Raw genomic sequence first — 57671 nt, 5'->3', positions numbered from 1 at the left:
TGAAGTGAGACTAACCTCCAAAGCCGCATTTTATGCGGCTTTTTTTATGCCTTAATAATTATAAAATCATGAGTACCAGACTCTAAAAGCGCAGCGACTCTTAACCTCTTTGTGAATACAGTGCTTTTAAATCTTAATGCACAAAGAGAAGCGAATCAGGAGTAAATGAGAAGACAAAGTGAACAGGTTATAGTTTAACTTTGTTTTTTTGACATAGAGCTTGCTCACTTTAGAAGTGTCGCTTCTCACTTCTGGTCAAATATTAAATTACTTATTTTTTACCTCTAAAAGCGCAGCGCCTCTCAACCTCTTTGTGAATAATGGGTTTTTAAATCTTAATGCACAAAGAGAAGCAAATGAGGAGTAAATGAGAAGACAAAGTGAACAGAGTGAGGAGTAAATGAGTAGCTAAAATAAATTGGCTAGGGCTTTGTTTTGTAGACGTAGAGCTTGCTCACGTTAGCAGCGCAGCTTCTTATTACTTAAAAAAGGTATCACCACAGAGTGCACCGAGGCGCTTCGCGCTACACAGAGTTAAAAATATTTGTTAGTCACTACTCCTGGTCTTCTCCTTCACTTCTCGGTGGTGAAATAATCACTTTTATAGCAGTTGCTATTAAACGAAAGTAAAGCGAGTCTGTAGGCTACATTCAGCCACTGCTTTTAAATCTTAATGCACAAAGAGAAGCGAATGAGGAGTAAATGAGTAGCTATATTAAATAGGCTAAGGCTTTGTTTTGTAGACGTAGAGCTTGCTCACGTTAGAAGCGTCGCTTCTCACTTCTGGTCAAATATTAAATCACTTATTTTTACCTATAAAAGCGCAGCGTCTCTTAAACTCTTTGTGAATAATTGGCTTATAAAACACTGATGCACAAATAGAAGCGAATGAGGAGAAAATGAGTAGCTATATTAAATAGGCTAGGGCTTTGTTTTGTAGACGTAGAGCTTGCTCACGTTAGAAGCGTAGCTTCTTGTTACTTAAAAAAGGTATAACCACGGGGTGCACTTAGGCGATTAGCGCTACACCGAGAAAACAAGAGTAACAACTAGTCACGGCTTCTGTCCTTTCCTTTACTTCTCGGTGGTGAAGCAATCACTTTTCATACCATCATTAAAAATTATGTATTTAACAAAATTATTTTAAAAGCTGGGTTAAACTCAAGCTAAACTACGCTATGAAAGCCAAGGTTATTCATTTAATTGCTACCCGAAAACGTTAAAATTTGCTATGTTGCAATACAATACACGCTTAGTGTTTTTATTAGGAAAGTTATGAAATCGTTATCTATTTTTTTTGCTTTATTTACCTTTACGCTAGCCTTAAATAGCTATGCCACAGAGCCTACTACCGAACAGCAAAAAGCGGATGAAAAAGTAAACACACTAGAATACAAAGCCCCTGAGCTTAAAAAACCGGTTGTTGACCCAACCAAACCAGACGACTCAAAAGTGTTAGGCGATGAAACACCAAAACCAGTTGAAAAGCCTAAAAATAAAATAGAAAAGGCAGCAGCCGTAGCCGAAGCAGAAAAAGCAGTAGCCCAAGCAAAAGAGGCCTTAACAGCTAAACAGCAAGCTAAAGCCAAGCAATCACGCGAATCACTAGCTGTGGTTGAACAACTTATAAAAGCCTATAACGCGCGCAACATTGAAGAGTTTATTCGTGTTTACGATGAAGATGTAGAGTTTTATATTTTCCCCAATGAGCTATTATTTAAAGGAAAAGAAAAACTAATAGCACGTTATGGTTTAATGTTTAAAAAGCTAAAGTGTATTCACTCATCGCCAATTAAACGCATAGTACATGGTGATATAGTAATAGATCATGAGCTATCAGAAACCTGCTCAGCAGACGAAAACGTAATAGATAAACGCTCAGAGCTTGTATCGAGCTATCAAATTAAAAACGGAAAAATAATTCGCGTATTATTTTTTCGTTAAGGATTATTATGCAAATTACTGACGACAAAAAACTTCGCTTAATGTACCGAGTAGAGCCCGGTTGTTTAGGCCCCGAAGGCGCACAACATATTGAAGATTTTTGTCGTTATGCCAACAAGCATATTAAGTCACCTTATTATGCACAATTCGTTTTTTTACCGCGTTACGATAAACAAAAAGACGAACGCCAATACAGTGTAAAAAGCCGTAACCTATCGCAATTGCAGGTTAGAAAGTACTTTAGTCACTTTGAAATCGATATGGATGGCTTTGAGGAGCAACTCGACGAGCTACTCACCAAAGCAATCGACTTGTACTTTAAACGCTAACACCTAAAGCTTCGAACAAAAGTAAAGCGGCTAAAGGTATACTTGTTACGTATGCTTTATACCTAAAGCCTGCTTACGTAATCCTTTATTAAATCACTTAGCCAGCCCCTACCTCTAAAAGCGCAGCGTCTCTTAACCTCTTTGTGAATAATGGGTTTTAAAACAGTAATACACAAAGAGAAGCGAATGAGAAAACATAATGATCTGGGCAATGCTTAGCCTTGTCTTGTAGACGTAGAGCTTGCTCACGTTAGAAGCGCCGCTTCTCATTTCAGGTCAAATATTAAATCACTTAGTCCCAACCTCTAAAAGCGCAGCGTCTCTTAACCTCTTTGTGAATAATGGGCTTTAAAATTTAAATGCACAAAGAGAAATGAATGAGGACTAAATGAGTAGCCATAATACACAGGATAGAGCTTTGTTTTGTAGACGTAGAGCTTGCTAACGTTAGAAGTGAAGCTTCTTATTACTTAAAATTAGATATGACCACAGAGTGCACCGAGGCGCTTCGCGCTACACAGAGTTAAAAAATATTGGTTAGTCACTGCTCCTGTTTTTCTCATTCACTTCTCGGTGGTAAAACAATCACTTTTATAGCATAACTAAAACGCTTCTACAGGCTGTATTTAGCCACGGCATTGTGAATATGAGCTTTTAAATCTTAATGCACAAAAAGAAGTGAATGAGAAAACATAATGATATGGGCAATGCTTAGTCTTGTTTCTAGACGTAGAGCTTGCTCACGTTAGAAGCGTAGCTTCTTGTTTCAGATAAAATATTAAATTACTTAGTTCCTAACTCTAAAAGCGCAGCGCTTCTTAACCTCTTTGTGAATAATAATCTTTTAAAACCTTAATACACAAAGCACAGGACTTTATTACAGCCATAAAAAAAGAGCTTTCGCTCTTTTTTACAAACTATATAAGCAAGCTAAACTTACTCGCCCGCCACAATAGTATTAAAGCTATTATTATCGTGAAGGCTTGCAAATGCACTTTCGTGAAGTAACTCATTACGTAAGTTAGGCGAATACTCAAGTGCCATTTTTATATCGGCCAGCGCATCGGCGTGCTCGTGTATTAACGCAAACGCACACGCGCGTTGCCAATACGCATAACCATAATCGCTATCTATATCAATTGCTTGGTTACATAAATCAATCGCTTTGGCTGTTTGATTAATTTCAAGCAGGGCATCAGCTTTGTAAGCAATAGCCTCAACGTCTTCAGGTTTACGCTTTAAAATTTCATCAAAAATCTCGATTTTATTAGCATAATCACTTTCTAAATTTGCGCGCATCCACAACGAGTGAACCTCATTTGTAATCGATATACGTTCTTGGTTACTGAGTATTTCTTCCGAACGAACGCGCAGCTTTTCTTCTAATACTTTTAAGCGTTCTTCGTACTCATCGGTAATAACACTCACGCGGGTATTTACAATATCTTCTACTTTATTTTTAACATCGCGCAGCGAGTTCCAGCCAACAAGTACCAAAATAGATGCCGTCGCGGTAATAATAAAAAACACATTATTTATAGTATCGGTAGTGTAAGTAAGGGCTCTGTCGGCCGTGTCTAACTGCGCATGCGTTACTTGTTTAGTAACGTCTTCACGTAACTTTTGCTGATCTTGGCGAACCGCTTTTAGCTCATCTAAAATGTAGCGTTCCATAAGCGGTTTGTACATAGGCTCTTTAAGTTGTTCAAGCGCTTGCTGTTCTTGTAGCTTTGAGGGGGCTTCTGTTTGTTGCTCAGCCGCATTAGCCGACGTTAAAAATAAAGTAAAACAAATACATAGTAAATAAAAGTAATAACGCATCAACATGCCCAAATAAAATAATAAATTGCAAAAATAATATTAACACGCACAACCTAAACTCACTAGGGCGGGTTTTTTTTTGAAGGCGAGATTACAGCACATTATAAATTATTATCACTAAAGCAGTGTGCAGTAATAAATTTTAGGCAAAAAAAACCAGCTCTGGGTGAGCTGGCTGAAACTGCTAAAACATCAAAGGTTAGGGAAAACTTAACTACCGTTAGCTAATAAAAATCAGCTAACAAAAAACAGGTAAATTAGAGTTATAAAGTAAAGGTGTATTGGGCTTAGTAATACACCTTTAACGTTATAACTACAATTTCATGGTGAAGGGGGGTATTCCTATGTGCGCTGTGGTAAACCAAAGCCACTTTCAAACCCTTCACATACCATTACGCCGCTACTTTTTAATTCGATCATCGTTATTTAAAAAAAGATCAAAAATTTATAAATGCTCGTTTTTAAATACCAATCAAAAATACAAATCGGTCCAATCGTTTTAAATACGGTGCATTTGTTGGTATAGCTCAAAAAATAAGCCTATATTGGTAATTCAAAATAAGTACAAGTATATAAACAATTGATTAAGCAACATTTGCATGAATTAAAAATAGTAATACCTAAACAAATTGACCATTGCTTACGTATTTTATTTTAGACCAAGAGGATTAAATAATGAGTAACTCTAGCGCTGGCAAATGCCCGGTAATGCATGGCAGCAATACACAAACAGCAGGCCAAAACACAGATTGGTGGCCAAATGCACTTAATTTCGACATCCTTCATCAACACGATACAAAAAGCTCTCCATACGGTAGCGACTTTAACTACGCTGAAGCATTCAAATCCCTAGATCTAGAAGCCGTAAAAACCGATTTAAAAAACTTAATGACCCAAAGCCAAGATTGGTGGCCAGCCGATTGGGGCCACTATGGCGGTTTAATGATCCGCATGGCATGGCACTCTGCAGGTTCGTACCGTTTATCTGACGGACGTGGCGGCGGTGGCACGGCAAATCAACGCTTTGCCCCTTTAAACTCATGGCCCGATAACGCCAACCTCGACAAAGCGCGCCGCTTACTTTGGCCAATTAAAAAGAAATACGGGAACAAACTCTCGTGGGCCGATCTCATTATTTTAGCGGGTAACATGGCATACGAATCAATGGGGTTAAAAACCTTTGGTTTTGCCGGTGGCCGTGAAGACATTTGGCACCCAGAAAAAGACGTATACTGGGGCGCCGAAAAAGAATGGTTAGCACCAAGCGACGAACGCTACCAAAATGTTGATAAACCCGACACAATGGAAAACCCGTTAGCGTCTGTTCAAATGGGCCTAATTTACGTAAACCCAGAAGGGGTAAACGGTAAACCCGATCCGCTTAAAACTGCAGCACAAGTGCGCGAAACGTTTGCCCGCATGGCAATGAACGACGAAGAAACGGCAGCGCTTACCGTAGGTGGCCACACAGTAGGTAAAACACACGGTAACGGAAAAGAGTCTAACCTTGGCCCAGAGCCAGAAGCGGCTGATATTTCAGAGCAAGGTATGGGGTGGAACAACCACAAAACACGAGGCATTGGCCGCGATACAATGACATCGGGCATAGAAGGTGCGTGGACCACACACCCAACAAAATGGGATAACGGCTACTGTGACCTTCTTTTAAATTACGAATGGGAAATGACAAAAAGCCCTGCAGGCGCTCACCAATGGGAACCTATAAATATTAAAGAAGAAGACAAACCGGTCGATGTAGAAGACCCATCAATTCGCTTAAACCCAATTATGACCGATGCCGATATGGCCATGAAAATGGACCCAGCGTACCGCAAAATAATTGAGCGTTTTCATAACGACTTTGAATACTTTTCAGACGTGTTTGCACGTGCATGGTTTAAACTTACGCACCGCGACTTAGGGCCAAAAGCGCGCTACCTTGGTGCCGATGTACCAAGCGAAGACTTAATTTGGCAAGACCCAATTCCAAGCGTTGATTACACCCTAACAGATACCGAAATCGCCGATTTAAAAGTAACACTACTTAATTGCGGCGTAAGCGCCAGCGATTTAATTAACACCGCATGGGACAGTGCGCGTACGTACCGAGGCTCTGATCACCGAGGCGGCGCAAACGGTGCACGTATTCGTTTAGCCCCGCAAAAAGAGTGGCAAGGCAATGAACCAGAACGCTTAGCAAGTGTGTTAACGGCTCTTGAAAAAGTACAAGCTGGGTTAAGTAAACCTGTTAGCATGGCCGATTTAATTGTACTTGGTGGCACAGCAGCTGTTGAACAAGCCGCTAAAAACGCAGGGGTAGAGGTTAACGTACCGTTTGCGCCAGGGCGCGGAGACGCAACCGACGACATGACCGACGCCGAATCGTTCGACGTACTTGAACCTATTCACGACGGTTTTAGAAACTGGCTGAAAAAAGACTACGTTGTGTCTGCAGAAGAGTTACTACTAGAGCGCAGCCAGCTAATGGGTTTAACAGCACCAGAAATGTCGGTTTTAATGGGTGGCATGCGTATGCTTGGCACAAACCATAGCGGCACACAACATGGCGTATTTACAAACAATATAGGAACGTTAAGTAACGACTTTTTTGTAAACCTAACCGACATGGCAAACCGATGGGAGCCAGCCGGTAATGGCCTTTACAACATTGTTGACCGCGCAAGCGGTGCAACTAAATGGACCGCAACACGCGTAGATTTAGTATTTGGGTCAAACTCAATTTTACGCGCATTGGCAGAGTTTTATGCACAAGACGATAATAAAACCCGTTTTGTTCACGACTTTGTAAATGCATGGGTAAAAGTAATGAACGCCGACAGGTTTGATATTTAATAAACCTAAGTAACAGTTAAGAAGGAGCAGCAATGCTCCTTTTTTGTTTTTAAAAACTGAGCTTTAAAACCGTAATGCACAAAGAGAACAAAATGTGGAGTAAATGAGTAGCCAAATTGAATAGTGTTAAGTGATTTTTTTATCACCACAGAGCACACCGAGGCGCTTTGCGCTACACAGAGTTAAAAATATTGGTTAGTCACTGCTCCTGTTATTCTCCTTCACTTCTCGGTGGTAAAACAATCACTTTTGTAGCTGTTGCTATTAAATGAATGAAAAGCGCACCTGCAGGCTACATTCAGCCACTGCTTTTGAAAGCTGAGCTTTTAAAAACATAATGCACAAAGAGAAGAGAATGAGGAGTAAATGAGAAGATAAACTGAACAGGTCATAGTTTAGCTTTGTTTTGTAGACGAAGAGCTTGCTCATGTTAAAAGCGTAGCTTCTCACTTCTGGTCAAATATTAAATTACTTAGTCACTACCTCTAAAAGCGCAGCGCCTTTCAACCTCTTTGTGAAAAATTGGCTTTTAAATCTTAATGCACAAAGAGAAGCGAATGAGGAGTAAATGAGTAGCCAAAGTAATCAGGGTTAAGTTATTTTTTGTAGACGTAGAGCTTGCTCACGTTAGAAGCGATAGCTTCTTGTTTTACATGCTATTTAATTTAAATAAATACAATCCCAAAATGGATATTGCCCGACACTTTTTACTATGCCAGTTCTTAGTGGGTTAGCAACAATATAACGAGCTTGATTGATTAAATCTTTTTCAGAACGAAGCTGATGCTCAAAATAATTTTGCTGCCAAATCTTGCCTGTTGTTTCATTTAGCTTATTTGTTTTTACAGTCGTTACACTTTTAAAGATTTTTATTACGTTAGCTAGTGAGCAGTCTTTAAGCTGAAATAACCAATGGAGATGATCAGGCATTAATACATAACAAATTTTATTTACTTTATTTTGCATATCCACAATAGCCTTTGCTGCAATACATGCATTGCCAAATTCTTTAAATAGAGGTGCTCTATCTATGCAGCATATAGTCACAGAGTAGAACTGATTATTATTTGAAAAACGATGTGCTAATAATTTTGAGGAGTCATGCATAGGAAAGGAATATATTTTGGCTTTGTATAAACATAGATAAGAATTAATCTAAAACAAGTTTTAAAAAGCCTTGCTTTTTCACGCCAGCAAGCTGCGCGTCTACAAGTTACTTTAAACACTATTTTGTAGACGTAGAGCTTGCTCACGTTAGAAGCGACAGCTTCTCAGCGCTACACAAAAAACACGAGCAATAGTTAATTACCTCTTGGTGATGATCTAATTACTTGTTTACTTATGCATTTAACCAAGCACAAAAAAGGCGCTAACTAAGCGCCTTTTACACTAAACACCAAATGGTTTATGCTTTTTTCTCTTCGCAGCTTGCAAGGTACTCGTCAAACGTACCCTGAAAATCAATAACCTGCTTATCTTTAATATCAATAATACGCGTAGCTAACGACGACACAAACTCACGGTCGTGGCTTACAAAAATAAGCGTACCTGCAAAGTCTTTAAGCGCATTATTTAACGCTTCAATGGCTTCCATATCCATGTGGTTTGTTGGCTCGTCCATTACAAGCACGTTCACGTCTTGCATCATTAACTTACCAAATAACAAACGGTTTTTTTCACCACCTGAACAGTTACGCGCTTTTTTGTTTGAATCGTCTGCGGTAAACAACAAACGGCCTAACATGCCACGTACCATTAAATCGTTATGCTTGGCCGTACGCCACTGCGACATCCAATCAAATAACGTTAAATCGTTATCAAAATCTTTAGTGCTGTCTTGCGGGCAGTAACCAAAGCTCGCATTTTCAGACCACTTAATTTCGCCTTCGTTACTTTTAAGCTCGTTAACCAAACAGCGTAAAAAGGTAGTTTTACCCACACCGTTTTCGCCAATTACCGCAAGCTTTGCACCGGCTTCTAGTAAAAACTCACCGCCGCTAAATAATGTTTCACCATCAAAACCATGGCCAAGCTTGTTAACTTCAAGCGCTTGGCGGTACATTTTTTTGCCTTCGTCAAAACTTAACGATGGGCTCATACGGCTTGACGCTTTAACTTCATCAAGCTTAATTTTATCCATTTTTTTAGCGCGCGAACTTGCTTGCTTAGCTTTAGACGCGTTAGCACCAAAGCGGTTAACAAAGTCTTGTAGCTCGTCAATCTCGGCGCTCTTTTTAGCGTTTTCGGCTAACAACTGCTCGCGCTGTAAGCCTGCCGCTTCTAAAAACTTCTCGTAGTTACCAGGGTAAATACGCAGCTCGCCGTAGTCAATGTCGGCCATGTGTGTACATACCGAATTTAAAAAGTGGCGGTCATGCGAAATAATAATCATGGTGCATTTACGTTTATTAAGCTCATCAGCAAGCCACGTAATGGTATGAATATCCAAGTTATTGGTAGGCTCATCGAGTAGCAGTATATCTGGGTTTGCAAACAAGGCCTGCGCCAAAAGCACACGGAGTTTCCAACCTGGAGCAACGTTTGCCATTAACCCATAATGAAACTCTTTATCTATACCCGCTTCTATTAGTATTTCTTCAGCGCGGCTTTCGGCGGTGTAACCGTCCATTTCGGCAAAAACGCTTTCAAGGTCGGCCACTTTCATGCCGTCTTCTTCGCTCATTTCGGGTAACGAATAAATACGTTCGCGCTCTTGCTTTACTTTCCAAAGCTCAACGTCGCCCATAATTACCGCATCTACCACCGTGTATTGCTCAAATGCAAACTGGTCTTGGCTAAGGTTACCTACTTTTAAACCCGGGGTAATCGACACATTACCCGCACTTGGCACAAGCGCACCGCTTAAAATTTTCATGAAGGTCGACTTGCCGCAGCCGTTAGCGCCAATTAAACCGTAACGGTTACCGTTACCAAATTTAGCTGAAATGTTTTCAAACAACGGCTCTGCGCCAAACTGCATCGTAATATTTGCGGTGGAGATCAAAAAGGGTAATCCTAGAATGAGTACTGACAGGAGCTTGCTGCAGCAAAAGGCCACAAACAACATCAAGCAATAGGGTAAATTAGCTGGCGAATTATACAGATCAGCCACAATTAATGAAAGGTAAAAGGCAGCTAATTTATAACCAACCTTAAACGCACTTAAACGGTGCAAAAGCCCTTAAAATTTGCCTAGCAAGTAATAAAGGTTAAATAAATAAAACTATTGATGGGTTTGGTAAATACGCTCAATAACCGCTTTATTGTTAGTAATATACGAATTAATAGCTGCTATATCGTCGGCAGTAACCGTTTTTTTACTCAGCATAAAATGCACATTATTAACGTTTATAGGCTCAACCAATGGCGCAGGCATAATGTTTGAATACTGTTTTGTAAAATATTGCGCCACTAACGAATCATCAATTAAAAAATTAATGCGCTGCTTATTAAGTAAAGTAAAACGCTTTTTAGACTCCTCCGTAAGCACCACTTGGTTTGCATACTGCATGCGTAGTTTTTCAAACGCATTACCAAAAACACTCCCTCTGTTTACACCCACCGTAAGCGATTTTTTAAATAACGCGTTAATGCTATTCACATTAGGCGAACTGGCGTGTTTATATAGCAGCATTTTTTCAACACGGTAGGGTAACGTAAAGTGGGCATACTCAGCGCGATCAGCAGTTTTGCTAGCAGCAAAAATTAAATCAACACGGCCCTGTTTTAGCTCTTCAAATGCACGTAACGAATTTGGCAGCACACTAAAATTTAAACAATAAGGAGAGCTTTTAAAAATAGCGTTAAGTACGTCTATTTCAATACCACCCAGCGTATTGTTTTTTAATATTACATAAGGCGGCCAGTAACTTTCGTTGGTAGCCACCGTTAACGTTTTAGTGCATCCCCAGGCATTAAATGCACTAAAAGTAACAAGGGTCATAAACAGCAATATTTTCAAACTACAGCCTTTTGTGAAGGGTTTTTAGTGTATGTATAGTTATAATGTTTCAAACAGTTCTTCTAATTGTGCTTTTCTGCTTTGTATTAATTTATTAACTTCAACTACATCTTGCAAGGTAGAGGTATTTTTACTCAGCATTAAATGAATAGAGCCTTTGTTAACATAGGTTGTGGTATTTACCCGCTTAATATTGTTTGACTGGTTAATAAAATACTCGCCCACTAATTGGTCTTCAATTATAAAATCGACCCGCTGTTTAGCTAATAAAGCAAAACGCCTTTTTGCTGCACCGGTAAAAATAATTTGTTTTGGGTAAATACTTTTTAAGCGCTCAAATTGCTCGCCGTAATAACTACCCGCATGGGCGGCCACGGTGTAGCCTTGTGCAAACGCGTCTTGCAGGTTTTTAACGTTGTATTGTTTATTTTTATGCTGATACAGCCACATCACCTCGTTGCGGTAACTATCCGAAAAATAAACATGCTCTGCACGCTTTTCAGTAAAGCTTGCAGCCCATCCTAAATCCATTCGGCCTTTAGTTTGCTCAACAAACGCACGCTCTGTATTGGGTAAAAACTCAACCTGAACACAATAAGGCGAGCCTGCAAAAATAAGCCAAAGTGCCGTTACTTCTTTACCTTGTGCGTGGCCGCCTACATCAACAACGTAAGGCGGCCAATAGGTATCGTGCGACGCGACAAAAAACTTTTTTTCGCAAGCCCCACTCCCAAAAGAGAGAGCTACTAACAAATACAAACCGTATCTTTTTAATCTATGCATAATATCCCTCATGCTAGCGACGCAATACATACAGTATAAACCAGCCTAAAAATTTAGTCGTAAATTTTGTATAAGCATGTAAATAGCATCATTGGGTTTGTAAAGTTATGTATTTATAATCAATATGTTGGGAGGGTTAAGCTAACATGTTCATTTTTGTAATCGTGGATTTAGCAATACGTACGAGTGATTAATGAAAAGGGCGTATTAATTTAAAATATTCTACTACTAAGTCTATATTTTATTTATATGTTCCTGTAGATTAAACACCAATGAATTTAATATTAACAGCGGCTTAGCTGTTAAACGATTAGCCAAGGAGCGGGTTTATCGTGCCAAGTACCACACTCACTTACTACAATAACAACGCGCAAACCTTTAGCGACTCAACGCTTAATGTTGATATGTCGGCGTTGTATGCTGAGTTTTTACCGCATGTAAAACAACGTGGCCATATTTTAGATGCTGGTTGTGGCTCTGCGCGCGACGCCATGTATTTTAAACAGCAAGGTTGTTCTGTTAGCGCGTTTGACGCAAGCCCAGCGCTTGCAAAGTTAGCCAGTAATTACTTACAGCAACCTGTAGCGGTTAAAACCTTTCAACAGCTTGAATGTGTAAATAAATACGATGGCATTTGGTGCTGCGCGAGTTTATTACACGTGCCAAAAGTAGAGTTACCGCAGGTATTTTTAAAGCTACAAAATGCGCTTAAACCGAATGGTGTTTTGTATGTATCGTTTAAGTATGGCACGCAAGAACGCGTGCATAATGGCCGCGAATTTACCGATTTAAATGAAGACGGCTTAACTGCGCTAATTACTCAGCACACAGAGCTTAAATTACTAAAACAATGGCAAACGGTTGACCAACGACCTGAGCGCGAAAGCGAAGTGTGGCTCAATGCGTTAATTAAAGCTGTGCCTGTTTTATGATTGGCGCAATGCAGCAACAGCTCGACTTTATTGCATACATACAACGTATGTTGGTTGAGGGTGATTTTAGCGCAACCTACAAGTTTGCACTTTTACACGCCATAGCCGATGTATGCGTAGAGCAACCGTTGTTGTCAGAGCAAAGTGAATTAGTAATAGAGCTATCAACCCTTGCCGATAAACTCATTACTTTGTACTGGCATCATGCAATGCCGTTTTCATCAGAGCACACGGGCGAAAGCGCCTTACTTAAGCAAAATACAGGCGCGCAATCAAAAGTAATTAGCGTATTGTTTGAATGCCAACAAAACAACATACGTAACTTTCGCCAGCTTAAACAAAGCCCATTTTATAAACCCACATTTAATGCGGCTATGGCAACACTAAAATCAGGCCCACTTTGGCGCTTACAAATACTCGCCAAACAAGAAGAATGCTTTTTATACCCACATACAAACAGCACTCAATTTATTACGTTAAATGCAGGTATAGCTAGCTGCTTTAGGCGTTTTTACGACCTAGTTGTGTACTTAGCTAAAAATGCATGGCTTCAAAAAATTCAAAGTATAAAGCATAACCAAGCGTTAATTGGCCCGCAAAGCCAGCTGCAAGAGTTTTTATTTGGGGTAGACCGTAATGCACTTACCAAGGCAAAGCCTGTTTTAGTAGAGCTGCAATCAAACACGTGTTTTTATTGCCAAAAGCCAATGAAAAACGATGTGGAGGTTGATCACTTTATACCGTTTGCCCGTTACGCAAACGACCTTGGCCATAACTTTGTGGCAGCGCACCGTGCATGTAATAACAACAAACGCGACTTTTTAGCCGCACAGCAGCACCGTGAACGCTGGCAAAATCAAAACTTGGTTGTTAACAGCCAAATTATTAGCAATGAACTAAGTGCGTATTTTCATTGCGATGCTGACAAATCTCTCGCAGTAAGCAATTGGGCGTATCAGGTGGCACAAGCCAATAACGCAAAGTTATGGCTTGCAAATAAAGACCATTTTGAACAGGCAAAACCAACTGCTGAGGTAGTGGCTTTCCCGCAAGCAAAACAACCTGAGTTAGCTCAAGTTGCTGAACCTGCCGTTAGTTTAAAATCAGATGATAACGCATTAAAACTGCCGTATTTTCCCAATATTAAAATTGCCTGTGGGCATTTTAAAACAGGGGATAGCAGCGATGTTGAATATTCAGACGCGCCACTTGGCGCAGGAAAGCTTGATCCAAATGTGCATTTTTTAGCACGCGCTTCCGGCAACTCTATGAATGGCGGTAAACACCCAATACTTGATGGCGACTTATTGTTACTTGAACTTATAACCTCCGACAAAGCGGGTTCGCTTCGCGGCCAAATAGTCGCGATAGAGCGAGACGATATAAGCGGAGACGGGCAGTATTTACTGCGCAAAGTTAATAAATTACCAAACGGGCAATACGAGCTAATCGCTCAAAACCCAGATTACGAGGTAATGATTGCAGATGAAAGCATGCGAACGTTCGCACGCTTTAAACAAGTGGTTGCAGAGTAGTTTGTAGTCGCGCTTTAACTTGTAGGCGCAGAGCTTGCTCGCGCGAAAAGCGAAGCTTTTGAATGTTGATTAAATTTGCGGCGTTCACGAATGCTGTTTTGGTATTTGGGTTTCGAGATTGAGACCTCTATTCGAGGTTTTATCGCGTTGGCGATGGCAACCAAAGGGCGTCTACCGCCGACCGCCCTTTGGAATCCCACGGCGCACCGAGGAGCACTCTGTGTCCTCAAGTTAAAAATTGATGTGAACGTAAGCGCCGTGTATTCGCCATCCGTGGCGAAGTCACGGCTTAATTTGCATTGCCTATAGGGATTTAGGTACTTGGAATTTGTCGGGAACAAAATTCCGCCATGCAAGTGATTACTCATCAATTGATAACTTTCGGGTGTGATCACGGGGAGTTGGAGTATGTTGGTAGATTGATGTTTATGAATGTAGGCGGGAGTTTATCTCGTGTTTTATATTTTTTAATCATTTAATACTCATGCAAGTGGCAAATAAGATCGAAAAATGGCCGGTCAAAAATTATAATTTGGCCTATTAGTTATAAAAATAATAATTAGAGATAAGGAAATTCAATATGTATTTAGAAAGTTTTACAATTAAAAATTTTCGTAAATTCAGTAATACTAATAATACAGTTTACTTTGTAGAACCTACTTCAATTCAAAGTGACGACAGTAGTACAGATAATGCCGTTATATCTCCTTCTTCCACTTTGATAATTGGTAAAAATAATGCTGGAAAAACAACGATTGCAAACGCTTTGACACTTTTATGTGATAACGCTCAACCTAAAGCCGCTGATTTTAATATTATCTATTTAAGAAAGTTGTTTGAGCAATATGCTAAAGCTCATGAAGAAGGAAAAGATTTTGATACTTTATCATCTCCTGAGCTTGAATTTACTATTAGAGTAACGGTTGATACTCTTCAAAATGACTTAATGGTTAATTTAAGCCCATTTATTGCCATAAGTGATGCATCAGCTGAGTCAGGTGACGATGAAGCTAATGTAAATATTATCGCTCGAGTTGAGGTAACTGAAGTTGCTGCGTTCAAAGAAGTTGTTAAATCTATCTTTATAACTGTCGGTGAACTAAAAGAAAAATTTATTAAATTTTATGAACTGTTAAATAATAAGCTAGAGGATCTTGAGACAGAGAAAAGATTATTTAAAACTAATTACTACACAATACATGGAGCAGAGGTTAAAGGCTTTGTTCTTAAAAACCTCATACAAATTAAAGAAATAAAGGCAAATAGGCACCTTAAGAGAAATGTATTATCAGAAGTGTACAATAAAATAGTAGCTTTTCAATTTGATAATGATAGCTCACAAAAACAAAAACTTGAGACACAGATAAAAAAAATAAATACAGGACTTACAGGTGTTATCGACGGAAAAAAGGAAGATATATGTAGCGTATTAACAGAAGTCGAAACCAATAATCAGGTGGATTTGGACTTAACTGGTAACGTAACTTATGACTCTATTTTAAAAAACTTAATTAAATATAGCTTTAATGATAATGGTAATTTTATTCCTGAAGATCAATTTGGTTTAGGATATATAAACCTATTAAATATAATAGGTGAAATAATCCATTATGTAGATACTTATGAGAATAAAAGCCATAACAGCCATATAAATCTGTTATTTATTGAAGAACCAGAAGCATTTATGCACCCTCAGATGCAAGAGTTTTTCATTAACCGAATTGATGCTGCTGTCAGTAAAGCCTTAGAAGTTGCTAACCAGACAACGAAAGAGGAAGAAGAGAAAAAAGTTTTAAACTGTCAAATTGCTATAACTACACACTCATCCCATATAGTGAATAGTAAAATTCATAGTAGCAACTCATTTAATAATATTAATTACCTAAATGATATAAATAAGCAAGCAACGGTTGTGAAGCTAACAGATCAAGTTGTAGTGGGTGTAGAAGCAAAACCTGAAACTCTTCAATTCATAAAAAAACATATTAAGTATAAAGTTTCGGAGCTTTTTTTCTCTGATGCAGTTTTATTTGTTGAAGGTGTCACAGAAGAATTATTACTTAAATTGTATATTGAGAATGATGTGATATTGAAAAATTACTACATATCAGTTTTTAATATCAATGGCGCTCATGGAAAACTATATCAGCCATTAACTAAAGCACTTAAAATCCCATGTCTAATTATTACAGACATTGATATTAAGCGAGAAAAATGCGAAAAAAATCAAAAGCACGAAGCTAGCGAAAATTGCGATCGCTGTGGCCAGAAAGCGAAAACAGATGAAAGTGAATTTGTATCTGGTAGTCATCCTGAATATAAGCAAATAACGGATTTAAAAAATAGAGAAACAACTAATCAAACACTGATTAGCTTAAACAAAGGCTCGAAAATTTTAGATGGTATTAAATATTTTTCAGAAGATAATCTTCATGTGGTTTTTCAAAAAGAATCTATCGAAGAACAATTTGCGACTAGCCTAGAAGAGGCTCTGATCTTAACTAACTATAGTAATAATATTATCAATAGTGTTATTAAAGAATGCAAATCCAACATCTATACAGATCTTGTTGGTCAAGGGGGGGGACAAAATAATAAAAACCTAATAAGTAACTCTTTCAAACTTCAAAGGAAGCTTGCAAGCAATAAAAGTGAATTTTCAAATAAACTGATCTTTGAATGTTTAGTCAGTGAAAAGGAGCACCGGCCTCAGTTACCAAAATATATTAATGATGGATTTGATTGGTTAAAAGAACAACTTCAACCAAAAAAGGAAGATATCACTTCAATTGTTCAAGGAGGAGAGCATGACTCCGAATGAAAAAAATGAATTTCTAGTACAGCAGCAAATTTACACCTGCATTGATAACTTTGATTGCTTTCGCTTTAATGCTGGAGCTGGTGCAGGCAAAACTTATGCTCTAATTGAATCTATTAGGTACATATTAAAAAATAATGCTAAATCTTTACAAAAAAGCAATCAAAAAATTACCTGTGTTACCTACACAAATGTAGCAGTTGAAGAAATTAAAAAGCGCCTAGGAAACTCAGAAATAGTTAATGTTTCAACTATACATGAAAGATTATGGGAGCTGGTGAAGCCGTATCAAAAAGAGCTTGTGCAGTGTCACAAAGAGAAGATAGAGGTAGAGCTGAAAAGTATTATAGATGACTTAAGAAACAAGAGTGATGATAAGTTTAAAGTATTTGCAAACTTGTCCCAAGAGGAAAAAATAGCATTTATACAATTCGCATTTGAAACTAAAGACGTGTTCTACAGAGTTCAAAATGCTAAGTCTGGAGCATTTAAGAAAGCATATGCAGAAGTTGCTGATGAGATTAAACCATCTAGCTTAGCTGGCATGATAAAAAACTTTTCTAACTTCAAGAGTACAATTCGGTACATCTATAAAAAAGCTAGATATTCAGATTGCTTAGAAAAAATTAACAGCGGTAAAAATAACTCCGTTGTTTACGATCATCGATTTAATAATGATCGTCTTGCTTCGATGATGTTCAGCCATGATACACTTCTGGAATACTGTTTAATGCTTGTTGAGCGTCATCCTATGTTATGCCGGATCATTATTGATCAAAGCCCATATTTTTTCATAGATGAGTACCAAGATGCAGATGAGAAAGTAATTAAGCTTGTTAAATGCCTCGATAATTATAAAGCAACCCAAAGTAAACGTTGGATGGTAGGTTACTTCGGAGATGTTGCTCAGAACATCTATGATAAAGGAATTGGTTCTAGAATATATACTATTCACCCTGAAATAACTAATATCAATAAAGAATATAACAGGCGTTCACATACACAAATAATTGACCTTATCAATTTGATTAGAAATGATAAAATTTTACAAAAACCGATATATGAAGATAGAGCTAGTGGTGATATCCAACTTCATCATTCGGGCATATATAATAGTACAGATGAAAAAGTTGAAGCTACTATTAAATTTTTAGAAGGTTTCAAAACAGACTTATCTGAAAAGACAGAAATTCATTGCCTAGTACTGACTAACAAGCTAATGGCTCAGTTAAATGGGTTTGGTGATATTTATAATTGCTTTGCTAATGCCGATAGCATTTTCCATGAAGATCTGAAAACCCAATTACTATCAAACGAATTAGAAAAGCTAAACCCCGTTATCCTACAAGTTTATAAGTTCCTTGACCTTTACCAACTTATTAATAGCCCACGGACCACTTATGAAAACCTTTTTGGCTCACTCGCTAATGGTGTAACTTTCGCCGATGCAAAAAAAGTAGTTTGTGACCTAAAAGCCATAAATAGCGGCGATTTAAATGAATTTATAGGCAATATTTCTCAGTTACTTGAAAAGGAAAATAAAAATAAAGCTTTAGATTGTTGTATATCCCACACATTAAATATCGATCGTCGTTTACTTACGAATTTTAATAATATTAATGCTCTCATAATTTTAAAGCTTACAGAACTTATGTCACGTACTGGAGAGTTAACGGATGAAGAAGCTGATATTGCTCGGGGAAAAGTAGATACAGTTTTGAGTATACCTATAAACCAATGGATATTATGGAAAAAATTTATAGATAAAGTTCATGATAGTGATATTAGTTATCACACATATCATGGTACAAAAGGCGAAGAGTATCAAAATGTGGCTATCATTATGGAGCATAGCTTTGGCGGTACGTATAAAGGAAGAGATAAACTAAAAAATTTCTTTAACCATTTACAGCTTGAAGGCCAAGAAAAAAAACAAAAGCTAGAAGATAGTAAATATAAAGATGACTTTGAGAACACGAAAAACTTAATCTATGTAGCTTGTTCACGTGCTATTAAAAGCCTTAGGGTTTTGTATTTAGATGATATTAGTTCTATTGAAAAAGGTATCGAGCAAATTTTTACAAACCCTATAGAGTTTAAAATGGGTGATAAAAAATAACATATGAGCACCATTTTATTTAAACAAGTATAAAAAATAGACTCAATCAATTTGTTAATTATTACCCAACCGCCAACTTCCCCGCCTCATGCCACATTTCACTTGGCATGGGGTTGGTTAACTTCCACGTTATATTCATCGGCTGACTGCCGTTATGGCTTTGATATTTAACCTCGCCGTAGTTTACAAACCCCATGGTTCGGCCGTTTTCATCTTTACCTTGTTCGCGTACAAATAACAGGATTGTTTTGCCTGTTTGTTGGTGCTGAATATAACTTAGGCCGCGCCCGTGTTCTGGGCGGGCGCTGTTTTGCGTTTGCCAATGGAACAAAGTAGGGCTGATTGCGTAGTCGTGATAAAGCGTGGTGGGCGAGTAAGTTTTTTCGCACTTGTTGAGTGTTACAAATAACAGCTCTAGGTTTTGGTTTTTAAATTCTAAAACGCCTTCACGGGCGGACGATTTTTTATCAAATGAGTGCGCCCCAAACGCGGCGAGTATTTGCTGACGAGTATAGCGGCTGTGTAATTTTATTGCATGATTAGGTAGGCACGTTAAATCGCTTTCTTGTTGGTGAATGCGGTTTATTAATAGCGTAATTACTTGTGCAAGTTCGTGTTGTAGCTCTTTGTGTTTAAGTGCTTGTAAGCTTTGCTCAAGCGTTTTAAACCCTAAACTTGCGCCAGTGGTGTCCCAAAAGTTGTAATGCGCCATAAGCGCGTACTGTTGATTTTGCGCTGTTGGGGTAAAGCTAAAGTCGTTGTTACATAAATCACGTAAAAAGCATAGGTAACTGAGCGAGTCGCAGCCGAGTAATTGGGTGTTTATAGCGCGGTAATACGCGGCGTAAATATCGGCTTGGTCTGCGGGTATTTCATCACCTTTTAACCAGTGCCAGCCACCGAGTTTTTTATCTTTTGGTTTGTATATATCTTCAAGCGTGACTTGTGGGTTTATGCGTAAAAAATTACTTAGCGTGAGCGCGTCATTAGTATGTTGCGAATAGCTATTTATAAGCTGCTGTAAACGGCGTTTAGAATTTATAGCTTGCTGTATATTTTTTAATATTGTTTGTTGTGTGCGTTTTTGTAGCTCAATACGACAACCCAGCGGTAGATGCGGGAAGTTGTTTTCAATCTCGGTTTTAATTGGTTGATTACTTTTTCCAATGAGTGCGCGAAACTTACTGGCAAAGTCGTATTCTGGGCGGGCGTTGCCTACAAAGTCGAGTACGGTACAGCATTGCTTTTGGCTGTTGTCGGGCAGGCGCAGGCCACGGCCGAGTTGCTGTAAAAACAGCGTTAGGCTTTCTGTTGGGCGTAAAAATAATAGGGTATCTACCTCTGGAATATCGACACCTTCGTTAAAAATATCAACCACGCAAAGTATTTGTATTTCGCCTTGGCGCAGTGCTTGCTGTTTGGCCGCGCGCTCATTGGTGTTTTTACTGGTCAGCACATCGGCGTTTATGCCTGCTAAGTTAAACTTAGATGCCATAAATTCAGCGTGTTTTTGGCTTACGCAAAACGCGAGGGCTTTAATAGCGTGAACGTTTGTCACTATATCAGCAAGGCTGGATATAATTTTGTTAGCGCGGCTGTTCTCGCCTGTATAAAGGTTACTTAGCTCGCTTATATCGTAGCGGCCGCCGCGCCATGTTATTTGGCTTAGGTCAGTGTCGTCATCTAACCCAAAATATTGAAACGGGCATAAATGGCGCTGATTTATTGCTTCTGGCAAGCGAATTTCAGCGGCTATTACTCCGCAAAAATCATCGAGTATATTTGCGCCATCTTGGCGCTCTGGTGTAGCTGTTAGGCCAAGTAATATTGCGGGCGTAAAGTGATTTAATATAGCGCGATAACTTGCAGCGCTTACGTGATGTACTTCGTCTATTACTATGTAGTTGTAGTAATCGCGGGTTAAATTAAGCGATTCAATTTGACTGTTTAATGTTTGGATTGACGCAAATAATTGGTTATAGCGCTGCGGTTTGTAGTTACCCACCCACAGTTCACCAAAGTCGTTATTTTTAAGCACGCCACGGTAAGCGCTTTGCGCTTGTTTTAGTATTTCTTCTCGGTGGGCTACAAACAAAAAGTGTGCGTCTGGGTTTTTATCGTAAACAGTTTTAAAGTCGAACGCCGATATTATTGTTTTACCTGTGCCGGTTGCGGCAACCACTAAATTTTTAAAACGATTATGTACGCTGCGCTCTACGCTTAGCTTTTCTAAAATGGCGAGCTGGTGCGTTTTTGGTGTTATATCAAAATAAAACTGGCTGCTTGCTTGGCCAACACCGCGTTGCTCGTTAAGTGAATTAATGAGCTTTTCTTTGCATTCAGCTTTGCCTGTAAATAGCTCGAAATCTGGCGATTGCCAGTAGGTTTCAAAGGTACTTTTGGTTTTAGCTATTATGTGCGGGATTTCTTGTGCGGTAATTTTTAAGTTCCACTCAAGGCCGCTGGTAAGGGCCGAATGCGATAAGTTAGACGAGCCAATATACCCAGTATGAAAACCTGTATTACGCATAAACAAGTACGACTTTGCGTGGAGGCGTTCTTGCTGATTGTTATAACTTAGCTTTACCTCGGTATTTGGTAGGCTTGCTAAAAACTCAACCGCCTTTGCATCCGTTGCGCCCATGTACGAAGTGGTAATTACTTTGAGTTTATTGCCGCTTTTAGTAAACGCTTCAAGTTCATTTTTAAAAATGCGCAGCCCTGTCCATTTTATAAATGAGACAAGCCAGTAAATAGTGTCGGATGATTTTATCTCGCGCTTTAGCTCGGTTTCGAGCGATATACCTGCATTTGCACCGCTAAACAATTCGCTTTGTGTAAGCCCCGTAAGTGGGAATATATCGTGAGAGTAATCTTTAAGGTTGGCCGCAATAGGGTTTTGGGTATTAAACAGCGCGGTAAGTATTCGGCCTTGGCTGTCGATGAGGTTTTCGTCGATCAGTTCGTCATCGCGAATATGATCTTTAAGCCAATGCACAAGGCTATTTGCAAGGTCAATTTGTTCTTCCAAGCGCTTTTTTGAATTAGGGATTGCATCGATAGCATGTTCAACCAGCTTGCCTAAAAAGCGTGAAAGCCACGTTGCGGCTTCGGCCGATTCGAGTTGGCGTTCGCCCACATAAAATTGATCACGATTTAAATTTTGTTCAATTACTTTCGTAATTAACTGCTCGTAAATACCTATTTGCTGCATTGAAACCACTCCCTGTTTGCGAGTGGTTAGTTTACTAAAAAATGTAATGCAAACAAGCATTAACTCATTGTTTAATTAAAGGACGCGGTTAAGACAATCCCCCCGTGATCACACCCGAAATTGAATTAATGATGAGTAATAGCAGCGCATGGATGCGCGTTAAGAGATGCTTACACACGGACGTGTTTCATCGCGTTTACGTTCATATCATTAATTTAAATTGAGGGAACAGTGTGATCCTCGGGGCGCCGAGAGATTCCAAAGAGAAGTCGGCGGTTACTTCTCTTTGGTTGCCATCGCCAACGCGATATAAGTAAATACAATTTAAAAGCTGCGCTTTTCGCGCAAGCAAGCTTTGCGCCTACAGATTTATTAATCATTGTATTTATAAATTAACAGCAATCACTTATATTCTGCTTTATAAAAGTAAATTTTAAGCACTGCAAGTTAAGGAACAGTGATGATTAAATGGATTTTGGTAGTCTTAACTACTTTATTTACCACTGAGGTTTTTGCCGGTGATGCTTATTCGCAATCGCGTTGCGATGGCATTAAAAAAGAGCGTGAACATATTCGCGCAAAAATGCGCCAGGGTTACAAAGCAGTTGAAGGTGAAAGGCTTAAAACCCGCTTTACTTTTTTATTTAAAGAGCTTGCTAATCATTGTGATAAACCTAAAAAAGCAGCTACACGTCAATACGTTAAACCTGCACGGGTTTACTCTTCAAATAACAATACATTACTCAATCAAAAAGTGGCGACTATGTCTTTATATAGCGATAGCTATAGTAATAAAGCAAAGCTAGATGCATGGTCAAAATTTTATAAGTTGCCCGAACGTTGTCGCAAAAAAGGAATGAATACAACTGAGTTTGTTTGGTGCAGTGAATATAGGGGTAAACAAAAAGCATTGTTTGAAGCACAGTGGAAGGGAAAGCCGTAATTATGTTTAAAACTAAATGGCGTGTGGTGTTTATGTTTTTTGTGTTTGTAATTGCCTGTGGTTTGGTGGCTAACCATTTGACGGGGCGTGTATTTAATTTTTACGATCCGGTTGGTGAAGTTAAACGCATTTATAAACGTTTTAGCACACAAAATTTAGAACCTTCAGTAACAAAAACAGCAGTAAATAAAACCGCTATTAAAGTTCAGGGCAATAAAACATCTACTGACTTTCATTTTCCGCAGGCCGATACTACTCGGTGTATAGATACCTCTTTAGGGGAAGTTAAATATGAACGCAATGGCGATATTTATACATGGACAGATAGCCAAGGCGTTGTGCATTTTACCGATGAAAAACCCAACTTTGCAGTTGCAACGTACGATTCAGGTTTTAAAGCGCCACTCGATTACTTTGATTTAACCTTAAATACCCCTAAGTTACCGTCGTCTTTTAACCAAGCTTTACGCATAAAGCTTAATACTGTTTTTAAGGTTTATGGTCAAATAATTGGTGTGCACGCACTTAAAAAAGTGAAGCTAAATTTGACTGTTTTGCCTACTAGAGGCTCTTATGAGGCGGCTATTAAGCAGCGCGGTGGCGACCCTAGAAATTCAGTGGGGATGTATTTTCATGCTAGTAACTCTGCGTTTATAGAGTATAGAAATACTCAAAATGCAATGAGCACAGCGGTGCATGAAGCGGTTCATGCGATTAATAAAGCTGTACTAGGTTATACGCCTAGGTGGTTAAATGAAGGGTTTGCAGAGTACTTTGAAATTACTAAAAACCATATGCAAACCGGTATTGTAGAGCCTAATACCTCGTGGACAATAAATAATAAACTCGCTAAGGGCGTTTTTAATATTAGCAGGTTAATAGGTTCAGAAGAGTCGTGGAAACAAAACAATACGAGTAAATTATACGCAAGTAGTTGGGCGACAATTTACTTTTTGATGGATTCATCACAGGGGAGAATATTACTTAAAAATATAATGCTAGCCGAGCAGGAGTCCCCTTGTAATATATTGCAGCCCAAGCAGTTAAAAAACATGCTGTACTCTCAGTTTCCTAATTTAAGTAAGGTTTATGCCCAGTGGTTAAAAACACCGTTTAAGGCGCATAACTTTTAATAACAATGACATTTTAGTTATTTTTAGCGTTAGCCCTAGTGTGAGTTTTGTTTTTTAAGTATTGTTGTTTAACTATTGTGCTGGGCTAATTTAATGAAAATAAAAACACGTCATTTATTGTTGTTGGTTGTGGTGTTGCTGGTTTTACACTTTTTTTATAAACCAAATACCGCTGTGGTTGAAGTAAATAACTATACGCACAAAGCTGAAAATGCTGAGAGTTATACGCATGTGTATACTACTGAAACCGTTAATTATAAGCGTGTTGATAATGTAGCTAGTAAAGTAAAAGCTCAGCCAAAACCTGCCCCAGTGCAACAAAATAGTTGTGAGTTGATTCATGACCCTGAAGAGCTTGAATACGCGCAAAGTGAGCTGTCGCAGTTAAACGATAATCTCGATTTTACAGCCGAACAATTTGATATTGGCCCTTACACCTCTGTTAATTTAATTACCCCTAATGTAAATAGCGATTATCATAAAACGCTGCGTATTCGTTTATTTAAAGCATATGAAAAGTATCAAAACGTATTTGGTTTATACCCCAACAAATCCATTTTAATTAACTTAGTTGTACTACCTAATAATTATTACGACGATTATGTGTCGCGCTTTGGGGCTTTACCAAGCAACAATGCGGGGATTTATTTTGGTAAAAATAATACGGCGTTGGTGAGGTTTGACCCGGCCGATCCGCAAAGTAGTTTACGCGTAGCAATTCACGAGGCAATGCATGTCATTAATTTTAATTTAATTGGCAGTACCCCTAGGTGGTTAAACGAGGGAATGGCTGAGGTTTTTGAAAACACGCTGATTTATAAAACTAACCGAACTATTGCTATTCCTACCTACCGTGTACGCCGTACATATATGGAGTTTAGGTCGTTAATTGATTCAGAGGCGTTGTGGGAGCAGCAGTCTTACCGAAGCGATTTATATGCAAATGCGAATAATTGGTTGGCGTTTTTTATTCAGCATAAGCAGGGCAGAAGGGTGTTAAAGGCGATTGTGCAGGCCGAGGCTAAAAACCCGTGCAATACGCTTGAGAATGAGGCGATTTTAAATGCGCTTTCTAACTATTTTATAGATTACGAGCAGGCGTATTTAGTGTGGTTAAAGGCATCGCAGCAGGTTAAGGGCGAGTTTATTCCTGTTTACTAAAGTGTGTTAGTTATTTAAAAGCGTAATGCACAAAGAGAACAAAATGAGAAGTAAATGAGAAGAGCCACTTGATCACTTCTCTAAAAGCAGAGCGTCTCTAAACCTCTTTGTGAATAATGGGGTTTTCGGGCTTTAATGCACAAAGAGAAGCGAATGAGGAGCCAAAGTGAATAGGGCTATTTTTAGCTTGGTTTTGTAGACGTAGAGCTTGCTCACGTTAGAAGCGCAGCTTCTTGCTAAAAAATAAATATCACCACAGAGTACACCGAGGCGCTTCGCGCTACACAGAGTTAAAAAATATTGGGTTGGTCACTTTTTCTGATCTTCTCCTTCACTTCTCCGTGGTAACACAATCATTTTATTAACCCCCGTAAAAGCGTTGCTTTTAAACGCCAGCAAGCTGCGCGTCTACCAGTAAATTTAGAAATAATGAGCTTATAAAACTGTAATGCACAAAGAGGAGTGAATGAGGAGTATATGAGAAGAGCAAAGCTACTTGATTTAAGTTATTGGTTTTAATAACGAGTCACTTGATCACTTTTCTAAAAGTGCAGCGTCTCTTACCCTCTTTGTGAAAAATGGGTTTTTAGGGCTTTAATGCACAAAGAGAAGCGAATGAGAAGAAAATGAGAAGAAAATGAGTAGTCAAAGCGCGAAGTAAAATTGCATCTACAAATATTTAAATTACAGTTTCCTATAATTTCAAAGCGGTGGTGCAAGCAAAATAATGAGGCAATTAACCCTACCATTTGCCTCATTGTGTGAGGCAAATAGGGGGTAAGTTTAACGAGTAGTGCTGAATGCTTTAATTAAAGCGCAAGGTAAACTTTGTTTCATAATTAAAAGCTTCGCTTTTCGCGCAAGCAAGCTTTGCGCCTACGGTGTTTGTTGCAAGCGCTGGTATTTAATTACAGATCTTGAGCTTGCTCACGTTAGAAGTAAAGTTTCCCATTATTAAGCACATTCACTACCTCTAAAAGCGCAGCGTCTCTTACCCTCTTTGTGAATAATGGGTTTTTAGGGCTTTAATGCACAAAGAGGAGTGAGTGAGGTTGCTACTCTTTTGTTTGTAGCTTTTTAGCGCGTTCTTCTGCGTCTATTAGTGCTTGTGATTTAGGGGCGCGTTGTTTTTCTTCTATTTTGGGTATTTCGGCTGAGTTTGGGTCCCAACTTGCATCAAGTGATAGGTTGGCAAATGGATTGCTGGTATCTGCTTTTTTAGGCTCAGCTGCAGGGGGGGCAGGCTCGGCTTTTGCCTCAGATGACTCTGGTTGAATTGTTTCACGGGTGTTTTGTGGCGCTGGTGGCTCCGGCTCAGTTTGTGTTGGCTCTGTTTTACGCGGTTTTTTCTTTTTGCCGGGCAGTGGTGCATTAGGATCGAAGGTGCGTACTTCGGGCTCTTTAAAGTCGTGTTCCGTTTTAAATGCAGGCGCTTCTGGCTCGGATTTATCTAATTTAGTAGGTGTACTTGTTGGTAGCGGCTCAGGTGTTTGCTCTGCTGGTTGTTCAGTTTTTTCAACAGGCTCTGCTGATGTTGGCTCTGGTTTTACTGGGCTGTGCTTGCGCTGTTTTTTTACAGGTTTTGCATCTGGATCAAAGTCGCGTACTTGCGGTTCATTAAAGCTGCTGGCGTTTTTAATACGCTCTAACGTAGTTTTAGCTGCGGCTTCAAACTCGGCGGTATTAGGTTGTGGTTTTTCTTCGCTTGGTTTGTCATTACTAACTGCGTCGTTAGTAGGGGCTTTTGGCTCGGCTGCTTCAGTAGCCAATTGCTCACTGGGTGCCGGTGTTTTGTGTGTGGTTTTTGGTTGCTGTTGCTCTGAGGTTACATTAGCTGTTTGTTTTTCGGCGCTTTGTGTATTTTGTGTTTGCGTACTAACTGCTGTAACGGCTGCGCTGGCATTGGTTTGTTTTGCGCGGCGCAAACGAATGATCACCATTGCGCCAATAAGCACAACTAGTACTAATACAAAACTTGGTAATAATAACGAGCTAGGTTGCTCGCGCGCTGGTTGTGGGGCAATCACTGGCGCTGGTTTTATCACTGGCGCTACTGTTAGCTCTGAGGGTTGTTTAACCGGTGTCGCTTGCTCTGTTACTTGGCTTTGCGCTGGCTCTTGTACTTTTTTTGATTCTTCCTCAAGCACTTGTGCTGAAGCTTGTTCTCGTTTTTGAGTTGTTATTGGCTCTGCTAGCGTTTGGTTGTCAGCTGTGTTGTTAGGCTCGTTTTTTTCAGTAGGTGTAGGTTGTGTAGGCTCTACATTAATGGTTACTTCGCTTGCGTTAGCGTCAATCATGTCGCTAATTTGCTGTTTTTGCTCATCGGTTAAGTTAAGTGTTTTTTCGTCTATTAGCCCATCGGTGGTTTGGTTGGTGGGCTCAATAACCGGAGCAGGTTGCACATTGTTTGGTTGTGGTTGGGTTACTATTACGCTTGGCTCTGGCTCTTTTACTACTGGTTTAGACTGAGTAAGTACTTGCTTAGGTTTGTTGCAATGTTTTTTATAGTCACGCGCCGCTTTACGGTATTTTTCGCTTGTTTTGTTATTACTGTATTGCTGTACTTCTTGCTTTATAAGTATGCACATTGCTTCGTTATAAGCAGCGCTATTAACACTATAAAATAAGGCAAAACAAAGTGTCAGGCGTGTGAGTAAAGTGGTCATAAGGGCGGTTAGCGTTTAAACATTAATAAGTTGATTTTAAGCGTAAAATTAAAAATTATCTAGGGGAGTATTACGCTTAATGGCGGGCGATTATGGCTAAGCTTATTTGCTTTAATATTAAAGCTTAGCCAGGCAGTTAATAAATGGCGCTGAGTGAGCGCTATTTTATTAGCTTATTACCATTAGGCTGCGGTATTCGTCGTAGGCAAATTGGTCGGTCATGCCGCTAATGTAATCTTGAATTAGCCGGCATCGGTAATAAAATTCGTAGGCTGCAAAGTGGTCGGGCTCTTCTTGCATGGCGTCTATGGCATGTTGGTAGCTGTTTAGGTGCTTTTTAGAGAGTTTTTTAACAAGCCTTGATTCTATTAGTAGGCGTTTGTCGCCATTTAGTGCGCGTTTAAAGTCGTCGCTTGTTAATTGCAGTAGTGGTTTGTAGCTGTCGAGTAGGCCGTTAATAATTCTGTAGCCTTGTAGCTCAAGCTTTTCAACTTCTTTATCTGAAAACACATGCGCTTGAGCAACTTGTTTAAGCGTTTGTGTTACGGCGTGCAAGTGGCTTCGGTCTTCTAGTAGGGCATGGTTAAAGTCGCCGTGATAAATGGGTTCTATGTTTTCTATAAAGCGTTTTGCGGCATGGTTAACCAGCGGGTGCAGCAGAGCTACACGCAGGTATATAAAAAATTCGCTATTAAAGTTATATGGTTGTGCTTTGCCACGCTCTAGTGCGTAGTTTACCGCTTTGCTAACAAAGTCTTGGTGTTCGGTGTCGTCAATGGTTAGGTTTATAAGTACTTTTTGATAGTGATTTTTAAGCACGGTGCACAGTAGCTCAATGGTTATTATGCCTTTTTCTACGGCGTCTTCTATGTCGGCTAGGCAGTACGATATATCGTCGGCGGCTTCCATTATGTAACTGGCCGGATGGCGACAGTAAGGCTCTATGGTTAACTCGTTTTGTAATGCTTCAATAAAGGCTTTTTCACTGTAGTAGTAGCCTACTTTTTTCATTAAGTAGTTTTTATTTTGGGGTATGTCTTTTACATCAAGCCCTGCTGGGCGGGTGTATTTTAAAATACCTGCACTTTGGCTGTAGGTTAGGTTAAGGGTTTGCAACGAGTGAATAATACGAATGCCTTGGGCGTTGCCTTCAAAGTTGCAAATGTCTTGCGCTAGGTGCTTAAAAATAACGCCTATGCCGGTGTTTGGCTCGCGGCATCGCTCGGGAGTTACACTGGCTAAATTAGTATTAAACCAGTGGTTTATTGCGGCTTCGCCAAAGTGGCCAAAAGGTGGGTTGCCAATGTCGTGCATTAGGCAAGCCATTTCTACTAGGCTTTCGAGTGGGCGTTCTAGGTCGGTTAAGCCATAATCTTTTTGTTGCTCAAAGCTTAAGTTGGCAAAAATACGCTGTACAATAAAGCGGCCAACTTGTTGTACTTCAAGTGAGTGGGTTAACCTTGAACGCACAGCGGCGTTTCGCTCAAGCGGAAATACTTGTGTTTTTTGTTGCAAGCGACGAATAGCGGCGCTGTTCATTATGCGGCCACGGTCGCTTTCGAGCGCCATTTGTAAATTAGAGGTGGTTCGGTACATACGCGCGGGGGTTATTTTTTTACTAAAGTCGATAGTCATCGGTATCCTTGTTTAGTGGCGATGACTGGCGAGGTAAATGCGCGTTGTCATTCGTTTTTAATACTTACTAGTTAATATATACACCTAGAGGAGTTAGGTACAGGTGCTTGTATCATTTAAGGCCTGGCAATTGTATTATAAAGTTATATTTTTCAGTATTTAACGTATTTTAATGTAGGCGAGTATTTGTAATGAAGTATGGATTTGTAAAGGCGATGATGTGGGCACTTTTGGTGTTAACCAGCCATACGGCGTTTGCAGCAAAAGAGCAAACGGTAGTACTTGTGTCGATTGACGGTTTTAGGTGGGACTACATTGAAAAACACGGCGCACCTAATTTAAAAGCTATGGCCGATAAAGGTGTAAGGGCACAAAAGTTAATACCGGTTTACCCCACAAAAACGTTTCCTAATCATATTTCTATTGTGACTGGGTTATTGCCAGTGAATCACGGCATTGTTGATAACAAATTTTGTGACAAAGCGCGTAATAACGAATGTTACAGCATGGGTAAAGCATTTGGCGACAGTACGTGGGTAAAAGGCATTCCGCTGTGGAACTTAGCTAAAATGCAGGGGCTTAAGTCGGCGGCGTATTTTTGGCCTGAGTCGGATGCGCGTTTTAATGGTATGACCCCCGACTATTTTTATCATTATTCTAAGCATAGTGAGTACCAAGGCCGGGTTGACCAAATTATTCAGTGGTTGAGCTTACCTAAGGCGCAGCGCCCTCGCTTTGTTGCGAGTTATTTTTCGTTAGTCGATAGCATGGGGCACGAATTTGGCCCCGATGCGCCACAAACACGCGATGCAGTTAAACAGCTCGATGCGTTAATGGGGCAGTTACACGCGCGTTTAAATAAATTAGAACAAGATGTGAACTTAGTGATTGTGTCGGACCATGGCATGGCGGTTGTTGATCCTGATAAAAGCATTTTGTTAAACACCTTACCTAGTGATGACGGTTTTATAGTTAAAAATACGGGGCCGCGTTTACTAATATATGCAAAACCCGAAACTAGCATAGCCGACATAGCCAATTACAAAGCGCGTTTACGTGAGGCGGCAAATGGCCGTTATACAGTGTTAACTGATGAGCAGTTGGCTGGGTATCACTATAATAAAGGGAGCCGTGTGGGCGATATTATAGTGCAAACTAACGCGCCTGCTGTATTTACCAGTAAGGGTAAATCGACTTATCTTGGCACACACGGTTACGCTTACACAGACGACATGGCAGCCACGTTTATTGCAACTGGGCCTGCATTTAAACAAGGTGTAAGCCTCAAAAAAGTAAATAACCTCGACATTTACCCAGTGCTTGCAAAAGTAATGGGCTTAAAGCTATTAAATAAGGTAGATGGCGATGGCAAAACGTTAATGCCAGCTATTAAGCAAAAGGTTGTTGTGCATTAAAAAGAGCGCATAACGCGCTCCAAAGGGACTAATGCTAATCCGCAAAATATATCACTTAATTAAACGGATTGGACTAACAAAATAACGTAAGCGGGCTAATAAATTGGCCCGCTTTTTTGTGCTCATTTATTTAAAGTTAGCAATACTTGTTTTTGTAGCCGTTACAGTGCGAATTGCGTATGCCTGGTTTGTAATACCGTAAGGAATACCGTTTACGCTCCAATTTGGGTTAGAGAAGTAATCGTACTGTGTTGCGCTACCAAATACTTGTGGGTACGCCATGATACTTGCAAACTCGTTTTGTACACCGTGGCCCATGCCGTCAGTGTAAACACCACCCGATGTATCACCTTGTTTACGTGAATGCGCTAAGCCTTGGTTATGGCCTAGCTCGTGTACAAATGTGCTTGCGCCACAATCAATCGCTGTAATTGAGTACATACGATCGCTCATTGAGCTGTAAAGGTTGCCGTTTGTACCTTGCCCAACCCATGCTAAACCACATGAAATTAAGCCAGCACCTGCACTTTGACCCATACCCAGCACTGCTACCATATCGGCTTTCCAGCCTGTGCGTAGGTTATCTACGTAGCTGCTGTTTGTTACTGCATTAAGCCAATCTTCAGATGGAGTAATTGCGTAGTCGCCTAAGTTTTGCGAGCCCACTAAACGCAGCGTAATGTCTACGCCATTTTGGCTGTAAACTTGATTACTAAACGCAATAAGCTGGTTAATTTTTGTATTAATATTGCTGGTTGCTGCAGCCGATTGGTCGGTATATAAAATACCAATATCGATTGTTTCTGCTTGAGCTGTGCTTGCAGCGCACAATGCAGCTGCTACTGCTGTTTTGATGATTACATTCTTCATTGTTGTATTTCCTTACTCTTGTAGTGGTTAATATAGTTATTATTAAATTTTGCTTAAGCATAACGAGCACGCTTAAGCAGCCATTTAATGGGGCTTAATATAAAAAATTAGGTAATAGCAATCCGCGATAGCACTTAATTAAGCGGGCGGAATAAGTGATTAGCCGTCGGTTTTAGGCGCAAACATATCGCCAGTGTTATCGGTTTTTGGTTGTGGGGCACTTACGTCGTGCTCTATATGGCTTTTATATAAATCGCGTTTAGCTGCTATCCAGCCGTATTGGCCTTTGCTTTCAAATACGTAGTTACCAGAAGGTGCGGTAAATTGACCGTATATAGCGTCTTTCCCAACGGTAAGTACCGTGTTGTGCATACGTCCGTCAACGCCAAGTACTTTTCCAAAAATGCTTTTGTCACCATTGGCCGACTCAATAACGTTAGTGACTTCGGCTGTATAAGTTTCGGTTGTTTGTGGAATAGCTAAATCAAAGTTTTCGCCTGTTTTTAGTGCTTGTAAAGTGGCTAAATCAAACTCTATGTAGGCCTCGTTATTAAGATCGGTAGGCAGTACTTTGGCATTGGTAAGTACTGCTTTGGCACGATCTGATAAGCGGTTTACCGCGTCAAAGCTTTCAAATGGAGCTGTTTGTTCTATTTTTGGCGTGGTTTTTATAGGGTCTTTACTCATATCAATAGGCGCTGGCGCTTTGGTTGTGCGTGTTTTTTGCAGATCAATAGGAACAAAATCGATCGCTATTGGAGCAGTAGGCTCCTCGGCTTTTTTGGTCTCAATTACTCCTTTGTAAATGGCAAATGCGAGTACCGCAGTAGCAATGGCAGCAATGATTAAACGCTTCATTTGTTTCTCTTTTGGTGTTTTTGGTTAACTATTTGTTACGTTTTATACTAAGTGAGTAATTAGATCAAGTTTGGTTTTATAGTATTAATGTATTGTTTTTTGATTTTTTAAGTTGTTGTAAAGTAATGGTTAGCTTGTTTTTAGTACATTTTAGGTATTGCTTTTTGTAGGCTTTATGCGGCCTGCGGCGCTTTTATAGGTACTGGTTTGTTTTTTAAAATGCAATAATTTAAAGGCTCAAAATTTTTTAAAATAAAAATGAAAATAATTCACGATTCTTACACTAATAGTTAATTGCATTGTAAAAATGAGCAACGTATGTTGTGTGCATAAAAATAAATGCAAGAGGGATATATGGCGTTTTCAGATCAATTACTTAACCGAGCAACCGCTGGATTAGTGGCAGTGATTATTGGTTTTGCAAGTTCCATTGCATTAATTTATCAGGTTGTGATCACCCTAGGGGGAACGCCCGACCTAGTTGCGAGCTGGATTTTAATGCTAGGTTTAGTAATGGGAGCAACCTCAATTGGTTTATCTTACTATTACAAAGTTCCTGTTTTAATTGCATGGTCGACCACCGGGGCTGCTTTGCTTATATCAAGTGCACAGGGGTATAACCTAAACGAGGCGGTTGGAGCATTTATGTTTGCCGCGTTGTTGGTTTTTTTGTCTGGTATAACGGGTTGGTTTGAAAAAATAATGAACCGAATACCCAGCGAACTTGCTTGTGCCATGTTAGCGGGCGTGCTGGTTACTTTTGGTATTGATGTATTTAATTTTATGAATGATATGCCCTTAGTTATAGGGTTAATGGTATTGGTTAATTTTGTAGGTAAGCGCTTTTTTGCGCGTTTTGCCATGCTAAGCGTGTTAATTGTGGGGGTGTTATTAGCGTGGCAATTTGGCCATGTAGATACTAGCGCATTGCATTGGAAAATGAGCCACTTTACCTATATTGCGCCTTCGTTTAATTTACAAGCCTGTATAAGTATTGGCTTGCCTTTATATATTGTGACAATGACCTCTCAAAACCTGCCAGGTATTGCTGTGTTAAAGGCGCATAATTACAAAGCGCCTATTTCGGCATCGCTTAATGTGACCGGGCTGGTAAATGTAATTTGTGCGCCATTTGGAGCGTATTCAATTAATTTAGCTGCGATTACGGCGGCTATTTGTATGAGTGATGAGGCTGATAAAAACCCGGATAAACGCTATTGGGCAAGTATTGCAGGCGGTGTGTTTTACATTTTAATGGCGTTGTGTGCTGCAACTTTAGTCGGTTTGGTGGCAAGTCTGCCGCAGGCACTTATTTTGGCCTTAGCGGGTATCGCTTTGTTTGGCACTATTGCAAATAGTTTGCAGCAAGCGTTAACGGGTTCGCAATATACTGAGGCTGCAATAGTGACGTTTTTGGTTACGGCGTCTGATTTAACGATGTTTTCAGTAGGATCTGCTTTTTGGGGAATTATAGCGGGTGTATGTACAGTAATGATCACTCGTAAGGGTTAATGATGGTGGGTTACTTAAAAGCACAGCGTCTTTTAATCTTTTTGTGAATAATGGGCTTTTAATATCGTAATGCACAAAGAGGAGTGAATGATCAGGGCAAAGCCAATGTTTAGTTTGTTTTTGTAGACGTAGAGCTTGCTCACGTTAGAAGCGGCAGCTTCTTGTTATTTAAAAATAAATATAACCACAGAGCACACCGAGGCGCTTTGCGCTACACAGAGTTTAAAAAATATTGGTTTGGTCACTTCTCCTGGCCTTCACTTCTCGGTGGTGAGTTAATTACTTTATACCCCGTAAAAGCGTTGCTTTTAAACGCCAGCAAGCTGCGCGTCTACCAGTAAATTTAGAAATAATGGGCTTATAAAACTGTAATGCACAAAGAGAACAAAATGAGCAGTAAATGAGAAGAGCAAAGCTACTTTATTTAAGTTATTGGTTTTAATAAAGTGTAACTTAACCCTATCTCTAAAAGCGCAGCGTCTCTTACCCTCTTTGTGAATAATGGGCATAAAAAAAGGCGTTAATATTAACGCCTTTTTTATATTGAGTTGATTACAACATTGGTTTTAACACATCAAATATGGCTTCAATGTGGTCGTCTCTGTCGTTTAAAGCTGGGATGTAGCGGTATTTTTCGCCGCCAGCTTCTTCAAATATTTCGCGGTTTTCGCCTTCTAACTCTTCTAGTGTTTCAAGGCAATCTGCACTAAAAGCTGGGCTTATAATTGCCACATCTTTAATTCCTTCGGCTGGCAGGCTTTCTAGTGTTGCATCTGTGTAGGGCTTTAACCACTCTGCTTTACCAAATCGGCTTTGGAAAGTGCTAATGACATTGTCTTTATCAAGGCCAAGCTTTTCAACAACAAGTCGCGTTGTTTGTAAGCAAAGGCAATGATACGGGTCGCCGTTGTCTAAAAATAATTTTGGCATACCGTGGTACGAAAAAACAATTCTTTGTGGCATCCCATTGGCTGCTAGATCTTCGCTTATGCTATTAGCTAATGAATCAATGTAAGTGGTGTTTTTGTGGTAACCGTTTATAAAGTGAAGCTCAGGCACCCAGCGCCATTTGCGTAGCACGTTTGATACGGCGTCAAATGTAGACCCTGTTGTAGGGCTTGAATACTGCGGATACATTGGCATGATAATTATGCGTGTAAGGCCTTTGTCTCTTAGCTCTTCAAGGCCAGCTTCTATTGAAGGGTTGCCATAACGCATGGCCATAACAACTTCGGTGTTTGTGTAGCCTTTTTGCTTTAACAATGTGTTGAGCTTTTCGCTTTGCTGGCGCGTAATGTGCGTGAGGGGCGACCCGTTTTCTGTCCAAATGCTTTTGTATAGCTTTGCTGAACGTTTTGGACGTACTCTTAAAATAATGCCATGTAATATGATCATCCAAACAAGGCGTGGTATTTCTACTATGCGTGGGTCAGATAAAAACTCGCGTAAGTAAATACGCAGTGCCGCGGCTGTTGGGGCGTCTGGGCTCCCTAAGTTAGTAAGCAGTATTCCCGTTTTTTGATTAAAACGCCCGTCGTGGGGATTGTCGGTTACGGCAGAAAATCGCGACACGTTGTGCTCCTTCAAGCAAAGTTATATGTATATTTTAGGCTTATTGTAACGAAAAAAAGCCTGCTTTAGATCAATCATTTAGCGCTTTTAATCATAATTCTAAAGGGGGTTGGTTTTTTTGCTTCAAGTTGTTGTAACTTTTCAATTGATTTACGGCTAAACACATGGCCTTTGGGCAGTAACATAATGCCAGTGTGGCTTTGTATCGAGTTCCCTAATACCATATTTTCTTTAAGCTCTTGAGCATTACAAATAGTGACCGAACCCGCTGTACTTTTCTTCTCTTTCATTTTGTTGTGGCTGGCTTCAAGTGCTCGCACAATTTTTGGATGATAAAACGTACCGCTGTAAAGTTTTATAGTGTCGAGTGCGTGCTGATGATGTTCGGCTTCGTTATCACCCACACTTTGTTCATAGGCTTCCCAGTAATCACGTGCAACGCTTAAAACCATGGCGCCAATGGGTATTTCGTTACCCGAAAGCCCTTTAGGTAACCCGTTGCCGTTATAGCGCTCATATTGATAGTAAATAGCATCAGATACATCGTGTAAATGCAGTGCAGGCATAAGCATTAGCTGCGCGGTGCTTGGGTGTGTGTAAAAGGTTTTGCGTTGTGCTTCGGTTAGTTTATTCACTGGTTTTTTATAAAGATCGGGGTCCATGGCTAGCAATCCTATTTGTGCTAGGTAACCCGCAGTTGGCGCAAGTTCGATACTTTTTTGTGATGCATTTAAGTACAAGGCTATATGCGTACAGGTATTAGCAATGTTTTGTGCTCTGTTACCATCGAGATAAGGGTTTGCATTAATAAAATTGTAGAGCAGTTCTACGGTAGATTTATGCTCGTTTTTTTCTCGTTCATTTGCTTTTTCAAGCTGCCTGAGCACTTGTTTTATTTGCTTTGTACGCTTTTCTACTCTGAGTTCTAACGACTGGTTCAGTTCGGTTAATTGCGCATTTTGTTTTTTGACATGCGCTTGAAGTAGTTCGTTGTGCTTTTTTAAGCGAAACTTTTCAACTGCTGATTTTATAACCCCGATTAAGTGATCGTTTTGCCAAGGCTTTTGAATGTAGGCGTTAATACCCCCATCGTTTACTGCACTAACCGTTGACTCTAGATCAGAATAGCCCGTTAGCAAAATACGTTGAGTATCAGGAGCTAGCTTTTTTGCTTTGGCTAAAAACTCTGCGCCGCTCATTTTGGGCATACGCATGTCACTTATGACCACATCAAACTGTGTGGCTGTCATTTTTTGAAGTGCGTCGTGTCCGTCGGTCGATACAACCACATTAAATTTGTTCATTCGTAACAGCCGTACAAGTGACTTTAAAACACTTGCTTCGTCGTCTAGGCATAAAATGTGGGCAGGTCTGTTGTTAAATTCTTCTAGTTCAGAGGTTTTTTGCATAAAAGTAAAGCCAGCCAAATCTGATATACGGTTAAATTTAGTCTAACCTCGGCTTATAAACAACTGAATTGGCGGATTTTATTAATCGCAACAAACTTTATTAAAGCGTCAATTTAAAATGCATAAAAAACAATTAAAACCCAGCATAAAAAGCGAATTTTAGGCTATTTTTTTTGCAGAAATTACTAATTACTTCTACTCTAAAACAGAAGGTTACGTACTAATATTGTATAGCGAGGACTGTATGCCAATACCGGTTACAATAGCTGATGACTCAGCACTTTCAAGAAAAACAATTAAACGCGCACTTCCTGAAGATTGGGATATTACAATTCACGAAGCCAAAAATGGGGTTGAAGCGCTAGATGCTGTGCATGCCGGGTTAGCAGAGGTACTATTTTTAGACTTGCAAATGCCACAAATGGATGGCTTTGAAGTTCTAAAAGAGCTGCAGCAAGAGCATCAAAAAACCATTGTTATAGTGATTAGCGCAGATATTCAACCTGCAGCACAGGCGCTTGTTAGCTCTATGGGCGCTTTTAGGTTTTTACAAAAGCCTTTAAAAGCCGACCAATTACGCGAAACCTTGCTGGATGTTGGCTTGTTATGATTGAAATAAACGAAGATGAGCGCGATGCGCTTCAAGAAATAATGAACATTTCTATGGGGCAAGCGGCCGATGCGCTTGCTCGACTTATTCAAACCAAAGTGTCTTTGTCAATTCCTGCTATTCAAGCAATGTCTCCTGAAGATTTTCAGGGAATGATTAATAGTCTTTCAAATAACTGGTTTGCACGACAGTCGTTCACGGGCACTATTCGTGGTGAAGTGATAATGAGTATGCATAAAGACGGTTGCAATGCGTTGGCTGAAGTAATGGATTTTGACTTACCGCTTGATGAAGCCGCAACAGAAGAACTTGTTTTAGAAATTACCAATATTTTATCTGCTGCTTGCCTACAAGGCTTTACCAGTCAGCTTGAGTTATCAACGCAATTAAATATGCCTGCGTTTTATTATCCGGTGCAATCTGCTCACAGTAATGAGTGGTCGTCTATTTTAATTATAGAAGTTGAATTTTTTATTGAGCAAATGCAATTCGATGCGCGCATACTCATTGGCTTAAGTGAAGGGTCTATTGAACAGCTGTTAATACCAATCAAAGCCTTATTGGAGGATTGATGGAAAAAAGCGAGTTTGAACGCGTCATTGAGCAACTTCCTATTGGTGCCTGTATTATAAATCAGGATATGACAATCACTTTCGCTAACCCTACGTTTTTAGGTGGATTAACTATTCGCCAACCCGATTTAGTTGGCCAACCCCTATTAACTGTATTTGAAGAACAAGCGCGTTTTTTAAAACGTAAAATTGACAGTGTATTTATTTTAAAAAACCCAAGCTTTAGTTACTGGCAACAACGCCCCCATGTATTCCCCATGCGAAGCAGTCGCCCTATTACCGGGGATGAGTCGCAAATGTACCAAAATGTGCAATTTATGCCGCTATCAAATGAAAATGCAGAGGTTACGCATGTCAGTATTTTTGTGACAGATGTAACCGCAGAGGCCAGTTATTTTATTCAGCAATCTGATTTAAAAAATGCGCTAGAAGACGAGCACCAACAATTAAAGGCACTGCATCAAGAGTTAAAAGTAGCGCAAAAGAAAATGCTGCAATCAGAAAAAATGGCGTCTATAGGTCAGTTGGCCGCAGGGGTTGCACATGAAATTAATAACCCAATAGGGTTTGTGAGCTCAAACCTAGAAACGCTCAAGGATTATGCATTAAAACTAATAAAAACAACGCAGACGCAAAAAAAAATCATTGTAAAACAGGCTGACGATCGCTTTATTAAATTACTTGAGGATGTATACGAACGCCAGGGTGTTGACTTCATAATAGAAGATTTACCGGAGCTACTCGATGAGTCGCTAGATGGTGCAGAGCGAGTTAAAAAAATTGTTAATAGCTTACGAGATTTTGCATTAAGCGATGAAGAAAGCTGGATGGAAGTAGACTTATGCGCTGAGATTGAGTCGACGTTAATTGTGTTAAAGAATGAGCTCAAATATAAAGTTCAAATTGAAAAGCAGTTTCCTGCAGAGCCTGTTTTTTTATGGGGTAAGGCAAGTAAAATACGGCAACTCTTGTTTAATACTATTTTAAACTCGTTACAAGCGATGGTTTCTGGAGGAACACTGACCATTGAGTGTAAGCAAGAACAAGACAAAATAAAGCTTATTATTGAAGACACTGGCGCAGGTATTGCTGAGTCTGATTTAGAGCGAATTTTTGATCCCTTTTTTACAACCAAAGAGGTTGGGCAAGGTACTGGCTTAGGCTTGTCTGAGGTGTACACCATCACTGAAGAGCACGAAGCAAGTGTTGATGTACTGAGTAAAGTGGGTGAAGGCAGTCGCTTTGTGTTTGTTTTCAATACCCCAAAAAGTTCATGAGCTAAAAAAACAGCGCGAAGAGAGGTGTGTTTTGTGACTAAAGGTTGATTGAATAGTGTTGCTGGTATTGTTTATTATTAGCTAATTATATTGGGTTGGTATTTTTTATTATATTAATTCTTTATGGTTGGGTTGGTGGTTTGTAGATAGCAAGTGATATATTTGCATTAGGGTTACATGTTATTTAAATGTAAGTTACTGTTACCCTATCATTTTAATGACGGCAGGCGTTTTAAGTACTGTTGTATTAACTGTTTTGATCTTTTTTAAGATTGAATAACAATAGGAGCCAATAGTGGAACCTAGTATCCTTTTGGTTGATGATGAAGTTAATGTTTTGCGCTCTTTACGGCGTGTATTGCAGCGTGCCGGCTTTAAGGTAAGTGTAGCCGAAAGTGGCCCTGAGGCGCTTGAATACTTAAAAACAAGCGACGTATCTATTATTGTGACTGACTACCGAATGCCTAATATGACTGGGGCTGATTTACTTCGAGAAGTTAAAATTCACTGGCCAGAAATAATAAATATAGTGCTTAGCGGTCATGCTGATTTTAATTCGGTGGTTGAGCTTCTTAACCAAGGACTGGCGATTAAGTTTTTACAAAAGCCTTGGAATGAAAATGAACTGATAACAACCATTCAACAAGCGCAACAACTCTATTGCAAGCGCATTGCAAAGCACGAGCGTGACCAACTGCTTTTAGGTAGCGTTACTGCGCTTATTGAAATAGACGAAAATGGTAAAATAAACCGTTTTAATGCGCCTGCGCAGTCTTTGTTTTCAGGTTTATACAGCTTTGTTGATGATTACATAATTAATATAGACGCACAGCCAAATAAAGACGATTTGACGGCCTTTTTAAGTAATCAAACCAATATGTTATTTATTGCTCGTAAATGCGCAGAAAGCGAAAAAGAATACGAGTTTATTTTGGAACGTTATTGGTCTGATGATTTTTGTCAGTTACTCAAGCTGTCGGTTAACCCTAGTAAGTCGAGCGACAAATTTTTAATAGAAAGCTTTGGTGATTTTTTAATTAAAGAACCTGCTTTTTATCAACAGCTAAATGAGTATGAAAGTGAAAACACTAGCTACACGGTTATTTTTATCGGTATTGCTAAATTCGAACTTATTGCTGATTTATTAGATTACCAAAGCGCTTACGAGTTTACACATTTGCTTGCAAAAGTATTGCACAATACCTTTGGTGAAAAGGTGAGAATGTGTCAAAAGCATTCTAACCAGTTTATGTTATCTGTACCTCACGCAAGTAACGATGCCACATTACTTGCCGCTCTAAATAAAACTATGAGCTTATTTAGCGATGCGATACCCCAGCGTTATAAAGGAATGAGTTTAGAGCTTTATGGGGTTTACGGCATTTTTCCTGAAGATGTTTTGTCGGGCAAGGAACTTATAAATCATCTTAGCCTGAACATGAATTACCTAGCAAAAAAACAGCAACGCTTTTTTACACGCTTTGATGCAGAGTTAGTAAACGATTACCGAAAAAACTTTGAACTAAGTAGGCTGCTTTTTAAAGCAATTGATAACGAAGAATTTAGTTTATGTTTTCAGCCAAAAATAGATTTAAAAACACATAAGGTAAGTGGTGCTGAGGTGCTTATTAGGTGGTACGAACCAACAAAATATGGATGGGTGTCTCCTGGTTTATTTATACCTATTTCAGAATGCGATGGCCAAATTATCGCTATAAGTCGATTTGTAATTTCACAAAGTTTTAAACAGCTTAAGCAATGGAACATGCAAAAAGTTGAAGTAGGTAAACTCGCTATAAACCTTTCTGCTCGGCAAATTAAAGAAGACCCTGAATGGATAGACTTTATGCTTGAGTCTCTAAATGAGAACAACCTCAGTGCATCAAATATTCAGTTTGAGTTAACAGAAACCTACTTAATGGATGATCTAACAAAATGCCAACTGCAAATAACCAGATTAAGAAGCTTAGGGTTTGAAGTCCAAATTGATGATTTTGGTATAGGTTATTCATCACTTGCGTATCTTTCAAAGTTATCAATCGATGGCATAAAACTAGATAAGGAGCTGATAAGTGGTTTAGATTCATCCCTTGAAATGCAAAGTATGATCAGAAACATTGTGCGTATGTCCCATGATCTTAATTTAAAGGTGATTGCAGAAGGAGTCGAGACGGCTCACGAATGTAAATTGGTAGAAAGACTTGGCTGTGATTATATTCAAGGTTTTTATTTTTCTAGACCTTTGCCTGCGGATGAGTTTTATGATTACTTAATAAATACAAATGTGCGCGGTGATGAATGAAAACAATGAGAGTAGTTTTATTTGACGACGAGCTGTTTATATTAAAGGCGCTACATAGAACTATTAACAGAATATACCCCGCTGCTGACGTTATTACGGTGAGTGAAATAAATGAATTTTGGTCTGTGCTTAAAAATAATAAATCAATAGACCTAATTATAAGCGATTACTTAATGCCGCACGTTAATGGATTAGATGTGTTAGAGCGCTGTTTAATTGAAAATTCGTACCCAGTGAGGGCTTTGCTCACGGGGGACTCGTCGTTAACCGAAAAAATGCGTCAATGTAACGTTGTGCATATGTACCTTGCTAAACCATTCAATAAAGACGATTTAATACTTTTGTTTAACAATGTGGCAGAATTAAAAGCACTCCCGTTTTCAGAAAGTATGAGAAGAAAACTGGGGGCAATGTCTAGCTTTCCGGTTTATCCTTCACTGCTGCAAGAGCTCAATACGCTTATTGATAGTGGAGAGTTCGACCTAGTTGAAGTAGCCGAGCTTGTCTCTAAGGAGCCTGTTATTGTTGCTAAGTTGCTGCAACTTGCTAACTCGGCCTATTTGGGCTTTACACGTAAAACAGTTTCTATAGAAGAGGCCGTTTCTCGCCTTGGTACGACTATTTTATTGTCAATTAGTACATCATTATTAATGGCAGAAAATTTGCCTCCTTCTATATCGGCCATCGATCACGAAAAGCAAATACATGTTGCAACACATTATGCTAGTTGTGTTAAAAAATTTGCACAACATATAGGTATGAACTTAAAAGAGCAGGCTTTGCTATTTTCAGTGGCGCTATTGAGTTTTGTTGGTAAATTAATAAATGTTGAAGAAGTGACGGACCAACACAAATTAACTGAGCCTGAGCAAAGTATAAATTACCTTCATGTATCTGCTTATATCATGAAATTATGGGGGCAGAGTACGCAGGTGTGCGCATTAATTTTAAACTCCAATGAGTTAAAAACCCCCGCTGATAATTTGAGTAATACCCTTTATATTGTTCATCAAAAGTTATTTCATAAGCAGTCTAACGAGGCCCTTATTGTTGGTTGTCAGCAACAGGGGATTGGTTCATCCTTTTGTGAGGCAATAAATACGTTTGAGTGGGAAGTGCTTTAAGTCTGCCTGTTTATCGTCAATTTACACATTTATTTACAGAACAAAAAGGAGATCTGGTTGCGTATTTTCAGTTTGGCAACTAAATATTAGTTATACAAGCTATAGGGATACTGGCATGAATGAAGTAGAGAGTCATTTAGAAAGTGTATGTTTAAACGATGAAAAAAAACTTAAGTCGTTACAAAAGCAACTAAGTGAAAAAGAGTCCGAATTAGCACGGTATAAAAAAATGCTTGTCCAAAGTACTAAAATGGCAACACTGGGTACGTTAAGTGTTGATGCGGCTTCGGAAATAAGCACTCCATTGTCACAAGCAATTAATACGATAGATAACCTTAGCCATAGCAGCCCAATAATCTCCACATTATTAAATATAAGCGAGCAATACTTAAACGGTGAACTCAAAGAAAGCCAGTTTAAACACGAGCTCGACTTACTTAATTTACAGCACCCATTTGCTTGGATTGGCAATGACTTGTCGGCCAAAATAAAAGACAGCGCGAGCACCTTAAGGCAGGTTAACTATTGCGTTCAAAATTTACTTAATTTTTCTGAATCTAATGAATGTCATGCAGTGCAGCTCGTGAACGTAGTCGATATTGCTGTAAATATGCTTAAGCTTCTTGAAAGTCAGCTATCGCTGTGTGCTATAAAAACCGATTTTGAAAATGTTCCGCCTATTTATTGTAATTTAGCTTCCATTAATCAGCTTTTTGTTAATTTACTCATTAATGCCCGAGAAGCCTGTGAGCATAATGACACCAAAGGGTGCATTGTTGAAGTGCGTGTTTTTGAACAAAATAGCTTTATTTGTATTGAGATAAAAGATAACGGTTGTGGCATGACAAACCATGTACAAGAACAGATGTTTGACCCTTTTTTCACGACCAAAGAAGTAGGAAAAAATAGTGGGATGGGGCTAACGCTTGTGCACTCAATAGTGCAAGAACACGCAGGAAAGATACAAGTTAACAGCATAATAGAGACAGGTACGTCTATTTTGTGCTCACTTCCTTTAAAAGCATAAGTTAATAAATAAATACTCAATGTAAATAATGTGTTAAGTATTTATTTTGTAAGTTTAATTCCTTGTTTGTATTAATTTTAGTCTTTTTGGTGTGTTTTTTTCTTAGGTTGAACTTTATTTGCATACTTAGGCCTTTAATTTAAAATTTTTCATTTCTTTTTATTTGCTAATGTTGCTAGGATGTTCCTCATTGGCGATGCTAAATCGCTAAATAAACTATAAGAACACACACATAAACAGGGTCGTCACTATGTCAACATATCGTTTAAATACACTTGCAGCGGCAGTTGCATTTGCAGTATGCGCACCAGGCGTTGCTATCGCGCAAGAAGCCCCCGTTCAAGCTGCTAAAAATATTGAACAAATATCTGTATTAGGCTCTCGGGTGTCTAATCGCACCTCAACAGAGTCATCTTCACCAATAGATTTAATAGACTCAGATGATTTAAATAAAGGTGGTTATACTGAGCTTGGCCAAAGCCTACAAGCTACTGCACCGTCATTTAACTTTTCGCGTACGCAGGTGTCAGATGGTTCTGATTTATTTAGACCCGCTACACTTCGTGGTTTACAACCCGATCAAACGCTTGTATTGGTTAATGGCAAGCGCCGTCATAATCAATCTATTTTTGGCCTTAACGGTACTGTGGGGGCTGGTGCTGCGGGCACCGATATGAACGCAATTCCGTTAACTGCGCTTAAAGGCGTTGAAGTACTTCGTGATGGTGCAGCGGCAAAATATGGCTCCGATGCAATAGCAGGTGTAATTAACCTATCACTTAATAATTCAACAGGTGTAACAACTGGCTTTGTTCAGTATGGCGGCACAAGCGAAGGCGATGGCGACACAGTTACCGCAGGTTTAAACCGTGGTTTTGAGTTAGGTAACGAAGGTGGTTTTATTAATTTATCACTTGAATACCGTGATGCTGACGGGACTAACCGTGCAGAACGCGATACGGGTGGTTCGTTAAATGTAGAACCCGGAACGCTTTCAGAGGGTGTTCGCTGGGGACAAGGTAACGCTGATAGCGAATTTACATCGCTGTTTTACAATATGGCACTGCCTGTTGGCGATAGCGAGCTTTACTCGTTTGGTGGGTTCTCAGAACGAAGCGCGTTAGGTAATGGTTTTTATCGTAACTTTAACGAAGCGTCTAAAAACGTGACACAAGTATACAGTGATGGTTTTTTACCGCGTATATACAATGAAGCACAAGACCTTTCATTCGCAATAGGGTTTAAAGGGGACATAAACCCTGATTGGACTTACGATGTGTCGGCTGTATATGGTGAAAACCAATACGACTTTACCTCACGTAATACCTTAAATGCGTCTTACGCTGCCGAGTACTTATTTAATAACCCTGAAGCTAGCGATGCTGATATTGCAGCTAATGCAGGCCCAACCGGTGGCTATTCCGGTGGATTTAGATTTGATCAAACTACATTTAATGCCGATTTTAATGGCATTGTAGATATTGGTCGCAGTGAACCACTATACGTAACTATTGGCGCAGAATACCGTAAAGAAAATTACGAAATAGTACCAGGTAGCCAAGCGTCGTATGCCTGTGGTTTAGCTAATACTGATACTTCTTATCCGTCAGTCAATGACGAAAATCAATTTGCGCAGTGTGGATTTCAGGCGTATAACGGCCTACGCCCAGAAGCGGCAAATAAAAGTGATCGAAATAGCTACGCGATATTTGTAGATGTAGAAACGATGATCACAGATGCATGGAACGTTAGTGGTGCACTGCGCTTTGAAGACTTTTCAGATGCGGGTGACGATTTAATAGGTAAACTAGCGACACGTTACGAGTTTAATGATGACTTTGCTGTTCGTGGTGCGGTATCAACTGGCTTTAGAGCGCCTTCGCTTCAGCAAAGCGGTTATACAGCTTTTACAACCAACTTAGGGTCGGATGGCTCGTTAACTCAGTCGTTTACTGCTAACACAGGCACGGCATTTCCAAGTGCGTTAGGGGTTGATACTTTAGAGCTTGAGACTTCAACTAACTACAGCGCGGGGTTTGTTTACGATGTAAGCAGCGAGCTTTCACTTACAGTTGACTTTTACCGTGTGGAAATTAAGGACCGCATAACGTTAGGAAGTTTGTTATCGGCTGACGACGTATCGTTTAGCCCTGATGCGCTTGCTGCGCTTCAAGCTACAGGTGCAGTACAGGCTAATTACTTCTCAAACTCTGTTGATTCTACTACGCAAGGTGTTGATATTATTGCCTCATACCGTACTGAAATCGACGGTGCTAATTTGGGTGTTACTTTTGCTGGTAATTTGAACGACACTAAAATTGATAACGTTAATGCAGAAGAAGGTATTCCAGAAGCGGTTGCCTTTGATGATTTACAGCGTAGCTTTTTTACTGATGGACAGCCAAGTGAGCGTGCCACGCTGACATTTGATTATGCGCGCGACGCATATACTTCAACGCTTCGTTTTAATTACTTTGGCGAAACCGATGTAAAATACTTTGGTAACGACCATATTTCATTGCCGGGTGAGCTTTCTCCAACGGGGTCGTTTAAACCAACAAGTACAGTTGAATCAGCTGTGTTGGTTGATGTAAACGTAAGTTATGACATTAATGAGATGTTTACGCTTTCGGTTGGTGCCGACAACGTATTTGATGAAACACCCGATGAACTAGGTGATGACGAAGTACTTAACTTTATTACCAATGGTGCGTTTAAATACCCTGTACGTGCATTGCCTTATGGCTTTGACGGGCGTACATATTATGCAAAAGTAAGCTTTGAATTTTAATTACTTGAGCTAAAAACTATTTAACCTGAACTCTGGTTAAGAGATATACCAACATATTTCACCATGATGATATTTAAGCTTATTTCTCTAGCCAGAGGTTTTCAGTGGAAACAAGGCGAATTTACGCGTCAATAGCTAGCCTATTTCAAGTAAATTCAACGCTGTTAGCGCTGGAAATAGCTGCTAGAGATAGATTTATTATCCAGAGTTCAGGTTACTACCAAGCGCAGTTATTTACTGCGCTTTTTTTATGTTTATTTATTATGAAAAAAGAGCGTTGTGTAATGATAAAAATACTTGCAAGCTTGAAAATTAGGCATACAATCGCCACTTCTTAAGGTTCTTATTGTTATAAATAGTTAGGAAATAAAATGGCTAAAAAATCGAAAAGTAAAGCCGCAAATAATAGTGCGGTAGACACCGGTCGAGGTGTTATTAATCATAATGCGCTGGCGGCTTTAGTAACCTCTAAAGTGTTTAAACCTCAAGTGGTAAAAGCTAAAAAAGGCAAAGGCTCGTTTAAACGCAATAACAAACACGTAGGACGAGAGTCTTATTTAATCGCGGCTTAAATAGCACCGATCAAATAAGACTTTTAACTGCCTACTTTTTGCCGCAGCATGCGGGTAAGTGTGTTGTCTTTATCTATAATATGGTGCTTTGAGGCGCCTACGATATGTAAATTTAACGCAATAAGAAGCGCATTTGCTGTATGAGCTCTAGCCCGAACAAAGCACGTCTCAACCTTTTTGTAATTTATTGATCTTTATTAAAAATACACAAAGAGAAGGGAAAGAGGAGTAAATGAGAAGTGAAAGCTGTAGGCGCGAAGCTTACTCGCGCAAGATGCTATTTATTTCTCTAAAAGCGAAGCGCTTCTAAACCTCTTTGTGAATAATGGGCTTTATTTACGCGCTATCGCTCGTCACACCAGCAAGCTGCGCGTCTACAAGATAATTTACCCGATCATAACTTTAGCGACCTTCCTTTATAGTATTTGCGATGGTTTGTGATGGGTTCTCACCAAACAACTGAGTGTAATCTTTAGTAAATTGCCCCGCATGCCAAAATCCCCAGTTTGCAGCAATAACAGAAATTGGCTTAGTTTGCCCAACTACTTTAAGTTCACGCCTTACATTATTTAAACGTGTTAAGCGTAAAAATCGCAGCGGGTTAATACCTAAAATACTTTCAAAACTATACTGTAAAGTACGCCGACTTACATGCGTGAGTTCGCATAATTGTGTGATAGTCACTGTGCTTTGTGGATCAGCTTTGATATGTGCTTTTACTTTGTCTACTACGGCTTTGCGATGCTTATAACTTGGCGCAATGTTGTGCTGCTGACTTTCAGTTTTTAATAAATTTAGCGCAAGCATGTAAAGCATTTCTTGTTGTAAATTGGCGTTTAAGCCATGGGCATCATGATTAACCATGCTGTTAATAACACTGCGCGCTCTGTTAAGAGTTGGGCTATTTACTGTGAGTCGCTCTGCGCCAAATGCATTCATGTTTTGTAAATTAATACCTTGCAGTTGCGCCATGCACTCAATTGATTGCCAGTTAATGACTACCCCATAAATATTAAATTTTTCAGGTGTTATTAATTCAAAATCGCTGTGACTACTGCGGCACATAAATTGGTTACTTAGAACATCTAAGCCATTAATTTTACTCTCGCACGATGTTTTAGGGATCCCCAACCAAATAGAGTTGTCGGCAATAACACATTGCTGGCGAAGCGCACGCTCTGTGTACTCTTCAAATACGTGAATATTAGAATGAGCAACGCCTTCAATACAACCAAAAAAGCCACCCTCACTGACCTGATCATATTTTTGTTGCCAATTGATGAGGTTACTTGCTTGCTCATCAATGTCGTGAGTATCTACTTTGCTCTTTTGTGGTGCGTTTGATAAATGTTGATGCGCCATTTTGGGTTTGCTCTTTATTTTTATATTGCTTATTAAGAAACTTTAACCGTTTATAAACTCTTTTAAGTTACTGAATTATTGTGAAAAAACCGATTTGCCAAAATTCGATAGTTCTTTGGTACGAATTAAGCTTTTAGTATTTAAATTAAACATAATTATAAATAGTGCTGCAGCAAAACCTGTACCAAGGTTTGAAAGAGTTAAATGAGGTAAAAAATGGGGCAAACGTATCGTTACACGCTTGGTACACAAACTTATAAATTTAGAGATTTAGCCCAGTTAATGGCTAAAGCTACGCCGCCGCGGTCGGGCGATAGGTTGGCAGGAGTTATTGCGCAGTCGGCGCAGGAACGAGCCGTAGCACAAATGACATTAGCAGAGGTGCCACTTAAAACATTTTTAAATGATGCGTTAATTCCTTACGAAGATGACGAAATAACGCGCCTAATTATGGACGAGCACGATGCGAATGCATTTTTGACCATTTCACATTTAACGGTTGGGGATTTTCGTAATTGGTTATTGAGTGATTTTGCAACTCCTGCGGTACTTGCAAGCGTCAGGTCTGCTATAACTCCCGAAATGGCGGCAGCGGTTAGCAAAATTATGCGTAATCAAGATTTAATTTTAGTTGCTAAAAAGTGCCATGTAACCAGTGCATTTAGAAATACAATTGGTTTGCCAGGGCATTTATCTACCCGCTTACAGCCTAATCATCCAACCGATGATATTAACGGGATTGCGGCTAGTATGCTGGATGGCCTGCTTTACGGAAATGGTGACGCGGTAATAGGTATAAACCCTGCCACCGACAATGTTGCTCAAGCCATTAAGCTGATGACGCTTATGGACGATGTAATCCAAAAATATGAAATTCCAACGCAAAGCTGCGTGCTTACCCATGTAACTAATACGATTGAGTGCATAGAAGCTGGCGCACCGGTTGATTTGGTTTTTCAGTCAATAGGCGGCACAGAGGCTACAAATTCAAGCTTTGGTTTTAATTTAAATACGTTAGCAGAGGCGCAAGACGCTGCGCTTAGCTTAAAGCGAGGCACGGTTGGTAATAATGTCATGTATTTTGAGACGGGACAAGGCAGCTCGCTTTCGGCCAATGCGAACCACGGGCTTGATCAACAAACTTGTGAGGCGCGTGCTTATGCTGTAGCGCGAAAATTTAATCCTTTATTAGTTAATACCGTTGTGGGGTTTATTGGCCCTGAATACTTATTTGATGGTAAAGAAATTACCCGCGCAGGCCTTGAAGATCACTTTTGCGCCAAGCTTTTGGGCATACCTATGGGGTGCGACGTGTGTTACACCAACCACGCCGAAGCCGACCAAAACGACATGGACAATTTACTTACATTATTAGGTGTAGCGGGATGTTCATTTGTTATGGGTATCCCGGGCTCTGACGACATTATGCTTAACTACCAAACTACCTCGTTTCACGATGCGCTTTATGTGCGCAGAGTTTTAGGTTCAAAACCTGCCCCAGAGTTTGAGGCCTGGTTAAGCAAAATGAAAATAATGCAAAATACTCAGGACATCATTTTAGCTAATACAATCCCAGAAGCGTTTGCCAAGCCGCTTAATGCAATAGCAGGAGGGAGCTAATGGCAAGTAATCCTAAAACCCTCAATGCAAAAACTGATCATAAAAGTAATGGCAAGGTGGTACATAATCCGTGGAGCGATTTACGCCGCTTTACCGATGCCCGTATAGGCCTTGGTAGAGCGGGTATTAGTCTACCGACCTCAGAAATGCTGGCGTTTCAGTTATCTCATGCGCAAGCCCGGGATGCTGTTGGCTTTGCGCTTAATATTAACGAAATGTCATGCAGACTGAGCGATTTAAATCCAGCAGCACCTGTTTTGCATCTTCACAGTCAAGCGGATGATCGTACTACTTACTTACAGCGTCCCGACTTAGGGCGTAAGTTAAACCAATCAAGCCGCACAACATTAGCTAGTTTTATGGCAGAACAAAAGCAACACACTGAGTCTAAATATGATTTAGCTATTGTTGTGGCTGATGGGCTTTCTTCTTTGGCTGTTCAACAAAATACACAACCATTTATTAGCGAACTGCTAGGACAGCTAGACGAAAGTCAGCAATTAAAACTAGCGCCAATAACGTTAGTAGAACAAGGACGTGTAGCCATTGGCGATGATATTGGCGAGTTATTAAATGCGCAAATAGTCATGGTACTTATAGGTGAGCGACCAGGGCTGAGCTCCCCAGATAGTTTAGGGCTTTATTTAACTTGGGCGCCAAAAGCAGGGTTGAGCGATGCGTGCAGAAATTGTATTTCAAATATTCGACCCGCTGGGTTGTCGTATGAAGAAGCCGCCCGCCGTACTGTGTATTTATTACGCGAAGCAAAAAAGCTCAAATTAACTGGCGTTAACCTAAAAGATCGAACCCAAGACGATGTAATTGAACATCAACAACCTAATACCAACTTTTTAATTGCCAAATAATAAGCAATTAAAAAATCAAAACAATAAAAATCAAGCATCAACGGAGAGAACAATGTCGAACAATAACTCAGAATACCTTGCCAAAAGGCAATTAAAAAGTGGCACTGCAGGTTGGTTACTGCTAGCCGGTTTGGGGGTGTCGTATGTCATATCGGGCGATTTTGCAGGTTGGAATTTTGGCATAGCTGAAGCTGGTTGGGGTGGGTTTGCCATTGCCGCAGTATTAATGGCTATTATGTATTTAACGTTGGTACTTTCGCTTGCTGAGATGTCGGCTGCTATTCCAGCCGCAGGTGGTGGATATAGCTTTGCCCGCCAAGCAATGGGCCCCGCTGGTGGCTATTTAACAGGCCTTGCCGTATTGATTGAATACGCGCTTGCGCCGGCTGCTATTGTTATATTTATTGGCTCTGCGGTAGAAGCATTAACTGGGTTTAATGGTCCATGGATTTATGCGCTGTTTTACTTGGCATTTGTGGGCATTCACTTAGCGGGTGTAGGTGAGGCACTAAAAGTAATGATGGTAATAAGTGGTTTAGCGGTGCTTGCTATTGTTGCCACTGCGATTGCGCTTGTTGCTAACTTTGACCCCTCAAATTTATTTGATGTAGCCGTAACCGATTCAGCAGGCGCAAGCGAGTTTTTACCGCTTGGCTGGTATGGCGTGTGGGCTGCATTGCCATTTGCAATGTGGTTATTTTTAGCGGTTGAAGGTGTCCCACTTGCAGCAGAAGAAGCAAAAAATCCCGCTAAAGATGTTCCAAAAGGCATTATTGGAGCAATGGTATTTTTACTTTTCACTGCGTTATTAGTGGTTGTTTTAGTACCTGGTGCCGCAGGTGCAAATGCAATGGGTGCCAGTGCAGTACCACTGGTAGATGCGCTTAATGCAACAGGCAATAGCAGCTTAGCTACGACGGTTAATATTTTAGGTTTAGCGGGCTTGGTGGCGTCTTTTTTCTCTATTATTTATGGTTACAGTCGTTTAGTGTTTGCCCTTTCTCGTGCGGGTTATTTACCACAATCTCTATCAATTACTACAGAGCGCAAAGTACCAGCGCGTGCGTTAATAGTACCTGCTATTTTTGGTTTTATTGCCTCACTAAGTGGTGAAGGTGACTTAATGCTAGCCATGGCAGTTGTTGGTGCTACGGTTTCTTACGCATTAATGGCATTAAGCCATATTATGCTGCGTATAAAGCAACCTGAATTAGTCCGCCCTTATAAAACGCCAGGCGGTGTTGTTACCTCGGGTATTGCACTTGTATTATCACTTGTTGCACTTACCGGTGTATATGCCTTTGACCCTCGCGCGTTTTTATACACCGTAATTTTATTTGCATTCGGAGCGGCGTATTATTTTGGATACAGCTCTAAGCGCTTAGTCGCTAAAACTGCAGATGAAGAGTTTGCTATGTTAGCTGATGCAGAATCTGATTTAGCAATGGCGGTAAACGAGGGGTAATAAACGTTTAGGAATACCAATCTTCAATAATACTTAATCATTTTGCGGAACTAAACGTGTCGTTACCTACGTTAAAAAATTCTCATTTAAAATAACTAAATAACGAATTTTTTGCCTTGCTATCAACACGTTATTCTACCCTCAAAGTAGAACAGTTAATCAAGCGAATTGGTATAAAGCGATAAGGCAGGCTAAAAAAGAGTTTTAGCCTGCTTTTTTTAATTAGTCAATATGGGCAGTTGAGTCTCTAACTACCAGTTCAGGGGTATATTGCTTGATAATGTCGCGGTCGTTGCCATTACGAATTTGCGCAATTAATAAATTAGCAGCATCTTGCGCTATTTGATTGTTAGGCTGGTGAGCGGTAGTAAGCTTAGGCCATGTTTGGCGCGAAAATGGGCTATCTTCAAAGCCTGTAATTGATAATTGACTCGGTATGTCAATTTCCATTAAGCGCGCTGCAAATAGCGCACCTGCGGCGATTTCATCGTTACAAGACACAATAGCGGTTGGCCTGTTGGTTTGATTTATTAATGCTTTTGCCCCTTCAACACCTGACTCAAACGAGTACTCTCCGGCAATGATCAACTGCGAGTCTATTTCAATGTTATGCTGCGTTAAAGCTGCTTTGTAGCCCTCTAATCGTTCTTTAGTTGAGTTATGCTCTGAGCCACCTGCTAAAAAACCAATACGACTGTGGCCATTATTAATTAAATGCTCAGTAATAGATTTTGAAGCGTAGTTATCGTCAATCATAATACACGGGGTTAACGTATCTGGTGCGCTGTGGCCCGATAGTATGCGCACAACTTTAATATTTAACTGCGTGAGTTTTTCTACAAAATTGGGCATTTCTGAAAAGGGCGGTGTGAGTAAAATACCAGCAATTCGCGTGCGTTTTACCATGTCGGTAATTTCATCTATTATTCGTGTCTCTTTCGCATCGCATGGGTGAATGAGTAATTCAAAACCTTGTTTTTTACAGGCATCTAAAATACCTCTTTGCATGTCTATGATGTAATAGGCATTAGGATTATCGTAAATATAGGCAATACTGTAAGCCTTTGTTCCTGCAAGGCTTCTTGCTGCTAAGTTTGGATGGTAGTTTAGCTTTTCAACCGACGCCATGACTTTTTCACGCGTATTGTCACGCACAGACGCTTCGTTGTTTATTACTCGTGATACCGTTTTTATCGATACCCCTGCATCTTTTGCCACGTCGTTTATTGTTGCTTTCATAAGCTTAATAGACCTTTAATATTATTTTTTTTGGCACTAATTTATTAGTTAATATCGACAGTTAAAATAGCGGTAACTGCGTATTGGATATTATTTTTAATGAACAAATTATAAAGACATCCGTTGAGATTGATAGTTAATTTATTGAATGGGCATCGCAGATCATGAAAATTCTGAAATTTTTTATAAAAAAATGACTAATTTATTATTTATTAAATACAACACATTATGTAATTTGTATGATTTATTATGTAAATATTTTGTATCTTTTTTGCGCTCGTATGTAGCTATGAAAATAAAAACGGTGTAAAGTCGCTCCGTAATGACAACGCTGTCATGTTGTTTAACACAAAATATCATGACACCGTAGCGCGTTGTTTATTTGTAAAAAATACTGACACTCAGACACTAGAACACTAAAAAAAATGAAACACCAATAAGGGGAAACCAATGTCAAATTCACTGTTTAAAAAGGGAATGCTAGCTAGTTCAATTGCACTTATTTTATCTGGTAGCTTATCTGCTGCGGCCATTGCACAAGATGCGCAATTAGCACAAGAAGAAATGGAAGTTATTGAGGTTAAAGGGATCCGCAGTTCACTAAAAGAAAACCTTAATGCAAAACGCTTTTCTTCAAATGTGTCAGACGTGATCACGTCTGAAGACATTGGCAAGTTCCCTGACAAAAACGTTGCTGAAACACTGTCTCGTATTACTGGTGTTGCAGTTAGCCGTGAATTTGGTGAAGGTGAAAAAATCAGTATTCGTGGTGCTGGCCCTAAATACAACCGAACATTGTTAAATGGTCAAACAGTGGGTACTGCTGATTGGTTTATTTTAGATGAAGCAAACCGAAGCTTTAACTACACCATGCTACCGTCAGTTATTGTAAAAGGGCTTGAGGTGAATAAATCACCTGTTGCAAGTATTGATGAGGGCTCTATAGGGGGCACTATTGTACTTAAAACACGCCGCCCATTGGATATGGATGCAAACTCAGTCAGCTTGTCACTAGAAGGGCAGTATTCAGAAACATCTGGCGAAACAGACCCACAATTAGCGGGAATGTATTCGTGGAAAAATGACGATGAAACATTGGGTGTTATGGTATCGGCTGTTAAGCAAGAACGTAATTTAGAGCGTCAGGGTTTTGAAGTGCTAGGTTGGGTTGAAAGCGACGATGATGAGTATCTTGTGCCTCGTAACATTGGCGCACCTAAATTTATTCAAAGCCGGGAGCGCGAAACCTTATTTGCAACCCTCCAATACGCACCTAACGATAACTTATTAATGACGTTGAATTATCTAGATTCGCAAATGGATGTAGATAACCAAAATTCTAACTTAATTAATTTTGCGTTTGGCGACCGCGCTGAAATTATTACTAATGCGACTAAAGTTAAAAATGGCGCTATTTTAGCATCAAGCGCAGGCGGTAATTATGCTTACAACTACATCAACCGCGTATCAAGTACTGAAACAGATCAAGTTCATCTTGATATTGACTACCAAGGCGACGGTTACAGCCTTAATTTTGAGCTAGGTAAAACCGCAGCGAGTGGTGGTACTTACCGTGAAACGTCTTGGGAATATGTTGCTGTTGGCTCAGGCTATGATTACGACTTGACGGGTACACCCAATGTAAATGTGGGTGTTAACGCCGCCGATGGTAATAACTTTGCAGCTGGATGGATTTGGGGCGGTGCTAAACCGACTACCGATGAAGAAACCTTTGCTCAAGCAGATTTAACATACGATGTTGAATTTGGCCCATTCACAGCAATAAAAACAGGTATTAAATATCGCCAAGCAGAGCGTACTCAAGGGCGTCATGCTTATAGTTGGCATGCACCATTTGCCGATGGTGGTGCAAATTCAGACAATTATCTTGATCACATTTTTGACACTTGCCCAACGCTTGCAACGTGTGACTTAGATGCCAATGGCGCTACAAGTATTGATGCTGCTGTGACTGGTAATATTACTGAGCAAGTTTCACATAACCGTGAACTAATGGAAGAAATTGCCTTTAACGGTTTAAACGGAATATCTGCCAGTTATGCGATTCACGATAATTTAGCCGAAATTTGGGAAGTAGAAGAAGATATTTTAGCGCTGTATGTACAAGGTGATTTTTCTGGAGAGGGTTTCAGAGGTAATGTAGGTATGCGTTATGTAAGCACCGAGCAGACCTCTTATGGTTATGAGTTTTCAGGTGATTCGTGGGGCTTAAATACAATTAATGGTGATTGGCTAACGCCAAGCGTTTTAAACTGGGTAAGCCAAGATAATGACTACGCTGAGTTTTTACCAAGCTTTAACATTGCTTTTGATCTAACTGAAGAGCAAATACTCCGTATCGGTGCTGCACGTGTTATGGCTCGTCAAAATTGGGCCGATATTTCGTCGTCAGAAACCTTTGGCTCATTAACCGGTGGTCGAGGCACAGGTAGTCGTGGTAATCCAAACTTAGCACCCACTATTTCAAATCAGTTTGATTTGTCATGGGAATGGTATTACAACGAGGCATCAATGCTATCGGTTGCTTACTTCGCTAAAGACTTAAGTTCTTTACGCTCTACCGTTAACGTAACAGAGGATCGTTATGATCAAGAAAACGAAGTATTTGTTCCTGTTGATTTTGCACAGCCGGGTAATGGACTAGGTGGCACAATTCAAGGTATTGAGTTGGGATTACAACACGATTTTGGTGGTTTTGGTGTATCAGCGAACTATACATACACAGATGCAAGCGCTGATGAGAAGCGAGATACAAATCAGGTTGGAAGTGGCTTAGTCGAAGGGACATCGAAAAATATGCTTAACTTAATGGCATATTACGAAAATGACGCTTACCAAGCGCGCATTATGTATAACTACCGAAGCGACTGGTATAAAGGTCTTCATTTTAATGGTGATGAGCTTTTCAATGACGCCTTTGGCCAGTGGGATGCAAGCGCCTCTTATAATGTAAATGAATACGTTACGCTTACTTTAGAAGCGGTTAACTTAACAGATGAAGAAATTGTTGAGTACAACACGAATGAAGAACGCATTATGTCTATTTACTCTAATGGACGCCGTTATGTGGCAGGTATTCGTGTTAACTTTTAAGTTAATATGAATAAGCATTTCAAAAGCCGAGTTTAGCTCGGCTTTTGGTTATTAATCACCTTGATACAAATTATGGTCTTTAATTATGCGTGCTTTAAAACAGGTAGCAACTTGGCATAATGTAACTCCAGCTATGTTTAAAAACGACATAGCACCACTAGCCGAGCCCGCCATTTTAAAAGGGTTAGTAAGTGATTGGCCGTTAGTAAAGCAAGTAACTAGCTGCACAGGCGAAAACCCTCATGCT

Annotated in this window: 39 protein-coding genes (1 of these 39 only partly in view); 25 read left to right on the top strand and 14 right to left on the bottom strand. The window is 39.8% G+C overall.

Annotated elements, in window-relative coordinates:
- Positions 1-1275: 1275 nt before the first annotated feature.
- Both RF53_RS08285 and RF53_RS08280 read left to right on the top strand, forming a co-directional pair.
- Positions 1276-1944 (top strand): nuclear transport factor 2 family protein, encoded by a 669-nt coding sequence (locus tag RF53_RS08285; protein ID WP_008133082.1) that lies wholly within the window; start codon positions 1276-1278, stop codon positions 1942-1944.
- Between the two features lie 8 nt (positions 1945-1952).
- Positions 1953-2273, top strand: a complete 321-nt coding sequence (locus RF53_RS08280; RefSeq protein ID WP_006794611.1) for a hypothetical protein — start codon at positions 1953-1955, stop codon at positions 2271-2273.
- A 936-nt stretch (positions 2274-3209) separates the two neighbouring features.
- On the opposite strand, the gene RF53_RS08275 is transcribed toward RF53_RS08280, so the two are convergent.
- Positions 3210-4094, bottom strand: a complete 885-nt coding sequence (locus RF53_RS08275; RefSeq protein WP_008129566.1) for a tetratricopeptide repeat protein — start codon at positions 4092-4094, stop codon at positions 3210-3212.
- A gap of 675 nt (positions 4095-4769) precedes the next feature.
- On the opposite strand from RF53_RS08275, the gene katG reads away from it, so the two are divergent.
- Positions 4770-6947: a catalase/peroxidase HPI gene (gene katG, locus RF53_RS08265; RefSeq protein ID WP_039037284.1), complete on the top strand. Its 2178-nt coding sequence runs from the start codon at positions 4770-4772 to the stop codon at positions 6945-6947.
- Positions 6948-7607: 660 nt separating this feature from the next.
- Here the strand turns inward: katG and RF53_RS08260 are convergent.
- The 4 genes from RF53_RS08260 to RF53_RS08245 form a co-directional block, all read right to left on the bottom strand.
- Positions 7608-8054: an REP-associated tyrosine transposase gene (locus tag RF53_RS08260; RefSeq protein WP_082014427.1), complete on the bottom strand. Its 447-nt coding sequence runs from the start codon at positions 8052-8054 to the stop codon at positions 7608-7610.
- A gap of 298 nt (positions 8055-8352) precedes the next feature.
- Positions 8353-9951, bottom strand: coding sequence for an ABC-F family ATPase (locus RF53_RS08255; protein ID WP_010556085.1), 1599 nt, complete (start codon positions 9949-9951; stop codon positions 8353-8355).
- A 219-nt stretch (positions 9952-10170) separates the two neighbouring features.
- Entirely contained in the window at positions 10171-10908 is a 738-nt protein-coding gene (locus RF53_RS08250) for a substrate-binding periplasmic protein (protein WP_052242881.1), read from the bottom strand.
- 39 nt (positions 10909-10947) lie between these two features.
- Positions 10948-11691 carry a transporter substrate-binding domain-containing protein gene (locus tag RF53_RS08245; RefSeq protein ID WP_039037281.1) on the bottom strand — a complete coding sequence of 248 codons (744 nt, stop codon included), beginning with the start codon at positions 11689-11691 and terminating at the stop codon, positions 10948-10950.
- 332 nt (positions 11692-12023) lie between these two features.
- Here RF53_RS08245 and RF53_RS08240 point away from each other — a divergent pair, with 332 nt between their 5' ends.
- The 4 genes from RF53_RS08240 (at position 12024) to RF53_RS08225 (ending at position 19095) form a co-directional block, all read left to right on the top strand.
- Positions 12024-12623, top strand: coding sequence for a class I SAM-dependent methyltransferase (locus RF53_RS08240; protein ID WP_039037280.1), 600 nt, complete (start codon positions 12024-12026; stop codon positions 12621-12623).
- Positions 12620-14158 carry a S24 family peptidase gene (locus RF53_RS08235; RefSeq protein ID WP_039037279.1) on the top strand — a complete coding sequence of 513 codons (1539 nt, stop codon included), beginning with the start codon at positions 12620-12622 and terminating at the stop codon, positions 14156-14158. The genes RF53_RS08240 and RF53_RS08235 overlap by 4 nt, the downstream gene beginning before the upstream one ends.
- 580 nt (positions 14159-14738) lie before the next feature.
- Positions 14739-16979, top strand: coding sequence for an AAA family ATPase (locus RF53_RS08230; protein WP_052242880.1), 2241 nt, complete (start codon positions 14739-14741; stop codon positions 16977-16979).
- Positions 16966-19095 carry a UvrD-helicase domain-containing protein gene (locus RF53_RS08225; RefSeq protein ID WP_052242879.1) on the top strand — a complete coding sequence of 710 codons (2130 nt, stop codon included), beginning with the start codon at positions 16966-16968 and terminating at the stop codon, positions 19093-19095. The genes RF53_RS08230 and RF53_RS08225 overlap by 14 nt, the downstream gene beginning before the upstream one ends.
- Before the next feature lie 61 nt (positions 19096-19156).
- Here RF53_RS08225 and RF53_RS08220 read toward each other — a convergent pair whose 3' ends face one another.
- Positions 19157-22309 carry a DUF3427 domain-containing protein gene (locus RF53_RS08220; protein ID WP_039037278.1) on the bottom strand — a complete coding sequence of 1051 codons (3153 nt, stop codon included), beginning with the start codon at positions 22307-22309 and terminating at the stop codon, positions 19157-19159.
- 460 nt (positions 22310-22769) lie between these two features.
- On the opposite strand from RF53_RS08220, the gene RF53_RS08215 reads away from it, so the two are divergent.
- The 3 genes from RF53_RS08215 to RF53_RS08205 all read left to right on the top strand — a co-directional run bounded on the left by RF53_RS08215 (position 22770) and on the right by RF53_RS08205 (position 25546).
- On the top strand, positions 22770-23252 hold the full coding sequence (locus tag RF53_RS08215) for a hypothetical protein (RefSeq protein WP_039037277.1): 483 nt from the start codon (positions 22770-22772) through the stop codon (positions 23250-23252).
- 2 nt (positions 23253-23254) lie between these two features.
- Complete coding sequence (locus RF53_RS08210) at positions 23255-24385, top strand: DUF1570 domain-containing protein (RefSeq protein WP_039037276.1); 1131 nt, start codon at positions 23255-23257, stop codon at positions 24383-24385.
- A gap of 93 nt (positions 24386-24478) precedes the next feature.
- A complete protein-coding gene (locus RF53_RS08205; protein ID WP_039037275.1) occupies positions 24479-25546 on the top strand; it encodes a hypothetical protein in 1068 nt (355 codons plus the stop codon).
- A gap of 1055 nt (positions 25547-26601) precedes the next feature.
- On the opposite strand, the gene RF53_RS08200 is transcribed toward RF53_RS08205, so the two are convergent.
- Positions 26602-28212, bottom strand: a complete 1611-nt coding sequence (locus RF53_RS08200; protein ID WP_039037274.1) for a hypothetical protein — start codon at positions 28210-28212, stop codon at positions 26602-26604.
- A gap of 168 nt (positions 28213-28380) precedes the next feature.
- A complete protein-coding gene (gene dgt, locus RF53_RS08195; RefSeq protein ID WP_039037273.1) occupies positions 28381-29847 on the bottom strand; it encodes a dGTPase in 1467 nt (488 codons plus the stop codon).
- A gap of 191 nt (positions 29848-30038) precedes the next feature.
- Between dgt and RF53_RS08190 the strand changes: the two genes are divergently transcribed.
- The gene (locus tag RF53_RS08190; RefSeq protein WP_039037272.1) at positions 30039-31262 is read left to right on the top strand and encodes an alkaline phosphatase family protein; all 1224 of its coding nucleotides are present in this window, start codon (positions 30039-30041) and stop codon (positions 31260-31262) included.
- A 126-nt stretch (positions 31263-31388) separates the two neighbouring features.
- Here the strand turns inward: RF53_RS08190 and RF53_RS08185 are convergent, their stop codons facing one another.
- Both RF53_RS08185 and RF53_RS08180 read right to left on the bottom strand, forming a co-directional pair.
- Positions 31389-32132, bottom strand: a complete 744-nt coding sequence (locus RF53_RS08185; protein WP_006793508.1) for a zinc-dependent metalloprotease family protein — start codon at positions 32130-32132, stop codon at positions 31389-31391.
- Between the two features lie 159 nt (positions 32133-32291).
- Entirely contained in the window at positions 32292-32990 is a 699-nt protein-coding gene (locus tag RF53_RS08180; RefSeq protein WP_039037271.1) for a hypothetical protein, read from the bottom strand.
- Positions 32991-33344: 354 nt separating this feature from the next.
- Here RF53_RS08180 and RF53_RS08175 point away from each other — a divergent pair, with 354 nt between their 5' ends.
- Entirely contained in the window at positions 33345-34502 is a 1158-nt protein-coding gene (locus RF53_RS08175; protein ID WP_039037270.1) for a benzoate/H(+) symporter BenE family transporter, read from the top strand.
- Positions 34503-35054: 552 nt separating this feature from the next.
- Here the strand turns inward: RF53_RS08175 and hemH are convergent.
- Positions 35055-36074: a ferrochelatase gene (gene hemH, locus RF53_RS08165; RefSeq protein ID WP_039037268.1), complete on the bottom strand. Its 1020-nt coding sequence runs from the start codon at positions 36072-36074 to the stop codon at positions 35055-35057.
- A 74-nt stretch (positions 36075-36148) separates the two neighbouring features.
- Positions 36149-37483 (bottom strand): HD domain-containing phosphohydrolase, encoded by a 1335-nt coding sequence (locus tag RF53_RS08160; RefSeq protein WP_008133193.1) that lies wholly within the window; start codon positions 37481-37483, stop codon positions 36149-36151.
- Between the two features lie 244 nt (positions 37484-37727).
- On the opposite strand from RF53_RS08160, the gene RF53_RS08155 reads away from it, so the two are divergent.
- The 8 genes from RF53_RS08155 (at position 37728) to arfA (ending at position 47758) form a co-directional block, all read left to right on the top strand.
- Entirely contained in the window at positions 37728-38093 is a 366-nt protein-coding gene (locus RF53_RS08155; protein WP_008133194.1) for a response regulator, read from the top strand.
- Entirely contained in the window at positions 38090-38665 is a 576-nt protein-coding gene (locus tag RF53_RS08150) for a chemotaxis protein CheX (protein WP_006793514.1), read from the top strand. The genes RF53_RS08155 and RF53_RS08150 overlap by 4 nt, the downstream gene beginning before the upstream one ends.
- On the top strand, positions 38665-39942 hold the full coding sequence (locus RF53_RS08145) for a PAS domain-containing sensor histidine kinase (RefSeq protein WP_039037267.1): 1278 nt from the start codon (positions 38665-38667) through the stop codon (positions 39940-39942). Before RF53_RS08150 ends, RF53_RS08145 begins: the two co-directional genes overlap by 1 nt.
- A 295-nt stretch (positions 39943-40237) precedes the next feature.
- Entirely contained in the window at positions 40238-42244 is a 2007-nt protein-coding gene (locus RF53_RS08140; RefSeq protein WP_039037266.1) for an EAL domain-containing response regulator, read from the top strand.
- A complete protein-coding gene (locus RF53_RS08135) occupies positions 42241-43368 on the top strand; it encodes an HDOD domain-containing protein (protein ID WP_039037265.1) in 1128 nt (375 codons plus the stop codon). The genes RF53_RS08140 and RF53_RS08135 overlap by 4 nt, the downstream gene beginning before the upstream one ends.
- A gap of 115 nt (positions 43369-43483) precedes the next feature.
- Entirely contained in the window at positions 43484-44395 is a 912-nt protein-coding gene (locus RF53_RS08130; RefSeq protein WP_039037264.1) for a sensor histidine kinase, read from the top strand.
- A gap of 250 nt (positions 44396-44645) precedes the next feature.
- Positions 44646-47186, top strand: coding sequence for a TonB-dependent receptor plug domain-containing protein (locus RF53_RS08125; protein ID WP_039037263.1), 2541 nt, complete (start codon positions 44646-44648; stop codon positions 47184-47186).
- A gap of 371 nt (positions 47187-47557) precedes the next feature.
- Complete coding sequence (gene arfA / locus RF53_RS08115; RefSeq protein ID WP_006793520.1) at positions 47558-47758, top strand: alternative ribosome rescue factor ArfA; 201 nt, start codon at positions 47558-47560, stop codon at positions 47756-47758.
- A 402-nt stretch (positions 47759-48160) separates the two neighbouring features.
- On the opposite strand, the gene RF53_RS08110 is transcribed toward arfA, so the two are convergent.
- Positions 48161-49120, bottom strand: a complete 960-nt coding sequence (locus RF53_RS08110; protein WP_039037261.1) for a helix-turn-helix domain-containing protein — start codon at positions 49118-49120, stop codon at positions 48161-48163.
- Between the two features lie 216 nt (positions 49121-49336).
- Between RF53_RS08110 and RF53_RS08105 the strand changes: the two genes are divergently transcribed.
- Genes RF53_RS08105 through eat form a run of 3 tightly spaced genes read left to right on the top strand, consistent with a single transcriptional unit; the run spans position 49337 to position 53071 of the window.
- Positions 49337-50740 (top strand): ethanolamine ammonia-lyase subunit EutB, encoded by a 1404-nt coding sequence (locus RF53_RS08105; protein WP_039037260.1) that lies wholly within the window; start codon positions 49337-49339, stop codon positions 50738-50740.
- Complete coding sequence (gene eutC / locus RF53_RS08100; RefSeq protein ID WP_039037259.1) at positions 50740-51606, top strand: ethanolamine ammonia-lyase subunit EutC; 867 nt, start codon at positions 50740-50742, stop codon at positions 51604-51606. The genes RF53_RS08105 and eutC overlap by 1 nt, the downstream gene beginning before the upstream one ends.
- Before the next feature lie 52 nt (positions 51607-51658).
- A complete protein-coding gene (eat, locus tag RF53_RS08095; RefSeq protein WP_039037258.1) occupies positions 51659-53071 on the top strand; it encodes an ethanolamine permease in 1413 nt (470 codons plus the stop codon).
- 222 nt (positions 53072-53293) lie between these two features.
- Here eat and RF53_RS08090 read toward each other — a convergent pair whose 3' ends face one another.
- Positions 53294-54310 (bottom strand): LacI family DNA-binding transcriptional regulator, encoded by a 1017-nt coding sequence (locus RF53_RS08090; protein ID WP_006793525.1) that lies wholly within the window; start codon positions 54308-54310, stop codon positions 53294-53296.
- 450 nt (positions 54311-54760) lie between these two features.
- Here RF53_RS08090 and RF53_RS08085 point away from each other — a divergent pair, with 450 nt between their 5' ends.
- Positions 54761-57424, top strand: a complete 2664-nt coding sequence (locus RF53_RS08085; protein ID WP_039037257.1) for a TonB-dependent receptor — start codon at positions 54761-54763, stop codon at positions 57422-57424.
- Between the two features lie 85 nt (positions 57425-57509).
- On the top strand, positions 57510-57671 hold the beginning of the coding sequence (locus RF53_RS08080; protein WP_006793527.1) for a cupin-like domain-containing protein. 876 nt of this gene lie beyond the right edge of the window; the window shows 162 of its 1038 coding nt (coding positions 1-162); the start codon lies at positions 57510-57512; its stop codon lies beyond the right edge, outside the window.

Origin of the sequence: Pseudoalteromonas sp. ECSMB14103 (assembly GCF_000813065.1) — a bacterium.
GTDB classification, from domain to species: domain Bacteria; phylum Pseudomonadota; class Gammaproteobacteria; order Enterobacterales; family Alteromonadaceae; genus Pseudoalteromonas; species Pseudoalteromonas marina.
Note: the sequence above shows the minus strand (reverse complement) of the source record. Positions and strands in the feature narration are given on the sequence as shown.

Coding starts and splice junctions, on each gene's coding strand:
- RF53_RS08285 (WP_008133082.1), top strand. CDS start 1,276: ATGAAATCGTTATCTATTTTTTTTGCTTTATTTACCTTTACGCTAGCC.
- RF53_RS08280 (WP_006794611.1), top strand. CDS start 1,953: ATGCAAATTACTGACGACAAAAAACTTCGCTTAATGTACCGAGTAGAG.
- RF53_RS08275 (WP_008129566.1), bottom strand. CDS start 4,094: ATGCGTTATTACTTTTATTTACTATGTATTTGTTTTACTTTATTTTTA.
- katG (WP_039037284.1), top strand. CDS start 4,770: ATGAGTAACTCTAGCGCTGGCAAATGCCCGGTAATGCATGGCAGCAAT.
- RF53_RS08260 (WP_082014427.1), bottom strand. CDS start 8,054: ATGCATGACTCCTCAAAATTATTAGCACATCGTTTTTCAAATAATAAT.
- RF53_RS08245 (WP_039037281.1), bottom strand. CDS start 11,691: ATGCATAGATTAAAAAGATACGGTTTGTATTTGTTAGTAGCTCTCTCT.
- RF53_RS08235 (WP_039037279.1), top strand. CDS start 12,620: ATGATTGGCGCAATGCAGCAACAGCTCGACTTTATTGCATACATACAA.
- RF53_RS08230 (WP_052242880.1), top strand. CDS start 14,739: ATGTATTTAGAAAGTTTTACAATTAAAAATTTTCGTAAATTCAGTAAT.
- RF53_RS08225 (WP_052242879.1), top strand. CDS start 16,966: ATGACTCCGAATGAAAAAAATGAATTTCTAGTACAGCAGCAAATTTAC.
- RF53_RS08220 (WP_039037278.1), bottom strand. CDS start 22,309: ATGCAGCAAATAGGTATTTACGAGCAGTTAATTACGAAAGTAATTGAA.
- RF53_RS08215 (WP_039037277.1), top strand. CDS start 22,770: ATGATTAAATGGATTTTGGTAGTCTTAACTACTTTATTTACCACTGAG.
- RF53_RS08210 (WP_039037276.1), top strand. CDS start 23,255: ATGTTTAAAACTAAATGGCGTGTGGTGTTTATGTTTTTTGTGTTTGTA.
- RF53_RS08205 (WP_039037275.1), top strand. CDS start 24,479: ATGAAAATAAAAACACGTCATTTATTGTTGTTGGTTGTGGTGTTGCTG.
- RF53_RS08200 (WP_039037274.1), bottom strand. CDS start 28,212: ATGACCACTTTACTCACACGCCTGACACTTTGTTTTGCCTTATTTTAT.
- dgt (WP_039037273.1), bottom strand. CDS start 29,847: ATGACTATCGACTTTAGTAAAAAAATAACCCCCGCGCGTATGTACCGA.
- RF53_RS08190 (WP_039037272.1), top strand. CDS start 30,039: ATGAAGTATGGATTTGTAAAGGCGATGATGTGGGCACTTTTGGTGTTA.
- RF53_RS08185 (WP_006793508.1), bottom strand. CDS start 32,132: ATGAAGAATGTAATCATCAAAACAGCAGTAGCAGCTGCATTGTGCGCT.
- RF53_RS08180 (WP_039037271.1), bottom strand. CDS start 32,990: ATGAAGCGTTTAATCATTGCTGCCATTGCTACTGCGGTACTCGCATTT.
- RF53_RS08175 (WP_039037270.1), top strand. CDS start 33,345: ATGGCGTTTTCAGATCAATTACTTAACCGAGCAACCGCTGGATTAGTG.
- RF53_RS08160 (WP_008133193.1), bottom strand. CDS start 37,483: ATGCAAAAAACCTCTGAACTAGAAGAATTTAACAACAGACCTGCCCAC.
- RF53_RS08155 (WP_008133194.1), top strand. CDS start 37,728: ATGCCAATACCGGTTACAATAGCTGATGACTCAGCACTTTCAAGAAAA.
- RF53_RS08150 (WP_006793514.1), top strand. CDS start 38,090: ATGATTGAAATAAACGAAGATGAGCGCGATGCGCTTCAAGAAATAATG.
- RF53_RS08145 (WP_039037267.1), top strand. CDS start 38,665: ATGGAAAAAAGCGAGTTTGAACGCGTCATTGAGCAACTTCCTATTGGT.
- RF53_RS08135 (WP_039037265.1), top strand. CDS start 42,241: ATGAAAACAATGAGAGTAGTTTTATTTGACGACGAGCTGTTTATATTA.
- RF53_RS08130 (WP_039037264.1), top strand. CDS start 43,484: ATGAATGAAGTAGAGAGTCATTTAGAAAGTGTATGTTTAAACGATGAA.
- RF53_RS08125 (WP_039037263.1), top strand. CDS start 44,646: ATGTCAACATATCGTTTAAATACACTTGCAGCGGCAGTTGCATTTGCA.
- arfA (WP_006793520.1), top strand. CDS start 47,558: ATGGCTAAAAAATCGAAAAGTAAAGCCGCAAATAATAGTGCGGTAGAC.
- RF53_RS08110 (WP_039037261.1), bottom strand. CDS start 49,120: ATGGCGCATCAACATTTATCAAACGCACCACAAAAGAGCAAAGTAGAT.
- RF53_RS08105 (WP_039037260.1), top strand. CDS start 49,337: ATGGGGCAAACGTATCGTTACACGCTTGGTACACAAACTTATAAATTT.
- eutC (WP_039037259.1), top strand. CDS start 50,740: ATGGCAAGTAATCCTAAAACCCTCAATGCAAAAACTGATCATAAAAGT.
- eat (WP_039037258.1), top strand. CDS start 51,659: ATGTCGAACAATAACTCAGAATACCTTGCCAAAAGGCAATTAAAAAGT.
- RF53_RS08090 (WP_006793525.1), bottom strand. CDS start 54,310: ATGAAAGCAACAATAAACGACGTGGCAAAAGATGCAGGGGTATCGATA.
- RF53_RS08085 (WP_039037257.1), top strand. CDS start 54,761: ATGTCAAATTCACTGTTTAAAAAGGGAATGCTAGCTAGTTCAATTGCA.